The sequence below is a fragment of the Salinibacterium sp. VpJ6 genome (assembly GCF_059767345.1).
In genome coordinates this window covers 114,203-169,803 of sequence record NZ_JBSOQL010000004.1, presented here as the reverse complement: position 1 = coordinate 169,803, position 55,601 = coordinate 114,203, and the positions used below count along the sequence as shown (strand labels likewise).

The 55,601-nt window shown below is 62.5% G+C and carries 56 protein-coding genes and 3 tRNA genes (2 of these 59 running past the window's edge); 36 read left to right on the top strand and 23 right to left on the bottom strand.

Annotated features, from left to right (window positions below):
• Positions 1-549 carry the 3' portion of a 1,4-dihydroxy-2-naphthoate polyprenyltransferase gene (locus tag ACWTV1_RS12800; protein WP_498505622.1) on the top strand. It extends 504 nt beyond the left edge of the window, so 549 of the gene's 1,053 nt are visible here — the last part of the coding sequence; its start codon lies off the left edge, out of view; the stop codon is at positions 547-549.
• On the opposite strand, the gene ACWTV1_RS12795 is transcribed toward ACWTV1_RS12800, so the two are convergent.
• Positions 484-840, bottom strand: coding sequence for a DUF4229 domain-containing protein (locus ACWTV1_RS12795; RefSeq protein WP_100389392.1), 357 nt, complete (start codon positions 838-840; stop codon positions 484-486). The two genes, ACWTV1_RS12800 and ACWTV1_RS12795, sit on opposite strands and share 66 nt — an antisense overlap.
• Before the next feature lie 54 nt (positions 841-894).
• Between ACWTV1_RS12795 and ACWTV1_RS12790 the strand changes: the two genes are divergently transcribed.
• Genes ACWTV1_RS12790 through ACWTV1_RS12780 form a run of 3 tightly spaced genes read left to right on the top strand, consistent with a single transcriptional unit; the run spans position 895 to position 3,796 of the window.
• On the top strand, positions 895-1,227 hold the full coding sequence (locus tag ACWTV1_RS12790) for a PLD nuclease N-terminal domain-containing protein (protein ID WP_498505621.1): 333 nt from the start codon (positions 895-897) through the stop codon (positions 1,225-1,227).
• Positions 1,208-2,926 carry a 2-succinyl-5-enolpyruvyl-6-hydroxy-3-cyclohexene-1-carboxylic-acid synthase gene (gene menD, locus ACWTV1_RS12785; RefSeq protein WP_498505620.1) on the top strand — a complete coding sequence of 573 codons (1,719 nt, stop codon included), beginning with the start codon at positions 1,208-1,210 and terminating at the stop codon, positions 2,924-2,926. Before ACWTV1_RS12790 ends, menD begins: the two co-directional genes overlap by 20 nt.
• A gap of 45 nt (positions 2,927-2,971) precedes the next feature.
• Positions 2,972-3,796 carry a polyphosphate kinase 2 family protein gene (locus ACWTV1_RS12780; protein ID WP_498505619.1) on the top strand — a complete coding sequence of 275 codons (825 nt, stop codon included), beginning with the start codon at positions 2,972-2,974 and terminating at the stop codon, positions 3,794-3,796.
• Between the two features lie 23 nt (positions 3,797-3,819).
• On the opposite strand, the gene ACWTV1_RS12775 is transcribed toward ACWTV1_RS12780, so the two are convergent.
• Positions 3,820-5,073, bottom strand: a complete 1,254-nt coding sequence (locus ACWTV1_RS12775) for an isochorismate synthase (RefSeq protein WP_498505618.1) — start codon at positions 5,071-5,073, stop codon at positions 3,820-3,822.
• Positions 5,074-5,201: 128 nt separating this feature from the next.
• On the opposite strand from ACWTV1_RS12775, the gene ubiE reads away from it, so the two are divergent.
• Genes ubiE through ACWTV1_RS12760 form a run of 3 tightly spaced genes read left to right on the top strand, consistent with a single transcriptional unit; the run spans position 5,202 to position 8,519 of the window.
• A complete protein-coding gene (gene ubiE, locus ACWTV1_RS12770; protein WP_229820567.1) occupies positions 5,202-6,002 on the top strand; it encodes a bifunctional demethylmenaquinone methyltransferase/2-methoxy-6-polyprenyl-1,4-benzoquinol methylase UbiE in 801 nt (266 codons plus the stop codon).
• A gap of 27 nt (positions 6,003-6,029) precedes the next feature.
• Positions 6,030-7,106, top strand: coding sequence for a polyprenyl synthetase family protein (locus ACWTV1_RS12765; RefSeq protein WP_498505617.1), 1,077 nt, complete (start codon positions 6,030-6,032; stop codon positions 7,104-7,106).
• A gap of 54 nt (positions 7,107-7,160) precedes the next feature.
• Entirely contained in the window at positions 7,161-8,519 is a 1,359-nt protein-coding gene (locus ACWTV1_RS12760) for an FAD-dependent oxidoreductase (protein ID WP_498505616.1), read from the top strand.
• A gap of 71 nt (positions 8,520-8,590) precedes the next feature.
• Here the strand turns inward: ACWTV1_RS12760 and cls are convergent, their stop codons facing one another.
• Positions 8,591-10,066, bottom strand: coding sequence for a cardiolipin synthase (cls, locus tag ACWTV1_RS12755; protein ID WP_498505615.1), 1,476 nt, complete (start codon positions 10,064-10,066; stop codon positions 8,591-8,593).
• Positions 10,067-10,126: 60 nt separating this feature from the next.
• Positions 10,127-10,615 carry a YajQ family cyclic di-GMP-binding protein gene (locus tag ACWTV1_RS12750; RefSeq protein ID WP_100389401.1) on the bottom strand — a complete coding sequence of 163 codons (489 nt, stop codon included), beginning with the start codon at positions 10,613-10,615 and terminating at the stop codon, positions 10,127-10,129.
• Positions 10,616-10,749: 134 nt separating this feature from the next.
• Between ACWTV1_RS12750 and ACWTV1_RS12745 the strand changes: the two genes are divergently transcribed.
• The 10 genes from ACWTV1_RS12745 (at position 10,750) to heR (ending at position 17,971) form a co-directional block, all read left to right on the top strand.
• Positions 10,750-10,834 (top strand) — tRNA-Tyr (locus tag ACWTV1_RS12745).
• A gap of 55 nt (positions 10,835-10,889) precedes the next feature.
• Positions 10,890-12,002: an ion transporter gene (locus ACWTV1_RS12740; RefSeq protein WP_498505614.1), complete on the top strand. Its 1,113-nt coding sequence runs from the start codon at positions 10,890-10,892 to the stop codon at positions 12,000-12,002.
• Between the two features lie 9 nt (positions 12,003-12,011).
• Positions 12,012-12,812 carry an inositol monophosphatase family protein gene (locus ACWTV1_RS12735; RefSeq protein ID WP_498505613.1) on the top strand — a complete coding sequence of 267 codons (801 nt, stop codon included), beginning with the start codon at positions 12,012-12,014 and terminating at the stop codon, positions 12,810-12,812.
• Positions 12,813-13,019: 207 nt separating this feature from the next.
• Positions 13,020-14,585 (top strand): M23 family metallopeptidase, encoded by a 1,566-nt coding sequence (locus ACWTV1_RS12730; RefSeq protein ID WP_498505612.1) that lies wholly within the window; start codon positions 13,020-13,022, stop codon positions 14,583-14,585.
• A 99-nt stretch (positions 14,586-14,684) separates the two neighbouring features.
• Positions 14,685-14,756: transfer RNA gene (locus ACWTV1_RS12725), tRNA-Thr, on the top strand.
• A gap of 22 nt (positions 14,757-14,778) precedes the next feature.
• Positions 14,779-14,852: transfer RNA gene (locus ACWTV1_RS12720), tRNA-Met, on the top strand.
• A 334-nt stretch (positions 14,853-15,186) separates the two neighbouring features.
• On the top strand, positions 15,187-15,672 hold the full coding sequence (locus ACWTV1_RS12715; RefSeq protein ID WP_498505611.1) for a hypothetical protein: 486 nt from the start codon (positions 15,187-15,189) through the stop codon (positions 15,670-15,672).
• Between the two features lie 203 nt (positions 15,673-15,875).
• Entirely contained in the window at positions 15,876-16,442 is a 567-nt protein-coding gene (locus ACWTV1_RS12710) for a GNAT family N-acetyltransferase (RefSeq protein WP_498505610.1), read from the top strand.
• 168 nt (positions 16,443-16,610) lie between these two features.
• A complete protein-coding gene (locus ACWTV1_RS12705) occupies positions 16,611-17,087 on the top strand; it encodes a GNAT family N-acetyltransferase (protein WP_498505609.1) in 477 nt (158 codons plus the stop codon).
• An 80-nt stretch (positions 17,088-17,167) separates the two neighbouring features.
• The gene (gene heR, locus ACWTV1_RS12700) at positions 17,168-17,971 is read left to right on the top strand and encodes a heliorhodopsin HeR (RefSeq protein ID WP_498505608.1); all 804 of its coding nucleotides are present in this window, start codon (positions 17,168-17,170) and stop codon (positions 17,969-17,971) included.
• A 111-nt stretch (positions 17,972-18,082) separates the two neighbouring features.
• Here the strand turns inward: heR and ACWTV1_RS12695 are convergent, their stop codons facing one another.
• Positions 18,083-19,081, bottom strand: a complete 999-nt coding sequence (locus ACWTV1_RS12695; RefSeq protein ID WP_498505607.1) for an NADP-dependent oxidoreductase — start codon at positions 19,079-19,081, stop codon at positions 18,083-18,085.
• A gap of 52 nt (positions 19,082-19,133) precedes the next feature.
• Entirely contained in the window at positions 19,134-19,838 is a 705-nt protein-coding gene (locus tag ACWTV1_RS12690; protein ID WP_498505606.1) for a type 1 glutamine amidotransferase domain-containing protein, read from the bottom strand.
• A 106-nt stretch (positions 19,839-19,944) separates the two neighbouring features.
• Between ACWTV1_RS12690 and ACWTV1_RS12685 the strand changes: the two genes are divergently transcribed.
• A complete protein-coding gene (locus ACWTV1_RS12685; protein WP_341620644.1) occupies positions 19,945-20,550 on the top strand; it encodes a TetR/AcrR family transcriptional regulator in 606 nt (201 codons plus the stop codon).
• A 45-nt stretch (positions 20,551-20,595) separates the two neighbouring features.
• Here the strand turns inward: ACWTV1_RS12685 and ACWTV1_RS12680 are convergent, their stop codons facing one another.
• Together ACWTV1_RS12680 and ACWTV1_RS12675 are read right to left on the bottom strand one after the other, a co-directional pair.
• Positions 20,596-21,612, bottom strand: a complete 1,017-nt coding sequence (locus ACWTV1_RS12680; protein WP_498505605.1) for a LacI family DNA-binding transcriptional regulator — start codon at positions 21,610-21,612, stop codon at positions 20,596-20,598.
• Between the two features lie 110 nt (positions 21,613-21,722).
• Complete coding sequence (locus tag ACWTV1_RS12675; RefSeq protein ID WP_498505604.1) at positions 21,723-23,393, bottom strand: glycoside hydrolase family 13 protein; 1,671 nt, start codon at positions 23,391-23,393, stop codon at positions 21,723-21,725.
• A gap of 179 nt (positions 23,394-23,572) precedes the next feature.
• Between ACWTV1_RS12675 and ACWTV1_RS12670 the strand changes: the two genes are divergently transcribed.
• The 4 genes from ACWTV1_RS12670 (at position 23,573) to ACWTV1_RS12655 (ending at position 29,403) form a co-directional block, all read left to right on the top strand.
• Positions 23,573-24,805: a sugar ABC transporter substrate-binding protein gene (locus tag ACWTV1_RS12670; protein WP_498505603.1), complete on the top strand. Its 1,233-nt coding sequence runs from the start codon at positions 23,573-23,575 to the stop codon at positions 24,803-24,805.
• Positions 24,806-24,903: 98 nt separating this feature from the next.
• Positions 24,904-26,517 (top strand): ABC transporter permease subunit, encoded by a 1,614-nt coding sequence (locus tag ACWTV1_RS12665; protein WP_100389413.1) that lies wholly within the window; start codon positions 24,904-24,906, stop codon positions 26,515-26,517.
• Between the two features lies 1 nt (position 26,518).
• A complete protein-coding gene (locus ACWTV1_RS12660) occupies positions 26,519-27,448 on the top strand; it encodes a sugar ABC transporter permease (protein ID WP_498505602.1) in 930 nt (309 codons plus the stop codon).
• Positions 27,448-29,403, top strand: a complete 1,956-nt coding sequence (locus ACWTV1_RS12655) for a glycoside hydrolase family 13 protein (RefSeq protein ID WP_498505601.1) — start codon at positions 27,448-27,450, stop codon at positions 29,401-29,403. Before ACWTV1_RS12660 ends, ACWTV1_RS12655 begins: the two co-directional genes overlap by 1 nt.
• Before the next feature lie 25 nt (positions 29,404-29,428).
• Here the strand turns inward: ACWTV1_RS12655 and ACWTV1_RS12650 are convergent, their stop codons facing one another.
• The 4 genes from ACWTV1_RS12650 to tdh form a co-directional block, all read right to left on the bottom strand.
• On the bottom strand, positions 29,429-30,460 hold the full coding sequence (locus tag ACWTV1_RS12650) for an NADPH:quinone reductase (RefSeq protein WP_498505600.1): 1,032 nt from the start codon (positions 30,458-30,460) through the stop codon (positions 29,429-29,431).
• A gap of 96 nt (positions 30,461-30,556) precedes the next feature.
• On the bottom strand, positions 30,557-31,333 hold the full coding sequence (locus ACWTV1_RS12645; RefSeq protein WP_498505599.1) for a GntR family transcriptional regulator: 777 nt from the start codon (positions 31,331-31,333) through the stop codon (positions 30,557-30,559).
• 8 nt (positions 31,334-31,341) lie between these two features.
• Complete coding sequence (locus tag ACWTV1_RS12640; protein WP_498505598.1) at positions 31,342-32,523, bottom strand: glycine C-acetyltransferase; 1,182 nt, start codon at positions 32,521-32,523, stop codon at positions 31,342-31,344.
• Positions 32,524-32,573: 50 nt separating this feature from the next.
• The gene (tdh, locus tag ACWTV1_RS12635) at positions 32,574-33,599 is read right to left on the bottom strand and encodes an L-threonine 3-dehydrogenase (RefSeq protein WP_498505597.1); all 1,026 of its coding nucleotides are present in this window, start codon (positions 33,597-33,599) and stop codon (positions 32,574-32,576) included.
• 158 nt (positions 33,600-33,757) lie between these two features.
• On the opposite strand from tdh, the gene ACWTV1_RS12630 reads away from it, so the two are divergent.
• The 5 genes from ACWTV1_RS12630 to ACWTV1_RS12610 all read left to right on the top strand — a co-directional run bounded on the left by ACWTV1_RS12630 (position 33,758) and on the right by ACWTV1_RS12610 (position 40,363).
• A complete protein-coding gene (locus ACWTV1_RS12630) occupies positions 33,758-34,990 on the top strand; it encodes a metal-dependent hydrolase family protein (RefSeq protein WP_498505596.1) in 1,233 nt (410 codons plus the stop codon).
• A 135-nt stretch (positions 34,991-35,125) separates the two neighbouring features.
• On the top strand, positions 35,126-36,712 hold the full coding sequence (locus tag ACWTV1_RS12625; RefSeq protein ID WP_498505595.1) for an ABC transporter substrate-binding protein: 1,587 nt from the start codon (positions 35,126-35,128) through the stop codon (positions 36,710-36,712).
• Positions 36,713-36,753: 41 nt separating this feature from the next.
• Positions 36,754-37,749, top strand: a complete 996-nt coding sequence (locus ACWTV1_RS12620; RefSeq protein WP_498505594.1) for an ABC transporter permease — start codon at positions 36,754-36,756, stop codon at positions 37,747-37,749.
• Complete coding sequence (locus tag ACWTV1_RS12615; RefSeq protein ID WP_100389424.1) at positions 37,746-38,543, top strand: ABC transporter permease; 798 nt, start codon at positions 37,746-37,748, stop codon at positions 38,541-38,543. The genes ACWTV1_RS12620 and ACWTV1_RS12615 overlap by 4 nt, the downstream gene beginning before the upstream one ends.
• Positions 38,540-40,363 (top strand): dipeptide ABC transporter ATP-binding protein, encoded by a 1,824-nt coding sequence (locus tag ACWTV1_RS12610; protein ID WP_498505593.1) that lies wholly within the window; start codon positions 38,540-38,542, stop codon positions 40,361-40,363. Before ACWTV1_RS12615 ends, ACWTV1_RS12610 begins: the two co-directional genes overlap by 4 nt.
• Here ACWTV1_RS12610 and ACWTV1_RS12605 read toward each other — a convergent pair.
• The 3 genes from ACWTV1_RS12605 to ACWTV1_RS12595 all read right to left on the bottom strand — a co-directional run bounded on the left by ACWTV1_RS12605 (position 40,360) and on the right by ACWTV1_RS12595 (position 42,155).
• Complete coding sequence (locus ACWTV1_RS12605) at positions 40,360-41,274, bottom strand: cation diffusion facilitator family transporter (protein ID WP_100389431.1); 915 nt, start codon at positions 41,272-41,274, stop codon at positions 40,360-40,362. The genes ACWTV1_RS12610 and ACWTV1_RS12605 overlap by 4 nt on opposite strands.
• A gap of 144 nt (positions 41,275-41,418) precedes the next feature.
• Positions 41,419-41,685: a hypothetical protein gene (locus ACWTV1_RS12600; RefSeq protein WP_100389432.1), complete on the bottom strand. Its 267-nt coding sequence runs from the start codon at positions 41,683-41,685 to the stop codon at positions 41,419-41,421.
• Between the two features lie 158 nt (positions 41,686-41,843).
• Entirely contained in the window at positions 41,844-42,155 is a 312-nt protein-coding gene (locus ACWTV1_RS12595; RefSeq protein WP_100389433.1) for a PLDc N-terminal domain-containing protein, read from the bottom strand.
• A gap of 292 nt (positions 42,156-42,447) precedes the next feature.
• Between ACWTV1_RS12595 and ACWTV1_RS12590 the strand changes: the two genes are divergently transcribed.
• On the top strand, positions 42,448-43,497 hold the full coding sequence (locus ACWTV1_RS12590) for a threonine aldolase family protein (protein WP_498505592.1): 1,050 nt from the start codon (positions 42,448-42,450) through the stop codon (positions 43,495-43,497).
• On the opposite strand, the gene ACWTV1_RS12585 is transcribed toward ACWTV1_RS12590, so the two are convergent.
• Entirely contained in the window at positions 43,494-45,113 is a 1,620-nt protein-coding gene (locus tag ACWTV1_RS12585) for an MDR family MFS transporter (protein WP_498505591.1), read from the bottom strand. The two genes, ACWTV1_RS12590 and ACWTV1_RS12585, sit on opposite strands and share 4 nt — an antisense overlap.
• Complete coding sequence (locus ACWTV1_RS12580; protein WP_498505590.1) at positions 45,110-45,652, bottom strand: MarR family winged helix-turn-helix transcriptional regulator; 543 nt, start codon at positions 45,650-45,652, stop codon at positions 45,110-45,112. The genes ACWTV1_RS12585 and ACWTV1_RS12580 overlap by 4 nt, the downstream gene beginning before the upstream one ends.
• A gap of 131 nt (positions 45,653-45,783) precedes the next feature.
• On the opposite strand from ACWTV1_RS12580, the gene ACWTV1_RS12575 reads away from it, so the two are divergent.
• The 4 genes from ACWTV1_RS12575 to ACWTV1_RS12560 all read left to right on the top strand — a co-directional run bounded on the left by ACWTV1_RS12575 (position 45,784) and on the right by ACWTV1_RS12560 (position 48,968).
• On the top strand, positions 45,784-46,452 hold the full coding sequence (locus ACWTV1_RS12575; protein ID WP_498505589.1) for a DNA alkylation repair protein: 669 nt from the start codon (positions 45,784-45,786) through the stop codon (positions 46,450-46,452).
• Positions 46,449-46,853 carry a DUF1801 domain-containing protein gene (locus ACWTV1_RS12570; protein WP_498505588.1) on the top strand — a complete coding sequence of 135 codons (405 nt, stop codon included), beginning with the start codon at positions 46,449-46,451 and terminating at the stop codon, positions 46,851-46,853. The genes ACWTV1_RS12575 and ACWTV1_RS12570 overlap by 4 nt, the downstream gene beginning before the upstream one ends.
• A 442-nt stretch (positions 46,854-47,295) precedes the next feature.
• The gene (locus ACWTV1_RS12565) at positions 47,296-48,273 is read left to right on the top strand and encodes a sensor histidine kinase (RefSeq protein ID WP_498505587.1); all 978 of its coding nucleotides are present in this window, start codon (positions 47,296-47,298) and stop codon (positions 48,271-48,273) included.
• Positions 48,270-48,968, top strand: a complete 699-nt coding sequence (locus tag ACWTV1_RS12560) for a response regulator (RefSeq protein ID WP_498505586.1) — start codon at positions 48,270-48,272, stop codon at positions 48,966-48,968. Before ACWTV1_RS12565 ends, ACWTV1_RS12560 begins: the two co-directional genes overlap by 4 nt.
• Positions 48,969-49,042: 74 nt before the next feature.
• Here ACWTV1_RS12560 and ACWTV1_RS12555 read toward each other — a convergent pair whose 3' ends face one another.
• Positions 49,043-49,516 carry an SRPBCC family protein gene (locus ACWTV1_RS12555; RefSeq protein WP_498505585.1) on the bottom strand — a complete coding sequence of 158 codons (474 nt, stop codon included), beginning with the start codon at positions 49,514-49,516 and terminating at the stop codon, positions 49,043-49,045.
• Between the two features lie 195 nt (positions 49,517-49,711).
• On the opposite strand from ACWTV1_RS12555, the gene ACWTV1_RS12550 reads away from it, so the two are divergent.
• Complete coding sequence (locus ACWTV1_RS12550; protein WP_498505584.1) at positions 49,712-50,194, top strand: GNAT family N-acetyltransferase; 483 nt, start codon at positions 49,712-49,714, stop codon at positions 50,192-50,194.
• Here ACWTV1_RS12550 and ACWTV1_RS12545 read toward each other — a convergent pair.
• Positions 50,191-50,661, bottom strand: coding sequence for an Lrp/AsnC family transcriptional regulator (locus ACWTV1_RS12545; protein ID WP_100389443.1), 471 nt, complete (start codon positions 50,659-50,661; stop codon positions 50,191-50,193). The genes ACWTV1_RS12550 and ACWTV1_RS12545 overlap by 4 nt on opposite strands.
• Positions 50,662-50,816: 155 nt before the next feature.
• Here ACWTV1_RS12545 and ald point away from each other — a divergent pair, with 155 nt between their 5' ends.
• On the top strand, positions 50,817-51,905 hold the full coding sequence (gene ald / locus ACWTV1_RS12540) for an alanine dehydrogenase (protein WP_498505583.1): 1,089 nt from the start codon (positions 50,817-50,819) through the stop codon (positions 51,903-51,905).
• A gap of 12 nt (positions 51,906-51,917) precedes the next feature.
• On the opposite strand, the gene ACWTV1_RS12535 is transcribed toward ald, so the two are convergent.
• The 4 genes from ACWTV1_RS12535 to ACWTV1_RS12520 all read right to left on the bottom strand — a co-directional run bounded on the left by ACWTV1_RS12535 (position 51,918) and on the right by ACWTV1_RS12520 (position 54,392).
• Positions 51,918-52,376, bottom strand: coding sequence for a hypothetical protein (locus ACWTV1_RS12535; protein WP_498505582.1), 459 nt, complete (start codon positions 52,374-52,376; stop codon positions 51,918-51,920).
• Between the two features lie 116 nt (positions 52,377-52,492).
• Complete coding sequence (locus ACWTV1_RS12530) at positions 52,493-53,263, bottom strand: gamma-glutamyl-gamma-aminobutyrate hydrolase family protein (RefSeq protein WP_498505581.1); 771 nt, start codon at positions 53,261-53,263, stop codon at positions 52,493-52,495.
• A 108-nt stretch (positions 53,264-53,371) separates the two neighbouring features.
• On the bottom strand, positions 53,372-53,785 hold the full coding sequence (locus tag ACWTV1_RS12525; RefSeq protein ID WP_498505657.1) for a zinc-binding dehydrogenase: 414 nt from the start codon (positions 53,783-53,785) through the stop codon (positions 53,372-53,374).
• Positions 53,691-54,392 carry an alcohol dehydrogenase catalytic domain-containing protein gene (locus tag ACWTV1_RS12520; RefSeq protein ID WP_498505580.1) on the bottom strand — a complete coding sequence of 234 codons (702 nt, stop codon included), beginning with the start codon at positions 54,390-54,392 and terminating at the stop codon, positions 53,691-53,693. Before ACWTV1_RS12520 ends, ACWTV1_RS12525 begins: the two co-directional genes overlap by 95 nt.
• Before the next feature lie 71 nt (positions 54,393-54,463).
• On the opposite strand from ACWTV1_RS12520, the gene ACWTV1_RS12515 reads away from it, so the two are divergent.
• Entirely contained in the window at positions 54,464-55,039 is a 576-nt protein-coding gene (locus ACWTV1_RS12515; RefSeq protein ID WP_498505579.1) for a TetR/AcrR family transcriptional regulator, read from the top strand.
• Positions 55,040-55,092: 53 nt separating this feature from the next.
• Positions 55,093-55,601: the 5' portion of an epimerase gene (locus ACWTV1_RS12510; protein ID WP_498505578.1), read on the top strand. The gene runs 508 nt beyond the window's last position; only the first 509 of its 1,017 coding nucleotides appear in the window; its start codon is at positions 55,093-55,095; its stop codon lies beyond the right edge, outside the window.

Genomic DNA, 55,601 nt, shown 5'->3' with positions numbered 1-55,601 from the left:
GTCGTGCGCAGCGAGCACTGGTGGCTACTCGCGGTGGGAGCGGCCGCGATCGTCGCCGCCTACTTCTACACCGGCGGCAAACGTCCGTACGGCTACTTGGGTCTCGGCGAGATCTTTGTCTTCATCTTCTTCGGCCTCGTCGCCACGGCGGGAACCACCTACGTGCTCGCGGATACCGTGAACCTAGAGTCGTGGCTGGCCGCCGTCACCGTGGGGCTGTTCGCGGTCGCGACGCTCATGGTCAACAACATCCGGGATATCGCTCAAGACAAGATCGCGGGCAAGCGCACGCTGGCTGTTCGAATGGGCAATCTGCCGTCGCGAATCTTCTACGTCGTCGCGATGCTCGTACCGTTCGGCATTCTGGGCGTCTACACGCTGCTCTACTTCAACGCCTACCTCGTGTACTTCGTGCTGCTGGCAGCACTCCCGGCCTGCGTGATCGTGCTTACCGGCAAGACACCGGCCGAACTGATCTTGGCGCTAAAGCTGACGGGGCTCACTGCTCTGCTGTTCGGCATCGGTCTCGCTCTGGCTATCGCCTTCTAGCGAAGACTCGCGAGCGTTGTCGTCAGCAACAGGCTCGGCGGCAGAGTCGAAGTCGGCCTCGGCATCTTCGGCATCGCGATCGGGATCGTGGCTCGGGCCTTCGCGACGAGCGGCAAAGTCGAGAGCAACAGCATCCCGAAGCTTGCCAAAAAAGACATAGGAAACGGCGAACCCGAGCACTGTCGCAATGACGGCGGCGAGCCACGGCTCAGTGTCCGCAATCATGAGAAGAGTGAACGCAGCAGCGAACACTCCGAGGCGGAGCAGCGTGTAGGCAATCCAAGGTTTCACGGCATCAGTCTAGGCTCGCATCCCGCGCGCAGCCTGCGAGCGTAGAATGGTGGCATGACTCGTCTATTGGTCGTTCTCGCCTTCGCACTCGTTGCGGTCGACGTGTTCTCCATCGTGGATGTGGCTCTGACTGATCGCAGCCGCGTGCGCGCACTGCCTAAGGCGCTCTGGATTATCGTGATCCTGCTCTTGCCCGTCATTGGCGTAGTGCTCTGGTTCATGCTCGGAAAGGCACGTAGTTCTCGCTCTGGTCGTCCGCGCACCGTTGCGCCTGACGATGACCCCGATTTCTTGCGCAACATGCGCGCCAAAGAAGAACAAGATGAGCGCATTCGCCGCCTCGAACAGGAACTAGCAGATCTCGACGATGACGATAAGACCAACTAACTCTCCGGCGACCAATTTCTCGGTAGCCCTTCTCGAAGAGTTCGTTCGTCTCGGCGTTCGAGACATTGTGCTGAGCCCCGGCTCGCGCTCGCAGGCTATTGCGCTTGCCGCTGCCGAGTTCGAAAAGCACGGCTTGTTGCGACTGCGCGTGCGCATCGACGAGCGTGTGGGTGCCTTCCTTGCTCTCGGTCTCGCGGTCGAAACGCAATCGCCGGTCTTGGTCGTCACGACCTCCGGCACCGCGGTAGCCAACCTGCATCCGGCGGTGCTCGAAGCGCATCACTCTGCTGTTCCACTCATCATCATTAGCGCCGACCGACCGGATTCCCTGCGCGGCATTGGCTCGAACCAGACCACTCAGCAGCCGGGAATTTTCGGCACCGCTGTTCACCAGACGTGGGATGTCGAGGCGCCGACCGGTGCTGCCGGCGAGATGGATGCCGCGGCCCAACTCGCGCGCGACGCTGTCGCCGCGGTCAACGGCCCCGTTCATCTCAACCTGTCTTTCGACGAGCCGCTGTCTGCGCCGTTCGTGTGGCATCCCACCGAGAACGAGGTGGCCCCCGAACCGGCAGCTCACCGCGAGCCCGTGTTCCCCGATCTTTTTAGTGACCTCGACCCCGTCGTGGAAAACACCACGCACCAGTCGCCTGGCGCTCCCACAACGCTCGCGCTGAGCCCGTCTCCCGCAACTGTGGTGGTGGCCGGAACCGGCGCTGGCCCGCGGGCTGAGCAAGTTGCTCGCGAGCTGGGTGCACCGCTCATCGCCGAGGTTTCGAGCGGCGCCCACTTTGGCCCGAACCTCGTCGTTGCCTATCGCGAGCTGCTGAACACGGCCAACTTCGGCGACCGCGTCGCTCGCGTAATCGTGTTCGGGCATCCGACTCTGAGCCGCGAAATTCCGGCGCTCATTCAGCGTCGCGGCGTCGAAACCGTCGTGGTGCGGCATCCCTCGGCAGACGACTACAACCCCGGCCGCTGCGTGCGACTCTTCGTCGATGAGGTTTCCGTCTCGGGCGAAGCCACTGATCGTGCATGGTTGGGCCGCTGGGTTACAACGAGCCGCCAGTTGCTCGAAACCGAGAGCATCGCGCCCGATATTGATGCGGATGCTGGAACCCACGCCAAGTCTGAACTCGCGATTGTGCGCACTCCCGTCGACCGCCGAATGCTCGCAGAAGCCGTGTGGCGGGCAACGTGGCCGCACGACCGCCTCGTTCTCGGTGCCTCACGGTTGATTCGTGAAGTGGACCGCGTTGTTCCCGGCAAGAAGATTTCCGTGCACGCTAACCGCGGGCTCGCCGGCATCGACGGCACAATTTCGACGGGCCTCGGTATTGCGCTCGCAAGTCAGGCCGAAAAGGGAAACGAGGGAGTCACTCGCGTGCTCCTCGGCGACCTCGCCATCTTCCACGATGTGGGCGCTCTCATGTTCGGCGCGGGAGAACCGCGCCCGCGCATCCAAGTCATCGTCGGCAACGACGGTGGCGGCACCATCTTCGACGTTCTCGAGGTCGCGAGCCAGGCAGGCGAGAGCTTTGACCGCGTACTGCTCACTCAGCAGAATGCGTCAATCGAAGCCCTCGCGGCGGCCTATGGCTGGCGCTACGTTTTCGCGGCGACCCGCGGCGAACTCGATCAGGCGCTGTCGGCTCACCCCGAGCCGACGATCATTGAGGTTCCGCTCACGCGGGAGTAGCCCCGGCAACGGGTGGCGCAGAGAGCCTGCGAGTAGCCTTGAGCTATGAGCACACTCACGCCAGTCACCGCCGACTTCGAGCTTGCACGCATCGATCCGTCATCAACGCCCGAGTTCGATGGCGACAAGAAAGATGCCGAAAAGGCTTTAGCCAAGAATGGCGAGAAACTCGCCGCCCTTCAGGAGCGACTCTTCGCTGAGAGCAAGTTCGGAGGCGAACGCCGGGTTCTGCTCGTACTGCAAGCCATGGATACCGCGGGCAAGGGCGGCATCCTGCGTCACGTGATCGGCGGGGTCGACCCGCAGGGCGTGCAGATTCACGCGTTCAAGGCACCCACGGACGAAGAGAAGTCGCACGACTTCCTCTGGCGCATTCGCAAGGAACTGCCCGAGGCAGGGTTTATCGGTGTCTTCGACCGTTCGCACTACGAAGATGTTCTGATTCATCGAGTGCGGGGCTTCTCCACGCCCGAGACCGTCGAAGAGCGCTACGGCATCATTCAGAAGTTCGAAGAAGAGCTTGTGGCCAACGGAACGGTCATCATCAAGGTGATGCTGCACATCAGTGCCGACGAGCAGAAAGAGCGGCTCCAAGAGCGACTCGATCGCCCCGAGAAGCACTGGAAGTACAACCCGGGTGACGTGGATGAGCGCCTGCTCTGGGAGGAGTACCAAGAGGCGTACGAGATCGCCCTGCGCCGCACGACAACCGAAAGCGCGCCCTGGTACGTGATTCCGGCCAACCACAAGTGGTACGCCCGCTGGGCGGTTCAGCAGCTTCTCCTCGATGCTCTCGAGGGCATCGACCCGCAGTGGCCGAGTGCCGACTATGACGTTGAGGCCGAGAAAGTGCGTCTCGCCGACAGCTAACAGTTAGTCGATTGTTGGCTGCGCTAGCCGAACGCCTCGACGATGGGGCGGAACTTGAGTTCCGTCTCGGCGAGCTCCTTCTTGGCGTCGGAGCCGGCGACTATTCCGGCGCCGGCATACGCGGTAATGCGCGCGCCGCTGACTTGGGCACAGCGCAACGCAACGGCCCACTCGCCGTTGCCGTTGGCATCCACCCAGCCGACCGGGCCGGCATAGCGGCCACGGTCGAAGCCTTCGAGCTCGTCGATCAGCCGGATGGCGTCAGGCGTTGGCGTGCCAGCGACGGCAGCCGTGGGGTGCAAGATTCCAATGAGGTCGAGCCCGCTGGAGCGCTGACTGAGTTGTCCCTCAATGTCAGTCGCGAGGTGCCACAGGTTGGGCAATTGCAAGGCAAAGGGTTCGGATGCCGCGTGCAGTTCACTGCTGAGCGGTGCGAGGGCATCCATCACGCTGGCCAGCGCGAGCGCATGTTCCTTCTGATCTTTGGGTGAGCTCATGAGGGTTCCGGCGGCGCGCCCGTCGGAGATGCGGTCGTCGCCGCGCGCGGCACTGCCGGCGAGCACGCGGGCGCTGACGGCCCCGTTTTGCACGCGCACGAGAGTTTCGGGGCTTGAGCCGATGAGGCCATCGACGGCGAAAGTGAAGGTGTCGGGATAGCGATTAGCGAGCGACGTGATGGGCAAGCGCAGGTCGGCGTCGGCGGGCAGATCGGCGCTTTGGTCGCGAGCGATCACGATTTTGGCGGCGGCACCCCGAGAGATTTCGCGCAGCGCAGCTTTCACCGTCTTGGTGAAGTTCTTGGTGCTCATCTCGCCCGGCACAAAGTCAACGTGCACGAGATCGCCGGCGGGTTCGTGGGGGCCAGCAGGGAGGCCATCGGACTCGCCGGGCAAGCCGCTCGACTCGCCGGTGGTGATCGTGGTGACCCATTGGATGCCGTCGCGGCTACCAACAACGATGCGCGGCACGATGAGAACGCTGACGGAATCGGAGGAATCCGCAAAGGCGAAGCTGCCGAGTGCGACGAGGCCGGTGCCCGGACGTTTGACGCTGTCGTGCACGATCGCGGTGCGCGCGAGCTCGCTCCACGCGGTTGCTGCGGCGGTGAAGCGGTCGGCACCACGGAACTCGAGGCGCAGCAATTCACCGATGCCCACAAGGCCTTCGCCGTCGCGCACGAAGGCGATCGGGTGCTGGGGAGTGATCCAGTCGAGGAGGCGATCCACTGCTGCAGTTGGCCGAGTGACAATGCTGAGGATGTCGGGGGTGCTAGCCATCGCTCTGTCTCCGATTCTGCCCGTGTACGGACCGCTCTATAGCCCCTTTATGCCCCACAAGTATCAGAGTACCTGTCAGTTGCGGCCAAGAAAGTGAGCATCGGCTCTGAGCGCCCTAGACTAAAGGGGTGGGTAAGGCTGACATGAACAAGCGACCGGAAGACGTAGCCGGAATGTTCGACGGCGTCGCAAAACATTACGACCGTACGAACAACGTGCTCTCGGCCGGAAACGCACTGCTGTGGCGGGCCGCCACGGTGCGTGCTGTTGCTCCGGCGGCGGGGGAGCGCATCCTCGATATTGCGGCGGGAACGGGCACTAGTTCTGCTGCTCTTCACCGTAATGGTGCTCGCGTCGTCGGCCTCGACTTTTCCACAGGCATGGTCGAGCAGGCTCGCAAGCGCCACAAGAAGATCGAGTTCATCCAGGGCGACGCTCAGCAGTTGCCGTTCGGCGACAACGAGTTCGACGCCGTCACGATCAGCTTCGGTCTGCGCAACATCAACGACCCTCGCGCCGCGCTCTCCGAGATGTACCGCGTGCTCAAGCCAGGTGGCCGTCTGGTGATCACCGAATTCTCGAAGCCTCCCGTCGCGATTGTTCGCGCCGGCTACTTCACCTACCTCAATCGCGTGATGCCGATCATTGCTGATCGCTCAAGCTCCAACCCCGAGGCGTACACCTACCTCGCGGAATCGATTCGTGAGTGGCCTGATCAGGGCGAGCTCAGTCAGTGGATCCGGGCTGCCGGATTCACCCGTGTTGCGTACCGCAACCTCACCGCTGGCATCGTGGCGATGCATCGTGGGCACAAGCCCGTTGATGCCACCGTGCTTGCTTCGGTTGCCAAGCGCAAGGGAAATGCCACTCGTCCGATCAAGACGATCAAGCCGGCAAAAACCAACTCAGACGTCAAACCGAAGCCGTAGCGCTTCGCAAAAGAAACCGGTTGATTAGTGAACCCGAGCGTTCCGCCTGCTCGTCGCAGCAACACTCTGAGCTCCTCTCTGGGGCTCGGGGAGAAACTCTTCGCCTCAAGCGATGAGCGTCGTTTTGCGACGGCAATTGAAAAGGGCCTTGACGAGGTCGAAGCGGGTTTGCTCTCGCACATGGGCTTTGCCGACGAGATTGCGGATGCCACGAGCCGTTACCTGCTCGAAGCGGGCGGCAAGCGCGTGCGCCCCGTGCTCGCGCTGCTCACCGCTCAGCTCGGTGACGGCAATAACGCTGACGTTGTCACGGCGGCTCAAGCCGTGGAGATCACTCACCTCGCTTCGCTTTACCACGACGACGTTATGGACGAGGCGCAGTTGCGCCGTGGCGTTCCGAGTGCCCAGAACGTGTGGGGCAACTCGGTCGCGATCCTCACCGGCGACCTGCTGTTCGCGCGGGCGAGCAAGCTCATTGCCGGCCTGGGCTCCGAGGCGCTCATCCTGCAGTCGAACACTTTCGAGCGCCTCTGCCTGGGGCAGCTTCACGAAACTCTGGGGCCGAAGCCCGACGAGAATCCCGTGGAGCACTACCTGCAGGTGTTGGCTGACAAGACCGGTTCGCTCATTGCGACAGCGGCCGAGGTTGGCGTCATGTTCTCGAACGCGCCGAAGGAATACACGGTTCCCGTGCGCGACTTTGGCGAGAAGATCGGTGTTGCATTCCAGCTCATCGACGACGTCATCGACCTCTCGGCAGAGACAGGCAAGACCGGCAAGAAGGCCGGAACAGATCTGCGCAGCGGCGTTGCAACCTTGCCACTGTTGTACCTGCGCGAGCTTGCCCTCAGCGACAGTGATGCCGCCGAACTGCTCACCCGCATCGAGCGCGATGTGAACGCCAACTTCTATGGCGAAGGCGATGAAGCGGCTATCGATGCTGCGGTCACCGACCTGCGCGAGCATGCCGTGACGAAGAAAACTCTGGACGAAGCCCGTCGCTGGGGTCGCGAAGCTGTTGAAGCCCTCGCGCCGCTGCCCGATGGTTCGGTCAAGAAAGCGCTGACGCGTTTTGCCGAAAGCATCGTCGAACGCTCCAACTAGTACGCCCACTCGCCCGCGCCCCGGGCGCACCGAGATGAACGGAAACGACAACTGATGAGCAAGCTACGACTCGCCATTGTTGGTGCTGGCCCCGCCGGAATCTACGCCGCTGACATCCTGCTGAAGGCAGAGCGCCAGTTCGACGTATCGATCGACCTCTTCGAGCAGCTTCCTGCGCCGTATGGTCTCGTACGCTATGGCGTTGCCCCCGATCATCCGCGCATCAAGGGCATTGTCAACGCCCTGCGCGATGTGCTCGACACCGGCAACATCCGCCTCTTTGGCAACGTCACCTATGGGCGCGACATCACGCTTGACGACCTCAAGAAGCACTACAACGCGGTCATCTTCTCGACCGGTTCGGTGCGGGATGCTCCGCTGCCGATCCCCGGAATCGATCTGCCGGGCAGCCACGGTGCCGCCGACTTCGTCAGCTGGTACGACGGCCACCCCGACTACCCGCGCGAGTGGACCCTCGACGCGAAAGAGACCGCCGTAATCGGCAACGGAAACGTCGCGCTCGACGTCGCCAGAATGCTCGCTAAGCACGCGGATGACCTACTCCCGACCGAGATTCCGGCCAACGTCTACGAGGGCCTCAAAGCGAGCCCTGTGACCGACGTGCACGTCTTCGGCCGCCGTGGACCCATGCAAGTGAAGTTCACGCCGCTCGAGCTACGCGAACTCGGCGAACTCAACGATGTCGACATGGTCGTTTACGAAGAGGACTTCGACTACGACGACGCATCGAAAGCCGCGATCGAGTCGAACAAGCAGATCATGGTGCTCGACCGCATCTTCACGAAGTGGCGCGGCGAAGAAAAGGGCAACGCCTCGCGTCGCCTGCACTTGCACTTCTATGCTGGCCCCGTCGAGGTGCTCGGCACCGACCGTGTTGAAGGCTTCCGGTACGAGCGCACCAAGCCCGACGGCCAGGGCGGAGTCGTCGGCACCGGCGAGTTCCGCGAGGTTGCTGTGCAGAGCCTCTACCGTGCTGTTGGTTACTTCGGGTCGCCGCTCGACGGCATCCCGTTCGATGAGAACCGCGGAGTCATTCCTAACCGTGAAGGTCAGGTCATTGACGACAACGACGAACAGGTTCACGGCGTGTACGCAACGGGCTGGATCAAGCGCGGTCCCGTTGGACTCATCGGTCACACCAAGTCTGACGCGATGGAAACCATCAAGCACGTCATGAACGACCAAGCCAACTGGTGGAGCCCCGAGAACCCCGACGAGCAGGCCATCGTTGACCTCCTGAAGAGCCGTGACGTCGAGTACACGAACCTGCAGGGGTGGCAGTCGCTGGATGCCCACGAGATCGCTCTGGGCGAGGCTGAGGGCCGCGCGCGCATCAAGTTGGTTGACCGCGACGAAATGCTTGCCGCATCCAAGGTCACCGACGCGGAGTAGGGCGGAGGCTCCGAACGGGGCTATCGCAGCACTCTCGGTGCAGCAGTCTCTGCCGCAAAGCTAGCGAACGGTTACTGAACCGCCGCGGTGAGGCGCGCAAGGTTGTCGAGCACCTTTGACCGCCGCGGGCGCTTCATCCACTCTTCGAGAGTGAGTTCGCGGCTGACGCTGCGGTATTCGGCTTCGAGCTGGCGCATGTCTGCAATAAATTCGGCACCGCGAACCATCACAGAGATTTCGAGGTTGAGGCTGAACGAGCGCATGTCCATGTTGCTCGAACCGATCACCGCAACTTGGTCGTCGATCGTGAAGTGCTTGGCGTGCAACACAGTCGGCTTCGGGAACAGCCAGATCTTCACTCCCGCCTTCAACAGCGTCTCGTAGTAGCTGCGCTGTGCGTGATAAACGAGGGCTTGGTCGCCGACCTCGGAGACGAATAGCTGCACGTCGAGCCCGCTCTGGGCTGCCGTCGTGATGGCGTAGAGCATGGAGTCATCCGGCACAAAATAGGGGCTCGTGATGATGACCCGCTTCTGGGCTGCGTAGAGCAAGGAGTTGAACAGTCGAAGGTTGTTCTCACCCTCAAATCCCGGCCCGCTCGGCACCACCTGCGCGTCGAGGCTGGCGGGGGATTCTGCGGCGAGGGCGAGGCTTCCCTCTCGCACGAGCAGTTCATCCGTCTCGCTGTACCAGTCGGTGATGAAGAGCGCGTCGATTCCCGACACGATGGGCCCCTCGAAGCGCACCATGAGGTCTTTCCATTCGAGGCCTCGTTTGAGGTTGGAGCGCTTGTTGTACGAGGAATCGACCATGTTCTGCGAACCGGTGAACGCAACGTTGCCATCGATAATGAGGAGCTTGCGGTGGTTGCGCAGGTCGGGGCGCTGAAACTTCCACTTGAGCGGTTGAACCGGCAGCATGACGCGCCAGTCGACATCGATCTTCTTGAGGTGACGGATCGTGGCGAGATAGCCCGGAGACCGAAGCGAGGCGATGTGGTCAAGAAGCACCCGCACCCGCACGCCGCGCTCCACCGCCCGTTCGAGCGCGTCGAAGAATGGGCGAGTGGTGTCATCGAGGCTCAGAATGTAGAACTCGACGTGCACGAAGCGGGATGCCGTGTCGACCTCGGCGGTCATGGCTTCGAGCGATTCTTCGTAGCGGGAGTGCAGCGTTGCCGAGTTGCCGCCGACGAGCGGCATTGCGCCAAGAGTGCGGTTGAGTTCGACGACGGGCTCAAGCCATGAGGGCCAGGGCTGGTCTTGTTTGACCTGGTCCATGCCCTCCGTCGACTCGACGATGAACTGGTTGATCTCCGACTGCTTATCGCGGCGGCCCTTAGGGAGCTTGCGGCTGCCGAAAATCAGGAACAGTAGGATGCCGACGTACGGGATGAAGAAGATAGCGAGCAGCCAGGCCATGGCCGTCTGCGGTCGCCGATTGCGCGGAACATAAATGATCGACAGCACGCGAATCGCAAAGTCGATGACGACAAGAGCAGTGGCGAGAATCGCCGTAAAGCTGAAGTCAATGCTGCCCAAGTCCATGGGCGAAGTCTAACGAGTTCCCCCGCCTTTCAGCGGGGGAACATCCATGCTGGAGAGTTGTTAGCGGAAGTTCACGAACTGGAGAGCAACTTCCAGATCTTTGCCCTTCAGCAGCGCCATGGTGGACTGCAGGTCATCGCGGCTCTTCGACTGCACGCGCAGCTCATCGCCCTGAATCTGTGACTTGACGCTCTTAGGAGCTTCGTCGCGAATGATCTTGGAAATCTTCTTGGCGTCTTCAGACGAGATGCCGTTCTTGAGACTGATCTCGATGCGGTATTCCTTGCCGCTGGGGAAGGGCTCACCCGCGTCGAGGCTGCGCAGCGAAATACCGCGCTTGATGAACTTGGCCTCGAGAACCTCGAGAACCGCTTTCACGCGCTCTTCCGCACTTGCCTTGAGAAGAAGCTTCTCGCCGGTCCACTCCACCGAAGCGCCTACGCCCTTGAAGTCGTAGCGCTGAGCAAGCTCCTTTTGCGCCTGGTTGACGGCGTTTTCCGCCTCCATTTGGTCAACTTTGCTCACAATGTCAAACGAAGAATCAGCCATATCCCCATGCTACCCGGGCAACGCCCAGAACTCCCGCAGGCCAGTTTTGCCGAAGTGGTCACACGGCGCTCAGATTCCTTGTATCCTTGTCCAGCGCGTTCGGTCAGATGAATACATGTGGCCGGAGGCGTCTTGGCGAGTTACCCAAGTGGCCAAAGGGATCTGACTGTAAATCAGACTGCTTCGCATTCGGGGGTTCGAATCCCTCACTCGCCACCACTTATTCGAAAGGCCCCGCGCGCACAGTGCGGGGCCTTTCGTGAATAATGGGCGCGTGAATCCAACTACTCCACCCGAGAGTCCATCGTTTCGTAGCCGGCTAGCTCAGTTTGTTGACTCTGCTCCAGTTCAGAATTTCGTTCTCGCGGTTATCGTGATCAACGCGGTGATCATTGCCCTTGCAACTACAGCAGACGAGGGCACAACGACGTACGACGTGCTCCACTCCTTGGACTCAATTGCGCTCGTTGTTTTCGTGATCGAGCTCGTTCTCAAGCTCGTTGCTTACGGCCCCAAGCGTTTCTTCACCGACGGCTGGTCGGTGTTTGACTTCATCGTTGTAGCGATCGCGCTTGTGCCCAGTTCTGGACCACTTTCTGTTCTTCGCGCACTTCGAGTGCTCCGCATCCTGCGCGTCATCAAGTTTCTTCCTCAGGTGCGGATGGTCGTTGAAGCGCTGCTTCGCTCGTTCCCCGGTATCGGCGCCATCGCCCTGCTGATGTCTCTCGTCTTCTTCGTGGCATCCGTGATGTCGACGGAGCTCTTCGGAGATCAGTTCCCCGACTGGTTCGGCTCAATCGGCAAGTCGACGTACTCGCTGTTCCAGATCATGACGCTCGAGAGCTGGTCGATGGGAATCGTGCGCCCCATCATGGAAGTGATGCCGATGGCGTGGCTGTTCTTCGTGCCGTTCATCCTGATCGCCGCATTCATCACCCTCAACCTCTTCATCGCCGTAATTGTCGACACCATGCAGTCTCTGCGCATCGAACGCGAAGAGGCAGTGCAGGCCGAAGCTGACCGTGTTGACCCGCCCGTCGCGCTCGACCTCGACAACGACGAGCTCGCTCATGTGATTCGAAGCCTGGGGCGGCTGACGTCATCCGCCGACAGCCGGCCAGAAGTGCTGCGGATGTGGGGAGTCGACAACGCTGATGCCCTACGGGAAGACGTGCTGCGGTTGCAGAGCGCGCTCGCCGGCAGCCACGAGCTTTCTCACGCGGACTGGGCGAAAACACTGTTCGCCGCCGATCTCGCTCTCGTGGCCGGAGCGCCTCAGAAGACAGCGCCCGAGGCTCGGGCCGCCGCAGACGAGGCTGCGCTGACGCTGTCACGTGCGCTTCGCGCCCGACTCGAAGCGCATGAATACGCGACGAGTGCGGCCTAGGCTGGAGTAATGCCTCACGACGAACTCTTGTATCTCGCCCGCAGCGTTGCAACGCAAGCCGCCGAGCTTGTTGCTCAACGGCGCATAGAGGGAGTCGCGGTCGCCGACCGTAAAACTTCCTCGGTGGATGTGGTGACTCACGCCGACCGCGAGAGCGAACAGCTCATTCGCACCATCCTTGCCGACGCTCGCCCCGAAGACGGATTTCTGGGCGAGGAGAGCGGAGCAGAACGTGGCACGAGTGGACTGACCTGGGTCGTTGACCCGATCGATGGCACGGTGAACTATCTCTACGGCATCCCGCATTATGCGATCAGCATTGCCGTCGTTGAGGGTGAGCCTGAACCCTCATCCTGGAAGGCGCTGGCCGGTGCCGTCGTGAACTTGGGCGCGGGGGAGACCTACACGGGCACGCTCGGCGGTGGTTCCCACCTCAACGGACAGCCGCTGCACGTGGCTGACGAAGTAGACCTCTCTGAAGCGCTCATCGCAACGGGGTTTGCGTACCTGCAGGAATTGCGCGTGGAGCAGGGGCGAGTAATTGCAGACCTTCTCCCACAGGTGCGCGATATTCGCCGCATGGGAACGGCATCCTTGGACCTCTGCATGGTGGCCTCGGGGCGAGTCGACGCGTACTTCGAGCGAAGCCTGAATCCGTGGGATCACGCGGCCGGTGCGCTCATTGCCCGCGAGGCCGGGGCGACAGTGAAGGGGCGGGGAACCGAGGCGGAAGGTAAGGACTTTATCCTCGCTGCGGAACCAGCCGTTGCTCAGAAACTTGAGGCAGTATTGAAGCAGCTAAACGCGTAAGTAGACCACTTAAAAAAAGGTCTGGCAACTAGACCACTTGCACGCTAGCCTTTATGAATCTGTTACCCGCGCAACCCGACCTGCGTGGGTCAATCACCCGAATTATGCATTCACACCTAGCAGGTGAATCGCGTGGAGGAGAAGAATGTTGCTGACGAGCGCTTACGCCGCAGTGACGTTCTCCTCCCGCCACCCAGGGCTCGGTATATGAGCCGCGACACCCAATTCCCACAGCACCCGGGAACAGGGGAGAACCCTCCCCTCACTCGTAAAGAGATGCGCGAGCGTGAGCGTCAAGCGCAGCAAGGTAGTCGCAAGAAGTCGAGCTCGAAGCATCCGGTGGAGGCGCCGGCTGCTCCCGTTCTCGCCGATCTGTTCACGTCGCACTCGAGCCCGTCGAGTTCGAACCCTGAGCCCGAGATTGCCGAGGCCGTAGCGGTCGAGGTCGCACCGACCGTCATCCCGGCGCAGGTCGTTGAGACTGCGGTTGTTGAAGCTGCGGTTGTCGAACGCGCCGTCGTCGAACCAGCGGTTGTTGCGAGCAGCTCCGCTGTGACTGCGGCCGCGCTGCCGAGTCGTCGCTCGATGCGCAACAAGCAGGCCGCCGTAGAGGCGCCGACGATTCCGGTCGCAGCGACTCCCGCGCCGGCTTCCGTCGTTCCGCCCGCCCCAAGCGCTCCCACGGTTTCTGAACGACTCTTCACCGCTCCGATCGCGACAGTGAGCGTGCCAACCGCGGAATCAGCGCCCGACACAGTGCCCGCCACGGCACCCACGAGCATTCGAGCAGACGAGCCCCTCGATCTTCTCGGAATCACTCCCACCACCCTTGTGGCGTCCTCGTACGATGCCGCCGCCGCAGCGACAGCCGAAGCTCCGGTGGCGACGCCCGCTTCGCGTAAGCGCTCGAAGCCCGGCAAGGCTGCCAAGGCCGCTCGAACTCCGAAGCAAGCCGCGGCGGTAACGGCTCCGCGTTCCCGCAAGAAGAGCGGTTCCACGGTTAAGTCGAAGCGAGTGTGGGTGTCGCGCAAGGCCCTCGCCCCGAGCAGCTCGTCGGGCTCAAGCGGCAAGCGCTCAGCATCCAAAGTCCTCTCGTTGGTGGCGATGTTGTTTGCCTTCCCGATTCTGGTTGGCGTCTCCGTTCCTTCAAATGTGTTTATGAATGCGGACTCGGCCGTGATTGCCGCAGGAGCCCCAGCAGCAGACGTGGCCGCGCTCAGCGCCACACCGCGCACCACGCAATCACTGGCGGTCTCGGATGACGTCGAGAGCGAAGTTGCTGCTCACGACAACATCAAGGTCATTTCGTACGCCGAAGTGCTCGCCCTCAAGTACGCGGGCGTGAGCTACGAGTACAACGCCACCACGGGGGCGGTGCGCTGGCCCTTCCCGTACTCGGTGCCGATCACTGATGGCTATGGCGACCGCATTGGTGGCTTCCACAAGGGAACCGACTTTGCGGCAGCATCCGGAACACCGATCTATGCCATCGCAGACGGCACGGTTGAGCTCATCCAAGCCGACTGGTCGGGTTACGGCTACCACGCTGTGATTTCGCACACCATCAACGGCCAGCAGGTCACAAGCCTTTATGCGCACATGATTACGGACTCGAGCCCGATCGTTGTCGGCCAAGAAGTCAAGGCCGGCGATTTCCTCGGTCTCGTGGGTGAAACCGGCATCGCTTACGGTGCTCATTTGCACTTCGAGATCCACCTGGATGATGTTCCTGTCGATCCCTACGCGTGGCTCACGGCGAATGCGGTTAACTAATCTTCATTCGTGGCCACTTTTAGCCCAAAAGCGTACTTAGAGGCCCTTAACGGGTGCTAGTCTCTTACGGTGCCAATCGCGCGTTCTGCGCTTTTGTGTGCCCCCTTAGCTCATTGGTAGAGCACTTCCTTGGTAAGGAAGAGGTAATGGGTCCGATTCCCATAGGGGGCTCGTTCATCCACTTGGATGACGTGGCTGAGTAGCTCAGTTGGTGAGAGCGCACGACTCATAATCGTGAGGTCGCGGGTTCGAATCCCGCCTCAGCTACAACGGGTTCTAAACCCTGGACTCCACATAGTGGGCATCGCCTGCGAAATCTTGCTCCACTGTTTCTCGCGGTGAAAGCAGCGTTGAAACGTTTCTGGTGATGGGCGCTGTGTACGCCAGCGCCAAGGTATCTAAGACCCTCGCGCTCGTCGATCCTGAAGTCCCAACGCGGGCGCGGCCGACCGCACGCTAGTGGTTGCCCGATTGCTTGTTGGGAAGGGGTGAATCAGATAGTTTGAGCGCACGTCGCACAGGGAATCGAGCGAAAATCCGGGAGCAGTTGATGGTACTTTTCGGCAAACGTGCTGACCCTACAAGGAAGATCGCTCGCGCAGTGCGCCGATTGCTGGCACCCGATGAGACGGTTCTGGCGGGGTTGTACGTGCAGCGGCCCGGCACTTTCGCCGCGGAACTGTCAGGTGCCGCGAACGGTGGGGTTGCGGGTGCGGTGGGTAACTCGTCATTTGTCTCGCGCGGTGCGAAAGATCCGAAGACCAGCGAATGGCTCAAGCTCGTAAGCGAACTGGGGGTGAACCCGACGCTCGCGCAGCGAACCGTGCGGATGTACTTCGTGCTCACCGACCGCAGATTCCTGCTCATCCGTCGATCGCGGCTGACAGGCCGTCCGCGAGAACTGCTGGCCGCTTGGCCCCTGAGCGAGCTTGAGCGGATTCGGGTGCACCGGACAAGTCGCGATCTTCGTCTCACGATCGCCGGTGTTGATGATCTACGGCTTGAGCTCCCGAACGCTCATCGGTTTCTCCCCGAGGTCTACCGCGATGTGCCCACGCGGCTCGCCGCTGCCCGAAAAGTGTCGTAGCTCGAACGACGTCATAGCTCACGGTGGTCTCGCTGCTGACCCCTGTGGTTCCTCTAGGAATATGAAACGACATCGTATTTCGCTGCATTTTCTTGGTTGTTTCATAGAAAACTGTGGTTTTCTATCGAAATGGACTCGCGATTGGTATACCGCAGGGTCCCGCGACGATCTCCCGTCCTTCGACTGAATGAGGAAAACGCTTGATGAAGCTGAGCCTTCGCCCACGCTTCGTGCGCGGTCCCTCAATGGACCGAGTTGTCAACGCGCCCACGCTGGTCACCGACCTTCTCACTCTGCGCCCGCACCGCATCGAAGACGCTGCACGCTGGTATGAAATCCAGTCGTCGCCCCACGTTCACAAGTTCACTTCGTGGCCCGAACGGTCACGCTCCGAGTCCTATGACCACCTGCTTCACCGCACCAAGCACGTGAAACTGTTGCAGGCCAATGACTTCCTCGCGCTCGCAATTGAGCGGGACGGTCAACTCCTTGGCGATGTATCGCTCCACCTTCGCTCCGTCTCGGTCTCGAGCCGCACCGCAGAGATCAGCTGGATCTTGCATCCGGATGCCTACGGCCAGGGCTACGCCCGCGAAGCGGCAGACGCCATGATGGAGTTCGCCTTTACCGAGGCAAAGATTCAGTGGCTCGTTGCCGTGATCGACCAGAGCAACCAAGCGTCCATCGCTCTGGCGAAGCGCCTCGGGTTCCGCGCGATGTCCCGCGATGGCGACGAACTGTCATTCGTAGCGGGCAGCCTTCGAGAGTAATTTCTCCCGCTCGATTCTTAGATGAATCGTGCCCAACGGCATCCGCCGTAATTTACGTCCTGTTTACAGAACCGGAGTCCCCGCGACAAGTTCGTGTCAGTCGCTGTGTCAGTATTCAGTGAATACGAAGAAACACGCACTCGACGGATACAGCGGTTCGGTAAATTCATGCCCAGAAACGACGCTCAGCCCACCCTGGAACTGTCGTTGCGCGTGCCGATCATGCACACCGAGCGCCTGCTGCTTCGCCCGCACCGCATGGCGGACGCCGAGCGGTGGCATGAGATGCAATCCAGCCCCCAAGTGAGCCAATACACCGCGTGGCCACAGCGCACTCGTCGCTCAGCGCTGCGGCAACTGAAGCGACGAACGCGGCAGACTCAACTGCACCGGGTGGATGATGTACTCGACGTGGCCATCGAACGTGACGGTGAACTGGTAGGCGAGGTCAGCCTGCAATTGCGCTCCCTCCCCGCCTACGCGCGAGCCCACATCCACGCTCTGTTGCTGGTGGCGGTGGTGCACCCGGCCAACGCAGCCTCAGTGGCGCTCGCTCACAAGCTCAAGCTGCATCCGCTGCCGGGCACAGCCGATCGCACCGTCTTCGTCGGCAGGAATGGTCCGCTGGCCGTAGTGGCGCCTTAGACCGTAACCGTCGGAGCCGGAGAGCGTCAGGTTCGACAGGCCGGTGCTAACGTGGCACCCACCGCCGAAGGGAATATCCCGTGTCAAAGAACACCTATTCTCCAGAACAACAAGTAGATCGGCTACGGATCTACAACGTCGTGGCGGGCAGTCTGCACCTGCTGCAGGCGATCGGATTCGCGATCGTGCTCACGATGCTCAGCAGTCAAGTTCTCTTCGCCGTCACGGCGGACTACCTCGCGGGCCCTCCCGGGGCACCGATTCCGCCCGAGCGGGTGACCGTTTTCGAAGTCAACATCGGCGTCGGTGTTGTGGCCTTTCTCGCGCTCAGCGCGTTCTTCCACTTTCTGGTGTCGAGCCCGTGGTTCTTTGGGCGCTACAAGAACGGCCTTCTCGAGAGTCGCAACTACTTCCGTTGGACCGAGTACTCGCTCAGCTCCTCGATCATGATCTGGCTGATCCTCGCGATCAACGGCGTCACCGATATCGCCGCCCTCTTCGCGGTCTTCGCCGTCAACGCCGCGATGATTCTGTTCGGCGCGCTGCAAGAAAAGTACGAAAAGCCCGGATCGGGCGGGATGCTGGCCTTCATTTTCGGATCGATGGTCGGCGTCGTGCCATGGATTCTCATCCTCATTTACTTCTTGCGACCGGGAAGCGCGAACGAAGTTGCCGCCCCGAGCTTTGTTGTCGGCATCGTGATTTCGCTCTTCGTGTTCTTCAACACGTTCGCGCTCAACCAGTGGCTGCAATACAAGCAAGTGGGTAAGTGGAAGAGCTACCTGCAGGGGGAGCGCACGTACATCACGCTCAGCCTGGTCGCGAAGACTGCACTTGCGTGGCAGGTGTTCTCTGGGGCGATCATCCCGGCACTCACCAGCTAGTGAGGGACGCCCGCGCAAAAGAAATGCCCCGCAGCTGATGCTGCGGGGCATTTCTTGTTCGCACCGGAGTGCGAAGAGTGTGCGCCGTTCGGGTCGGCAGCCACACGGGACTTAGATGCGAACGAGCGCCTTGCCGACGTTCGCGCCCTTCATGAGGCCGTTGAAGGCGTCCAGAGCGTTGTCGATACCGTCGGTGATGGTCTCGTCGTAAGCGATCTTGCCGGCGCCGAGCCATCCCTGCATTGCTTCAGCGAACTGAGGTGCGAGGTGGAAGTAGGCACCCATCGTGAAGCCCTTGATGGTGAGGCCGCGGGTGACAATGTTGGCGCTGTTCTTGATGCCGTTGTCCTTGGCGTTGATCAGTGACATGACACCGCAGATGGCGGCGCGGCCACCATCGTTGAAGGCGCCGAGCGCAGCGGAGAGGTGGTCGCCTCCGACGTTGTCGAAGTAGACATCGATTCCGTCGGGTGCGGCGGCGGCGAGCTGGCCGTCGATGTCGCCATCCTTGTAGTTGAAAGCGGCGTCGTAGCCGTACTTGCTCGTGAGAAGTTGAACCTTCTCGGCAGTTCCTGCGCTACCCACCACCCGCGCGGCGCCGAGCTGGCGAGCAATCTGACCAACCATGGTTCCGACTCCGCCGGCTGCACCGGAAACGAAGACGGTGTCGCCTTCCTTGATCTGGGCGATCTGCGTGAGGCCGGTCCAGGCCGTGATGCCGGTGAGGCCGAGAACGCTCAGGAAGAGGGAGGGCGAGACGCCGGGAACGTTGGGGAGAGCCGTGAACTGCTCGGCGGGGCCCTGCGAAATGTCGCGCCATCCGAGTTGGTGCTGAACGAGCGTACCGACGGGCAGGGCCTCGACGGTGGACTCGATAACTTCACCAACAGCGGCACCGGTCATGGTCTCGCCGAGGTTGTAAGGAGCGACGTACGAGCGGCCCTCGTTCATGCGACCACGCATGTAGGGGTCGACGGAGAGGAACGAGTTGCGAACGCGAACTTCGCCCTCAGCGAGCTCGGGAAGTTCGATCTCGACCTTGACGACGTTCTCGGTGGTGGGCTCACCGGTGGGGCGAGAGGCGAGCTGCCATTGGATGCTGGTGGTCATGTGATGCTCCTTGAAATTGTGGAAGTGGTGAAAGTGAAAAGAGTGGGGGTCGTTACGACTTGTCGGCGACGATGCGCTCAGCGACCGCAACAGACGATGCGGGGTTCTGGCCGGTGTAGAGTTGGCCATCGACAACCACGTAGGAGGCGAACGGCTCCGGGGCCTTCGAATATTCCGCACCGAGTTCAACTAGGCGGGTTTCGACGAGCCACTTGGCCTTGTCGGCGAGGCCGCCGATTTCTTCTTCGCTGTTGGCAAAGCCGGTCATCTTGCGCCCCTTGAGTACCCAGTCGCCGGTCTTCTTGTCGTGGGCGGCGAGCAGGGCGGCGGGGGCATGGCAGAGCACTCCGAGAGTCGTGTTGGACTTCACAGCCTCCACGATCAGCTGGCCGGAGTCATCGTCGACCGCAAGGTCTTCCATGGGGCCGTGGCCACCCGGGTAGAAGATCACGTCGTAGTCACCGGCGTTGACGGCATCCAAGCGAAGTGGATGCTGCAGCAGGGGCTGCAGGTCGGCGATGCGTGATTCGAATTCTGCGACGCGCTCGGCGGAACCGACGCCACCCTCGCTGAGGCTGACGGCGTCAAAAGTGGGGGCGACACCGGCGGGGCTCGCGAGTTGAACCTTCCAGCCAGCCTCGGTGAAGATGCGGTACGGCTCGAGGAATTCTTCTGCCCAGACACCGGTGGGGTGCTGGGTTCCATCGGCGAGCGTCCAGTGCGATGCGGCCGAGAGAACCATAAGTACGTTTGTCATAAAAGCTCCTTACCGAAGACGTTGGTTCTTTATCAAACCAATTGGTTCGACATTATGTCGGCGTGTAGGCTAAGTCAAACCAACAGGTTCGATTTGGAGGTGTTTGGTGGTTTCAACAGAAATGCCGCGTGATCAACTCCGCGGCCGTGAAACAAAACAGCGCGTACTCGAGGCAGCTGCGGCTGAATTCGCCGAGTACGGCGTTGCCGGTGCGCGCATCAACCGCATCGCAGAAACGGCAAAAGCCAGCAAGGAACGCATCTACGCCTGGTTCGGCGACAAAGACGCGCTCTTCGACCACGTCATGCAAACGGGTCTTGACCGCCTCGCCCACGCGGTGCCGATCGACGCCGATCTCGTGGAATACACCGTGCGACTGCACAACTACTTCGTCAACGATCCCTCGGCCGAACGCGTCGCCATGTGGGCCTGGCTGCACGACGCGGCCACCCTCGGCTCCTTCTCTGAAGGGCGCGTCGAGGGCTACCGTCACAAACTCGAGGTGATCGCTGACGCTCAAGAACGCGGTGTTGTTGACTCCTCGTGGAAGCCCGAAGAGTTACTTGCCCTCTTGCTCGCGGTCGCGAGCAACTGGGAGCGAGCGCCGGCAGAACTGCGCTCCATCGGATGCCCCGAGTACGCAGAAAGCGAAGAGGCTCGGTGCGCTTCGGTGCGTCAGGCAGCGCAACGACTCGTGGAGCCGCGCGGCTAGAGCGCGAGCATCCTGCGGCGCCCTGTCTGCGGCGGGAAGCGGCCGCTACTCCGGAGGCCGACTCGTGCTCGACCGCACGATGAGTTCGTAGTCGATCGGGGAGTTCTCGGGAATCTCCGGGTGCTTGCCCGGCACGAGAAGGCTCATCAGAATGTCGACCGCGTGCTCGCCCTGCGCTTGCGGGGACTGCGAAACCGTCGTGAGCCCGAAGAACTCGGAAAGTTCGTGGCCGTCGATACCCATGATCGAGATATCGCGGGGTACGACGAGACCGAGATCCCGGGCAGCCAGGATGCAGCCGATAGCCATCTCGTCGGAGGACGCAAAGATGGCGGTCGGGCGGCGCAACGGATTGCCGAGAAGCTGCTTGGCGGCGTGGTAACCACCCTGAATGGTGAAGTCGGCCGTAGCGAAATACTCGGGTCGAGGCTCGATACCGGCTTCGCGCAGAGCGGCTTCGTAACCGCGGCGACGATTCGTCGGGATGTGAAACTCGAGGTCGAAGTCTTCTGAACCACCAATGTGGGCGATCTTGGTGTGACCGAGGGCCAGCAAGTGGGCGGTGGCGAGGCTCGATACCGCGTCGTCATCCAGCGTGAGGGTTCGCACACCATCAATCGGTCCACCGACACCGACGGCGGGCCTGTCGAGGGCATGCAGCCGCTCGACCTCGCCGGGGGAGAGCTTCAGTGACACCGTGATGATGCCGTCGATGCGCTTGCGCTGTAAGAACTCGTCGAACACTGTTTCGCGCTCGGCAACGCTGCCCGAGAGGTTGTAGAGAGTCACGTCATAGCCGTGACGCATCAGGGCCTGCTGGGCGCCCTCAACGACCGAAGTGAAGAACCAGCGCGTGAGATACGGCACCATGAGGCCGACATTTTTCGTGCGCCCGGATGCCAGACTCGACGCACTCGACGAGACAACGTAATCGAGTGCAGCCGCGGCTTCGGCGACCTTGAGACGGGATGCCGCTGAGACCGGACCATTTCCGCTGAGTGCTCGCGACACCGTCGCCGTGGAGACTCCCGCGCGCTGGGCAACGTCTTCGATGCTTGCCATCAGTTGCCCTCCATTGGATGCGAACGAGATCGGATGCCGCTCAGAGCGGTCTCGCCGCTGCTGATTCTAGCGACCGGCATCCAGTCCCGGCTATTCGGTGCTCTACTGGTTCAGGCCCGCAGCCACACGGTGGTGTCGGCGGGTAGCTCGTCGTGGCTAACGGGGCCGCTGGCCAGCAGCACGTCACCGGCAGGCAGGGGAACTGCCGCATCGCCGGTATTGGCGTAGACGGCGACATCGCCGCTGCGGAACGCGAGCACTGCTTCTGAGCCAGATTCGAGCCATTCGAGCTCGCCGCTGGCCAGTTCGTGAGCACGGCGAAGGGCGAGAGCGTGGCGGTACATCGAGAGCGTTGAGGTGTCATCGTGGCGCTGAACATCGCGGGCGAGAGTTGCCCACTCGGCGGGTTGCGGCAACCACGCGGCATCCGAGGGTCCGAAACCGTACGAGGGCGAAGCAGCCTCCCAGGGAATCGGCACGCGGCACCCGTCGCGACCGTATCGCTCGCCGTTGGTGCGGAACCAAGTGGGATCTTGGCGGGCCTCGTCGGGGAGGTCGATAACCTCGGGCAGCCCGAGTTCTTCTCCCTGGTAGATATACGCGCTGCCCGGAAGGGCAAGCATGAGCGCGCTCGCGGCACGAGCACGGCGAAGGCCAAGTTCAGGAATCGGTAGCCCGGCCGAGCGAGGCCCGATGCCGTGACCCTGCGGGTTTTCGGCGGTTAGCGCGAGACGCGACGCGTGGCGCACAACGTCGTGGTTCGAGAGAACCCACGTGCTGGGGGCTTCGACCGCGGAGAACGCGCTGATCGACGCGTCGATCACGGAACGCAGCGAGCCGGCAGCCCACGGAGTCTCGAGGTAGGGGAAGTTGAACGCCTGGTGCATTTCGTCGGGGCGCACCCACTTGGCCATGTCGGTGAGCGGGTCGACCCACGCTTCAGCGGCAAGGATGCGCTCACCCTCGTAGCTATTGAGAATCTCGCGCCACTCACGGTAAATCTCGTGGACGCCGTCTTGTGCCCAGAAGGGCGCGCGGGCTGCGGCGATCTCGGCATCCGTCGTGCCGGCGCCGCCCATGCTGCCGCCCGCGAGCGGGGCAGTCCAGTCGGGAAGGCCGTCAGCCTTGATCATGCCGTGGGCGACATCCACCCGGAAACCGTCAACGCCGCGATCGAGCCAGAAGCGCAACACGTCGCCGAACTGATCGCGAACCCAGCGGTTCTCCCAGTTGAAGTCGGGCTGGGTGCTGTCGAAGAGGTGCAGGTACCACTGGCCGGGCGTGCCATCGGGGTTCGTGGTGCGGGTCCACGCGTCGCCGCCGAACACCGACTGCCAGTTGTTGGGCGGCAGCTCGCCATTTTCGCCGAGACCATCGCGGAACATGTAGCGATCGCGCTCGGGGCTGCCCGGGCCCGCGGCAAGTGCTTCTTGGAACCACGGATGCTCGCTCGAGGAGTGATTGGGCACGAGGTCAACGATCACGCGCAGTCCCAGCTCGTGGGCGCGACTCGTCATCGAGTCGAAGTCGTCGAGCGTGCCGAAGAGGGGATCAACGTCGCAGTAATCCGCGACGTCGTAGCCGGCATCCTTCTGCGGCGAGGTGTAGAACGGCGAGAGCCAGATGGCGTCGATGCCTAGTTCAGCGAGCTCCGAGAGGCGGTCGCGGATGCCGAGCAAATCGCCCATCCCGTCACCGTTCGCGTCGGCGAATGACCGCGGGTAGATCTGATAAATCACTGCGGAGCGCCACCATTCGGTGGTCTGAAGCACGGAAGTCATGCCCGCCACACTATCGCTTTCGACGCCAGAATCTAAGCGCTTCCACATGACCAACTCCATCTCCGCCTCCGAAACAACTGAACATTTCAGCAAAGGCGCTTGCTCAACACTGTCTCAACAAGGTATACATGGAAGCGCTTGCAGTTTGCAATGCTTTCACTGACGAAAGGCAGCCACCAATGAAGGTGACCAAGAGAGGACTGTGGGCCGTAGGCGCGCTCACCGTTACTGCATCCCTCGTTTTGACCGGATGCACAGCAGCATCCGACACGACCGATAGCGCCGCAGGAAACGGTGGCTCGCTCACCGTCTGGGTCGACGCCGACCGAGCAAGCGTGCTGAAAGATGCCGCCGCCGACTTCACCGCCGAGACCGGCGTCGAGGTCAAGCTCGTTCAAAAAGAGTTCGGTGACATTCGCGACCAGTTCGTCGCACAAGTGCCCACCGGCAAGGGACCCGACATTGTGATCGGCGCCCACGACTGGCTCGGCACGTTCGTCACCAACGGTGTCGTCGCTCCCGTTGAGCTTGGCGACAAGGCTGACGACTTCCAAGCAGTAGGCGTCACGGCGATGAGCTACGAGGGCCAGGTCTACGGCGTCCCGTACTCGATCGAGAACATTGCGCTCGTGCGCAACACCGCCCTCGCTCCCAGCACCCCCGCGACCTTCGACGAGATGGTCACGATGGGCGAAGCTGCCGGAACCGAGTACCCCTTCTTGGTCGGCCTCGACCCTGAAGCGGCCGACCCGTACCACCTCTACCCCTTCCAGACTTCGTTCGGTGCTCCCGTATTCGGCACCGATGCTGACGGAAGCTACGACGCTGAAGCGCTCGAAATCGGCAACGCTGGCGGCGACGAGTTCGCTGCCTGGCTCGCGGAACAGGGTGCAGCAGGAGTGCTTAACACGAACATCACTGGCGACCTTGCCAAAGAGAAGTTTGTCGCAGGCGAGGCACCCTTCTACCTGACCGGACCGTGGAACGTTCCCGCCGCCGTCGAAGCAGGCATCGACGTGGCGATCGACCCGATCCCCTCCGCCGGTGGAGAAGACGCTCAGCCCTTCGTAGGCGTGCAGGGCTTCTTCGTCAGCGCCAAGAGCGAGAACGCGCTCGCCGCGAACGAGTTCATCGTGAACTACATGGGCAGCGAAGAAGTGCAGACCGCACTCTTTGAAGTCGGCGGTCGTGCACCGGCACTCACGGCATCCTTCGAAGCGGCTAGCGCTGACCCGATCGTTGCCGGCTTCGGCACCGTCGGTGAGAACGCCGTACCCATGCCCTCGATTCCCGCCATGGGAGCCGTGTGGGAGTTCTGGGGCGTAACCGAAGCCGCCATCATCAACGGTGGTGACCCCGCTTCGCTCTGGCAGAAGATGTCGGGCGACATTCAAACCGCTATCGCTGGATAGCGCACGGTGGCCGTCCGTCTGCAAGCGGGCGGCCACTTCCTTCCCCCTTTACTTTCTCGCCGTACAAGCGAACCCCACGTCTTCAACGGAGAACCCTCGTGACGACTTCCCCTCAGACTGACCCCGGACCCCTCCGGCAGTCAGCCCGCTCCAAGCGAGCAACCAGAATTGCGGATGCCGCCTCCGGTGGCTGGAAAGTCGTCGCCGCCAAAATTCTCGGCCTCGGTGTCGTCGACGCCATCGCGATCTACGCGCTCTTCGTGCTCGTGCGCAGCGAATCGTGGCTTGTTGCCGGCCTTGTCGCCGCTGTGACGTTGCTCGTCAACTGGATCTACTTCTCCCGCGGCAAGCTGCCCGCCAAGTACCTGGCACCCGGCTTAATATTCCTCGCGATCTTCCAGATTTTCGTGTTGCTCTACTCGGGCTACATCGCCTTCACGAACTACGGCACGGGGCACAACTCCACCAAAGAAGATGCGGTCAACGCCCTGTTGCTCTCGTCTCAAAACCGCGTCGAGGACTCACCCAGCTACAAGCTGACGGTGCTCGAGCAACTGGGCGAAATCTCCTTCCTCGTTACCGAACCCGATGGCAGCGTGAGCATCGGTGGCAATGAGCGCCCCCTTGAAGACGTGCGTAACGCGCAGCTCGAGGGCGGAGTCGCCGTCGGGCTCAACGGCTACACCTCGCTCGGCTTCCAAGACATCATCGCCAAGCAAACCGAGATCGCCGCCATCAGCGTGCCCCTCACCGACGACCCCAACGACGGAATGCTGCGCACCCCAGACGGGTCGAGCGCCTTCCTCTACACCTCCTCGCTCGAGTACGACGAGGCCGCGGGCACGATGCGTGACACGAACTCCGGCACCGTCTACTCCGATATCGGCACGGGTGCCTTCACCTCGGATGCCGGCCAAGAGCTGCTGCCGGGATGGAAAATTGATGTCGGCTTCGACAACTTCATTCGCGCATTCAGTGAGGAATCCATCCGTGGACCGCTGATTAGCGTGACGGTGTGGACGTTCGCGTTTGCCTTCCTCTCGGTGTTCACGACCTTCGCGCTTGGGCTGTTCTTGGCGATCGTGTTCAACGACAAGCGGATGAAAAGCCGCAAGTACTACCGGATCATCATGATTCTGCCGTACGCCTTCCCAGGCTTTCTCTCGGCGCTCGTCTGGGCCGGAATGATGAACCAAGAGTTCGGCTTCATCAACACGGTGCTCCTGGGCGGGGCCGAAGTGCCGTGGCTCACGAACGAGTGGCTGGCCAAGGGCTCGGTGCTGTTCGTGAACCTGTGGCTGGGCTTTCCCTACATGTTCTTGGTGACGACGGGTGCGCTGCAGGCGATTCCCGAAGAGCTCACAGAAGCCGCGACGGTGGATGGCGCGAAGCCGTGGGCGATCTTCAGATTCGTAAAGCTGCCGCTGCTTCTGGTCTCGGTCGCACCGCTGTTGATCTCCTCGTTCGCGTTCAACTTCAACAACTTCAACCTCATCTACATGCTCACCAATGGTGGGCCGCGCGATGTCTCCGCGGGGGTGAATGTTGGCGCCACGGACATCCTGATTTCGATGGTCTACAAGGTTGCCTTCGTGGGAGCCAACCGAGACTACGGCTTGGCGAGTGCCTTCGCGATCATCATTTTCATTTTGGTGGCCGGTATTTCGATCATCAGTTTCCGTCGCACCAAGTCGCTTGAGGAGTTGAACTGAGATGACTACAGCAACTCAGCACCACAATCCGGATGCCGTGATCGACCCGGATGCCACCGTCGTCGGTCACCCGAAGCGGCCCTTCAAGCGCTACTTCCGCGAGACCGGCTGGCGTCACCTCGTGGGAATCGCCATGTCGATCTTCGCCGCGTTCCCGCTGCTGTATGTTTTCAGCGCATCGCTCAACCCGGGCGGCACGCTCGTGACGGCCAACTCGTTGTTCTCGAACTTCAGCTTTCAGAGCTACGTCGATCTGTTCAACCGCCCCCAGCAGCCCTATGCGGCGTGGTTCGGCAACACCCTGTTGATCGGCGGCATCTCGTCGCTCGGCACTGTCTTCCTCGGCGCCCTCGCGGCATATGCGTTTTCGCGCATGCGGTTCATCGGCCGTCGAGTGGGGTTGCTCACGCTGCTGCTCGTGCAGATGTTCCCGCAGCTTCTCGCGGTCGTCGCGATCTTCTTGTTGCTCTCCGGCATCTCCGAAATCTTCCCGGCGATCGGCCTCAACAGCCAGATCGGGCTCATCATGGTCTACCTCGGTGGCGCGCTCGGAGTGAACACCTACCTGATGTACGGGTTCTTCAATACCGTGCCGTCATCCATTGACGAGGCGGCGAAGATCGATGGCGCGGGTCATGCGCGCATCTTCTTCACTATCATCCTGCGCCTCGTTGCGCCGATCTTGGCGGTCGTCGGCCTGCTCTCGTTTGTGGGCACCACGAGTGAGTTCGTGATCGCGAGCATCGTGCTGATCGACCCCGACAAGCAGACCCTCGCGGTGGGCCTCTACCAGTTCGTATCGCAGGAGTTTTCGCGCAACTGGAGCATCTTCGCGGCCGGCGCCGTGCTCGCGGCCATCCCCGTGATGACCCTGTTCTTGTTCCTACAGAAGTACATCGTCGGTGGCTTGACCGCAGGAAGCGTGAAGTAATGGATGCCCTCCTCCCGCACCACGATGGCTCAGCGCTGCACGTCTCCACGCAGACGCCCGCGCTCGGCGCCACCGTCACGCTGCGCCTTCGCGTGCCGGTCGGCTATGGCCCGCTGAAGGCTGTGTGGGTGCGCGAGAATCCCGACCACGAACCGCGCTGGACGGATGCCCGCCTCACCGGAACCGCCGCCGGTTGGGACTGGTGGCAAGCCGACATCGTGGTCGAGAATCCGCGACATGGGTATCGGTGGCTGCTTGTGCACGAGGCTGCGGCTGGGGCTTCTGATGCAGCGGCAGCGCCAGCAGGCCACGGCAACGCAGGCCGCGTCGAGTGGCTCAACCAGAGCGGGCTGCACTCGATCGAAACGCTTGACTCCGAAGACTTTGCGCTGCTCGCCACTCCGGCTGCTCCCGAGTGGTTGGCGGAGACGGTGATGTACCAGGTGTTCCCCGATCGCTTTGCCCGGTCATCCGCCGCCGATGCTCACGCCAAGCCTGAGTGGGCAATTGCTGCGCGTTGGGACGAGCCGGTTGACCCGGTGCTACCCGGCCGCTCGAAGCAGTTCTATGGGGGAGACCTCGACGGCATCACCGAGCACCTCGATCACCTGACCTCGCTCGGCGTGACGATGCTGTATCTCACGCCGATCTTCCCTGCCCGCTCCAACCATCGCTATGACGCGTCGAGTTTCGTGGATGTTGATGAACTGTTGGGCGGGCGCGAAGCGCTGATCCGTTTGGTGGGGGAGGCTCACGCTCGTGGGCTCAAAGTCATCGGAGACCTGACGACGAATCACTCCGGCGATGCGCACGAGTGGTTCCAAGCCGCGCTCGGAAAACCCGATGCGGCCGAGGGGGACTTCTACTACTTCACGAACGACGAGCACACCGAGTACGTGGGCTGGCTGGGCACGCCGAGCCTGCCGAAGTTCAACTGGAACTCGACCGAACTGCGTCGCCGGTTCATCGAGGGCGACGATTCGGTGGTCGCGCACTGGCTGAAAGAGCCCTACAACTTCGATGGCTGGCGCGTGGATGTCGCGAACATGACCGGCCGGATGGGCGCTGAGGATCTCAACGAGGAGGTGCGGCAGATCATCCGTCGCACCATGGAAGACGTGAACCCGGACACGGTGCTGTTGGCGGAGTCGACGAACGATGCCGCGAGCGATCTGCAGGGTGATGCGTGGCACGGGGCGATGACGTACCCGTCGTTCACGAGGCCGGTTTGGGGCTGGCTCACCGAACCCGGTGACACCTCGCACGTCACCGCGGATGCGTCGATCGACCCCGAGGCGTGGTTCTTCGGGCAGCCCATCGGCGGCATCCCGAACTACAGCGCGCGCGAGTTCGCGGAGATGACGGTGCGGTTCACGGCCAGCATTCCGTGGCGCATCCGGCTCGGCAACATGAACGCGCTCGACACTCACGACACCGCTCGATTCCGCACGCACGCGCCCGCCGAGAACGTGCCGCTCGCTCTCGCACTCTCGGTGACGCTGCCGGGTGTGCCCGTCGTCTTTGCCGGCGACGAGTTCGGTCTCAGCGGCGACGACGGCGAAATGTCGCGCACGCCCATGCCGTGGGGAACTGAAACTGACCCGGCAGTGGCGCCCACGCTTGAGGTCTATCGCCAGCTAATCGCACTGCGGCGCGACCTGCCCACGCTCTCGCACGGCGGCCTGCGCTGGTTGCACGTTGCGGACGACTCGCTCGTCTTCGTGCGCGAGGATGCCGCCGCCACCGTTCTGGTGGTTGTTGCACGCTCGCCGCTGACGGTGACTCTGCCTGCCAATGCTCTCGGCGTTGAGCTGGGGGCGGATGTTGCGAGCCCTGCATTCCTCTCCGGCGACGCGACTCTGGCACCCTCTGCCGCCGGGCTCACGCTCTCGGCGGCTGCCCGCACCTGTGCGATCTGGACTCTGCCCGGCGTCGAGCGCCCCGAGGCGCGCTGAGACCTGCAAGCGCAGGGCGTCGCGACTAAGGCGCTGTAACGTCGATGAGCACCTTGCCGACGGCTCCGCTCTCAACGAGAGCGTGGGCATCCGCAGTCTGCTCCAGTGAGAAGCGGTGCAGGGGCAGGCCGGTTTCTTCGCCGATGCCGAGCGCACCATCCGCGAGGGCGATGTTGATGGTGTCGCCGGCGGCTCGAATAGCGTCGATGCCGACGGTGTAAAGCAGCACGAATTGGTAGCGCACGTTGAGGGCGAAGTGACGGCGCACATCGAGGGTTACTTCGTCGCCGCCGTTGTTGGCGTAGACAGAGATCGAGCCGCGGTTGCGGATGACCGCAAGGTCGAGCTCCGCGTTCTGGGCGGGAGCTACTTCAACGATCTGATCGACGCCCTCGGGGGCAATCGCGCGGATCTGCTCAACGATGTCGGCGTCGGTGTAGGTGAGCACGTGGTGAGCGCCAGCGGCGGTAGCGAGCGCTGCTTTGGTTGGTCCGCTCACGGTCGTGATCACGGTCGCGCCGGCCCAGCGAGCAAGCTGAATGGCGGCATGGCCTACGGCACCGGCTCCACCGGCAACGAGTACGACCTTGTCGCTGAGAGCGGTCGGATGCAGTTCGTCGGGCCCGTCTTCGGCTACCGTCAGCGCTCGGTACGCGGTGATTGCCGGAACGCCCATGCTCGCGCCCTGGTCAAAGCTTGCGCTCGCGGGCAGCGCGAAAACACGTTCGGCGGGCAGCACAGCCTGCTCTTGGCTCGTGCCGCTGTTCGAGCGTTGGTACGCCGCAAGGGCGAGCCACACGCGGTCGCCGACGCTGACATCTTGCACGTCAGAGCCGATCGCTTCGACGATTCCGGCACCGTCTTGGCCGGGAACAACCTCATCAAAGGGCAATGCCTGACCGGATGCCGCACCGCGCCGCGACTTCCAATCGGTCGGGTTCACCCCGCTCACGACGATGCGCACACGCACTTCGCCGGGCCCGGGTTCAAGCACCGGCCGCTCAACCAACTGAAGTACGGAGGGGTCGCCGGTCTCGCGGTAAACAATTGCTCTCATACCTAGGTCAACAGGGCGGCGCCCCCGCAGAATTCCGAAACTCAGAAGATCAGCATCCGAATTCCGGCTGGCGTTCGCCGCGGCACGCGAGAAAATCTAGTGCCCGGGGATCGCACTCCACGGTGCCCGCATGGTGCGCACGAAGGAGTACATCACGAGGGTGGGGTGGTGGTGTTCGAGGGCGTAGAAGATGCGCTCGCCGCTGAGGGTGACGCCGATGGTCTCCCACATCTTGGCTTCAGTGCCCTTGTCGAGCTGCAGCAGATCGGCGTACTTGTCGTCGAGCAGAGCAACGCCGGCGGTCACGATCTCCCACGCGATTCCTTCGCCCCAGAGCTTCTTAGCCGACTCGTAAACCGGGTCGGTGGGGTTGATGGGGTCGTGTTCGCCAGCGGGCAGCGGGATCGTGTATTCGGCGACCATCGCGGCTTGGTCGTCGGCGAACCAGCGCAGCACGATCTTCACGGCGCGGGTGGTGCTGAGGGGAGAAAGCAAGGGAGCGAGATCAGCGGGAAGCTCGATCATTTCGGCCGTCAACACCTCAACCGAGGGCGTGTAGCCCATACGCGCGAGCACTTCACCGTATGACACACTCGCCTCGAAGCGTGCGCTCAAACGCAGAGCAACCGGGTCGACGACGGTGGCGGCGCCCTGGCTGCGAATCACAATCCCTTGACGCTCCAACTGCGCGAGCGCGACCCGAACCTGCGGGCGGCTGCAGTTCAGCCACTCGGCAAGCTTGAGCTCGCCGGGCAGCAGAAAGTTGGAGTCACGGGCCGCTTCCCGCACATGACGAAGCACGCCACTGAGAATTCGCTCGTCTTCTGTGAGCGATCCCGTAGCGATGCGGCCTTCGGGGACCGTAATTTCCATGTGCGCTCCTATGCGGCGATCGACTCTCGAGCGGCCACAAAAGCCTCAACGCAACGGCTGATGTCCTCGCTTGAGTGTCCAGCCGACAACTGTACGCGAATACGAGCTTTGCCCAACGGCACCACGGGGTACGAGAAAGCGATGACGTAGACGCCGAGCGTGAGCAGGGCATCCGCCATGGCAACAGCTTCGTGTTCGTCGGCAAACATGACCGGAATGATCGGATGCTCGCCCGGCAGTAGCGTGAACCCGGCCTCGGCCATTCCGCTGCGGAACTGTTCAGCATTCGCTTTGAGCTTGGCACGGCTCTCGGCGCCTTCCGCTACAAGGTTGAGCGCTTCGATTGAGCCGGCGACCACCGAGGGGGCAACGGCGTTCGAGAACAGGTACGGCCGTGCGCGCTGGCGCAGCAGCTCGACGATCTCGGCGTGAGCGCTGATGTAACCACCGGATGCTCCACCCAGAGCCTTGCCGAGCGTGCCCGAGATGATGTCGACGCGGTCGGAGACGCCACAGTGCTCGGGCGTTCCGGCTCCGGTCTCACCGACGAAGCCGACAGCGTGCGAGTCGTCAACCATGACCATCGCGTCGTACTGCTCGGCGAGGTCGCAGATCGCTTCGAGGGGAGCGAGGTAGCCGTCCATCGAGAAGACGCCGTCGGTGACGATGAGGCGACGGCGGGCATCCTTCGCGGCAATCAGCTGCGCTTCGAGGTCGGCCATGTCCCGGTTCTTGTAGCGGTAGCGAGCCGCCTTCGAGAGGCGAACGCCGTCGATGATCGAGGCGTGGTTGAGCTCGTCCGAAATCACGGCATCCTCCGCACCGAGCAGCACCTCAAAGATGCCGCCGTTGGCGTCGAAGCACGAGGGGAACAGGATGGTCGCCTCCATGCTCAGCAGCGCCGAAAGCCGGTTCTCGAGCTCAACGTGCTGGGTCTGGGTGCCGCAGATAAAGCGCACACTCGCCATGCCGAAGCCCCAGTCGTCGAGGGCACTCTTAGCGGCGGCCACGAGGCGCGGGTGGTTGGCGAGGCCGAGATAGTTGTTGGCGCAGAAGTTGAGAACGGGTTTTCCGCCCGCTTCCACATGCGCTGCCTGCGCAGTGTCGAGCTGGCGCTCGGTCTTGTAGAGGCCCGCCGAGCGGATCTCGCTCAGGGTGTCGTTGAGTTGGTCGCGAACTGTTCCGTACATGATGTGCTCCTGAAAGTTGTGGGGTGGGTCGGTGGCGAAAGCGACGGGCGCTACGACCAGTCGATGATGACCTTGCCGCCGTTTCCGCGGCGAGCGGTCGCGAACGCTTCTTCCCACTGTTCGGCGGGGAAGCGGTCGGTGACCACGGCAGAGACATCCAAACCGGTGTGCACCATGGCGTTCATGGCGTACCAGGTCTCGAACATTTCGCGGCCATAGATGCCCTTGATGGTGATCATGTGGGTCACAACGGTGGCCCAGTCGATGCCGATGGGTTCGGCGGGCAGGCCGAGCATCGCAATGCGGCCGCCCTGATTCATGTTGCTGATCATCTCGGGCAGCGCGGTGGGGTGACCGCTCATTTCGAGCCCAATGTCGAAGCCCTCTTTCATACCGAGCTGCTCTTGAGCTTCAGCGATGCGGGTCGTCGACACGTTGATCGCGAGGTCGACGCCCATGTCGCGGGCGAGCTGCAGGCGTTCTTCATTCACGTCGGTCATCACGATGTGGCGAGCGCCAATGTGGCGAGCAACCTTCGCGGCCATGAGCCCGATTGGCCCGGCACCGGTGATGAGCACGTCTTCGCCGACCATCGGAAACGAGAGTGCGGTGTGCACAGCGTTGCCGAGGGGGTCGAAGATGGCGGCAAGCTCGGGGTCGATGTCGAGTGGATGCGCCCAGACGTTCTGTTCAGGAATCACGACGAACTCGGCGAAGGCGCCGTCGCGGTTTACACCAATGCTTGAAGTGAATTTGCAGAGGTGGCGGCGGCCGGCGCGACAGTTGCGGCAGTGGCCGCACACGACGTGGCCTTCGCCGGAGACGAGAGCACCGACCTCGACCGAGGTCACTCCTTCGCCCAGCTCAACAACGTGGCCTGAGAACTCGTGGCCGGGGATGAGCGGCGCATTGATGGCGCCGGCGGCCCACGCATCCCACGATTCAATATGCAGGTCAGTGCCGCAAATTCCGGTGCGGGCAACCCTGATTTTTACCTCGCCACGACCGGGCGTTGGTTCGCGGCGTTCGGCCAATACGAGGCCTGGTCCGGCCTTGTCCTTGTAGAGGGCTTTCATCGTTGATTCCTCTCAGGCGGCGCGACATGGCGCGTGGTGTGCGCTTGTGGCGCACCTCATTCGACGTGTCCGCTGCTGTGTTTCAGGGTACCGCCACTTGTTTACAAGTGCGACTCTTCTGCTAGCGTCATACAAATCATAAGTTGAAGGAGCCATTCGTGACCGAAATATCCCAGCGCATCGAGGGAATATCGCTATGGGATGGTACGGCCGCGCACGGCATTGGTTCCCTCAGCTGGACAGGTGACCGGATCGACGCGGTAGAAACCGTGAACGACGCCACGGCCACCGGCTCGGATGCCGCAACCACGGCATCCGAATACAGCGTGATTCCGGGCCTCATTGACACCCACGTTCACCTCGGCGGCTATGCCGGACCAGACAAGGTGGACTGGGTGTCGTGGCCACTCATGACGCCGTGGGAAGAGCAAGTCTTCCACATTGCGGCGAACGCCCACCAGGCTGCCCGCAATGGGGTCACGACGCTGCGCGATCTCGCCGGCGACGGTCGTCAACTGGCCGTCAAGCGCGCCTTCGATCAGGGCATTCAGCAGGGCCCGCGCATTCTCGTGCACGGCCCCGTCGGTATGACCGCGGGTCACGGCGATCTCTTCATCCCGCCGCACTACCCGCACCGCACGCCCACCGCCGATAGCCCAGACGAGTGCCGCAAGCTTGTGCGCGAATACGCTCGCGCCGGTGTTGACGGCATCAAGATCTTCACCAGCGGCGGCGTTCTCTCGACCGGCGACAAGGTCGGCTGGCGCAACCAAACCACCGCCGAAATCGAGACAACCCTCGACGAAGCTCACGCACTCGGACTCAAGGTTGCCGCCCACAGCCACTCCACCGAGGGCAACCAGATTGCCTTGGATGCCGGAGTCGACTCCCTCGAACACGGCACCGGCATTACCGAAGAGCAATGGCCAACACTGCTCGAGCGCAACATCTCGGTGGCTCCCACGCTCATGATCAACGACGTGATTGCCGAAGCCCGCATCCCGGTCTCGGCTGAAGCGCAAGAAAAGGCGCAGGCCGTCGTGATCGAGCGCAACACCAACTTTGCTGCCGCAGGTCGCGCCGGAGTGCGCTTCGTGCTCGGCACCGATGCCAATGGCATCTTCGTGAAATTCGGCGATCAGATGGAAGAAGTGCGTCTGATGGCCGAGATGTTCGGCTGGAGCGCAGAACGTGCGCTGCAGTCCGCCACCTCGGATGCCGCCGATGCAATCGGCCTGGCAGACAAGGTCGGAACCCTCGCGGCCGGATGGGGCGCTGACTTTGTCGTGCTCAAGGGCCGCCCGTGGGAAGACATCACTCAGCTTCGTACCGAAAACATCGTCGCGGTTGTCTCGCGCGGTGTTGTCGTGTTCGGAGAACTCCCGCAGTAATCGCGTCACCAGCGTCACCAGAACGACTACCTCCAGCAGCACTCGCATGACCAGCACCACCAGCATCCGCATCACATTCCGCAGTACCACCGCAACGCTCACCACGTTGCGTAGACAGCACTGAAAGGACCGAGTATGAACTCCCCGAAAAACCGAGTACTTCGCTGGGGCATTGCCCCCATCGGAGCGCTTGCCGCACTGGGCCTGTTGGCCTCTTGCGCGGCAGGGCCAGCCGCTTCGCCCAAGACGGATATCACGATGGCAGTCACGGGCGACCCCGTGTGCCTCGACCCTCAGCAGGTCACCCTCACCACCGCACTCAACATTGGCCGCCAGGTTGTTGACTCGCTCATTGATCAGGATGCTGAAACCGGCGAACTGGTGCCGTGGCTCGCAGAGAGCTGGGAAACCAACGATGACCTCACCGAGTTCACTTTCGAACTGCGCAATGACGTCACCTTCAGCGATGAGACCGCGCTGACCGCAGACACCGTGGTCAAGAACCTCGACGCTCTCTTCGAGATGGGTTCCACCGCATCCCTCGCCTCGCAGTACCTCGCCGGTTACGAAGGCAGCACCGCTGTCGACGAGAACACGGTGACCGTGAACTTCGAGTCGTCGAACGCTCAGTTCTTGCAGGGCGCCAGCACCATCACGCTCGGCCTCGTCTCTGACGCCACCACCGAGCTCAGCCCCGAAGACCGTTGCCAGACTGTCGTCGGCACTGGTCCCTTCACGATCGACTCCTACGTGGCTAACGACTCCGTCGTGATCGCCAAGCGTGTCGGTTACGACTGGGCATCCGAACTTCGCGGCCACAGCGGTGAAGCACTCGTTGACACCGTCACGTTCCCGATCACGCCTGAGGCAGGCGTGCGCACCGGTGGACTCCAGACCGGCGAATTCGACATCATCCAGGATCTTCCTGCTGTAGACGAGAGCCGCTTCGACACCGCGGACTACAACATCTACGCCCGCGGAAACCCCGGAATGCCCACGAGCCTCGTGCCCAACACCACGCGTCCCGTCGTCAGCGACGAGATCGTGCGCAAGGCAATGCTGCTCGCTACCGACCGTGCAGAAATCACCGCCCTCACCGGTTCGTCGCAGTCGCAGCCCGCGTCGAGCGCGCTCAGCTCCGCTACTCCTGGCTACAGCAGCCAGGAAGACGCCATGGCCTACGACCTCGATGCAGCCACCGCGTTGCTCGACGACAACGGTTGGGTAGTGGGCTCTGACGGCATCCGCGAGAAGGACGGCCAGCGTCTCACCATGAGCGTTACCGCCTTCTACGGTCAGGATGTTCTTGAAGCAACTCAGATTCAGCTCGCTAAGGCAGGCATCGACCTGCAGCTCAACATCGTGACCGCCGGAGACTTCTTCGGAGCCATCGCGACCGGTGACTACGACTTCTTGAGCGCTAGCCTTACGCGCACTGACCCCGACGTTCTGCGGGTCACGTTCTCGAAGGATGCCGTCTCGAAGTGGGCCATCATCGACGACGCTGAACTCGAATCGCTCCTCACCGAGCAGGCCAGCACGGCAGACACCACCGAGCGCACGGCACTCATCGCCGAAATTCAGGAGATGATTATTGACCGTGCGTACCTGATCCCGCTTCTCGAAGTCGCTCAGGTGCACGCCTCAACCGCCAACGTTTCTGGTCTGACCTTCGACTCGTCGTCGCGACTGATCATGTACGACGTCAGCGTCTCGGAATAACTCTCACTAGGTGATGTGACCAGCATGAAAGAGCGTCAGTCGTGACACAGGTGAAAGCCTGGGCAGGCTACTTGCTGCCCAAACTCGGACAGTTCCTGTTCGTTGTTGTGGCTACCTACACGCTCGTTTTCGTGCTGGTCCATTTCCTGCCCGGTGACCCGTTGATCGCCGCCCTTGCAGCAAAGGGCGGCGCATCAACGGTCATCGATCCCGCTGAGCTCGACGCCTTGCGCGTGCAGTACGGGCTCGACGGAACACTCTGGCAGCAGTACTTCGGCCACCTCATCGCGGCGGCTCAGGGTGACCTCGGCGTCTCCATCTCGACCGGTGTTCCCGTGACCGAGATGATCGCCCGGGCCTTCCCCTTCAGCGTGCAGATTGCCTCGCTCGCGCTGCTCTTCGGCGTCACCTCCGCCGTTCTCATCACCTTCTTGGCCTACGCCGCACCATGGCCGTGGCTGCGCCAACTGCTGCTTCAGATTCCACCATTCGGGATCGCTGTGCCCGCCTTCTTGAGCGGCCTGCTGTTGATCAGCGTCTTCGCTTTCACTCTCGGCTGGCTGCCCTCGGCCGGCGCTCGCAGCTTCGACGCCGCCGTCTTGCCGGCGATCACGCTCGCCCTGCCCGTCGGCGCCCTCTTCTTCCAGGTCTTCTCCTCTGCCGTGCTTGAGGCCCAGAACAGCCCCTACGTCTTTACGGCCGTCGCCAAGGGTGTGCCTCCGCGCCGTATCTTCACGAAGCACTTGTTGCGCAACGCACTGCTGCCCTCCATCACCATTCTCGGCTTGCTCATCGGCTACTTGGCCGGCGGAACCGCCGTCGTCGAAACCGTCTTCTCGCGAGACGGAATCGGTCGCATGACCGTCAATGCCGTGCTCGCTCGCGACATCAATGTCATCCAGGGCGTCGTACTGCTGGTGGGCGCGATCTATGCGCTCGTCAACCTGCTGGTGGATGTCGCCTACGGCTTCATCGACCCGCGAACGCGCATCGGTGGCGGGGTTCCCTCGCGCGCTCGACTGGGGGCGAAGAAGTGACCAATTTGCGCAAGCCCGGTTTCGTTCTGGGCCTCATTGTTATCGCCTTGGCGATCGTGGCTTCTCTGGCACCTCAGTTGCTGGCGACCCACGATCCCTTCGAGTCGGTCGCGACCGACCGCCTGCTGCCGCCGAGCGCTCAGTACCTCTTCGGCACCGATAACCTCGGTCGCGACCTCTACTCTCGCGTCATTTATGGAGCCGCCCTCTCGCTGCTCTCGGCATCCCTCGCTGTTGTCGTCGGTGTAGTGGTGGGCGCCGTCGTCGGTCTCATCTCGGGCTTCGTTGGTGGTCGCACCGACTTCATCATCATGCGCTTCGTGGATGTGCTGATCGCCGTTCCCGGAGTTCTCCTCGCCCTGATCGTCGTTGCCAGTCTCGGCTTCGGCCCCGTCTCGCTCGCGCTTGGTGTTGGCCTTGGAGCCGCCGGCAGCTTCGCTCGAGTGATGCGCTCGCAAGTGCTGCGCATCCGCAGCGAAGAGTATGTCGAAGCGGCGCGCACGCTTGGCGTTCGCTCGCCCGCGATTCTCGTGCAGCACGTGCTGCCCAACGCGGCACGCCCCGTGATCGCGATGGCGGCGCTCGAAATGGGCACCGCGATTCTCTCGGTTTCGGCTCTGACCTTCTTGGGCTTCGGCGCTCCGCCGCCCGCTCCCGAGTGGGGCGCACTCGTCTCGGCGGGCCGCGACTACGTGGCAACCAACCCCGGCCTCAGCATCATTCCGGGTGCCGTAATTCTTGTGGTCGTGCTTGCCGTAAACCGGGTAGCGCGAGCGATCGGAGGCGACGAATGATCCAGCACGGTTCTGGTGCGAAAGCAGGGTCTGGCGCAGAAGCAACGTCTGGCGCGAAGGCGGCGGCAGCGACCAGCGACGCGGACGACAACATTCTCGTTGTGCGCGACCTCCACGTCTCCTACGCGACCCGCTCGGGTTCAGTGGCGGCTGTACGCGGCATCAGCTTCGTCGTGCCGCGCGGCAAGATCGTCGCGATTGTCGGCGAATCGGGCTCAGGAAAAAGCACGACCTCGCAAGCGCTGATTCGGCGGCTGGCATCCGGAGGTCGTATTGATAGCGGCTCCATCGAGTTCGAAGGGCGCGACCTCGGCCCGATGTCGGAGCGCGAGCTGCGCTCCATTCGCGGCGGTCGCATCGGTTTCGTGCCGCAAGACCCCAGCAAGTCCCTTAACCCGCTCATGCGCGTCGGCGACCAGATCGCCGAAGCCCTGCGACTGCACCTCAAGCTCGACAAGGCTGCCGCGGCTGCCGAAGCTGTTCGCATTCTCGACGAGGTCGGGCTGCCCGATCCGGATGCTCGCGCCACCCAGTTTCCGCACGAACTGTCGGGCGGCATGCGCCAGCGAGTGCTCATCGGAATCGCGTGGGCCTGCAACCCCCAACTCGTCATCGCGGACGAGCCAACGAGTGCCCTCGACGTCACCGTGCAACGCCACGTTCTCGACAATATCGACGAACTCGTGCGCCGCCACAACACCTCCGTCGTTCTCGTGACCCACGACCTTGCCGTCGCCGCCGACCGTGCCGACTATGTCGCAGTCATGAGCAATGGCGAAATTGTCGAACAGGGCACCACCGAGCAAGTTCTCTCCTCGCCCACCCACGAGTACACGAAAAAACTCGTGGAATCCGCTCCGGGGTTGGCGAGCAGACGCCTAACCCCGTCATTGACAGCTCTCGGCGAACAACAACAATCGAGCGCGGGAAAGCTATTCACCCACACCCGCCCGGCGCAGCCTGCGGGCTCAGCCACGGCATTCGGAGCCGTCGCTGCTTCCGCCGCCAACAGCGGGGCGGATGCCGCTGAAGCCACCAACATTCTTGAGGTCTCGAACCTGGTGAAGACTTTCGCTCTGCGCCGCCGGGGCGGTGGTTCGCAAGTGTTCCGCGCCGTGGATGATGTCTCGTTCGTGGTTCCGCGCGGATCGACGTTCTCGATCGTGGGGGAGTCGGGCTCGGGCAAGACGACGACCGCGCGCATTGCGGCTCGTATTGCCTCGGCCGATTCGGGCACCGTGACCTTCGACGGCACCGATGTCACTTCGCTCTCGGGCGAAGCCTTGCGTCAACTGCGCCGCCGCGTGCAGGTTGTTTATCAAAACCCTTTCGGCTCGCTTGACCCCACAATGTCGATCGAGAAGATCATTGCTGAGCCGCTGCGCGCCTTCCGGGTGGGCGACCGCACCCACCGCGCCGAAGTCGCTCGCGAACTGCTCGAGCACGTGAGCCTCAGCCCCTCGCTTGCCCAGCGGCGCCCCACCGAGCTCTCGGGCGGTCAGCGCCAGCGCGTCGCCATCGCGCGTTCACTCGCCATAGGCCCCGAGCTGATCGTGCTCGACGAGCCGGTCTCCGCGCTGGATGTCTCGGTGCAAGAGCAAATTCTGCAACTGTTGGTCGACCTTCAGGTGCAGTTCGGGCTCAGCTACCTCTTTATCTCGCACGACCTCGGAGTCATCCGCCAAATCTCCGACCACATTGCCGTGATGCGCTTCGGAAAGGTGCTCGAAGCGGGCACCGCCGGCGACGTGATGTCGAACCCGCAGCACGAGTACACGCGCGAACTGCTCGCGGCGATCCCCGGGCAGCGCGCGGTCTAGTGGTGGTGAACGTGCTCTTCGCCGATGTTGCTCTCGGGCTCAATCTGGAACGTGGAGTGCTCGATGCTGAGCTCAAAGTGTTCGGCGACGCACTTTTGTAGCGCGGGCAGCATCTCGGCGGCGTGACCGTCACGAAAGCACGAGTCATCGACGATGACGTGCGCGGTGAGCACGGGAAGATCGGATGAGATGCGCGTGATGTGCAGATCATGCACGTCGGTGACGTGATCCATTTCCATGATGTGGGCGCGCACTGCTTCGGGGTCGATGCCCTTGGGCGTGGACTCCAAGAGCACGCCCAGGCTGGCCTTGAGCAGAATGATGGTGCGGGGCACGATCAGAAGGGCGATCAGGATGCCGACCACGGCATCCGCCTGATACCAGCCGAAGAGCGCGATCACGATGGCGCTGAGGATGACACCCACCGAGCCCAGCGCATCGTTGACGACCTCGAGAAACGCGGCCTTCATGTTGAGGTTCGAGTTGCGCCCGCTCGTGAGCACGATCATGGCGGCAAGGTTGGCGAGTAAGCCGATGATTCCGAAGATCACGAGGCTGCTGGCTTGAATCTCGGGGGGATCGAAGAGGCGGCGTACACCTTCGATGAGGGCATAGATGCCGACGGCGAACAGCAAGCTCGACTGCGCCATTGCGCTGAGAACCTCGGTGCGCTTGAGGCCCCACGAATGTTTGTTGGTGGCGGGGCGCTGCATGAGGCCGGCAGCGATCAGCGCCATGAAAAGGCCCGCAGAGTCGGTGAGCATGTGTGCGGTGTCGACGAGTAGCGCAAGGCTGCCGGTGACGATGGCGCCGATAGCCTGCGCGATGACGACGCCCACCGTGATGATGAAGGCGATCAGTAGCCGCGTGCGGTTGTTGGTGCCCGCTCCGTGGTCGTGCCCGGCGCCCACTATCGGGCTCCGATGACAGAGTTGGTCGGCAGATTCAGTGCTGGGGCACCCACAAAGGACGCGTCATTGAATCTGCTCATGCGGCGATTCTAGTTGGCCGATCTGCGGATGCCATGGCCGGTGACGACCAGGACAGGGCGAGCGCTAAATCTTGGGCTTGGTGCTGGGCTGGCTCAGTTGGAACTGCCGCTGGTGGCGGGCTTTGGCCTCATCAAGAGTGGCGCAAGTACCCAATGGGCGAGCGCGGTGGTCGGTAATGAAGAACTCCCCGGCGGCGCTGCGCTCGATCATGCCGGCGAATTCGCCGGCGGCGTTGCCCACCCAAAGGCCTGCTTGAATGGTCGTCCAAGCGACGGTGGGGCGTGCACGGTCTGCTGAACCTTCGGTCGGCCGGGGCGCGGCAATCGTCATAGTTTTCTACTCCTTCGAGTTCACACTATTGAAGACCTCAGACACTGCGGGGATAAATTCCACGGCGGTGCGGTTGTGCTCTCCTTAGATTCAACTCCTCACGAGCTGATCTGTCGAGCCTTCATTAGAGCATTTTCAATGTTCGTAACATTCGTTGCTCAGGCGGGTGTTGGCTGCTCGTGTGCGCGCACGTCGTCGAGCATCTTTCGGCGACCAATGATGAACCAGCAGAGCGGGCCAACGATGGTGACGACCAGCGAGATGCCCACCCACACGGCGAGTTCAATCGCCCGCAGCTTGTCGCGGTTGCGATACAGGGAAACGAGAGCCAGCACTGAGACGGCGAGCGACGTAAGCCCGAGGACTACGAAGAAGCCGATGTAGGCGACCCAAAAGACCATCATGAAGATGACGGCGAATGCTGCTGATGCTTCGGGTCCGCCGTTGCTGACTGCTGCAAGAATGCTCATGTTTTAAGGGTACCGCGCCGCAGGTGGTGAACCATAGCCCTAGAAAGGGCGTCGCGTCGTTGCGTAGGGCGCAATTAACCTGCACGGAGGCGGTGAGGTGCCACGGCGTCTATCCGGCGCCGCTCGCCGGGAGTTATCATCGACTAAGAGTGGCTCGGAGCAGTGCTGATCGTTGCCGAACACTCGACTGAGTCGCTTTCTGCGGTGGCGATTCGGTCTAGTAGCGCTCGAGGCCTAGGGCCCGAGGCGCATCCGATTGGCATTTCCTATTTTCTCGTTTCAGAAAGCTGCCATGACCCCGACCGACTCCATTCTGCGTGGCTACTTGAGTGACAACGCTGCTGGTGCTTCACCGCAGATTCTGGATGCCGTTGTCGCGGCATCCGCCGGCCCTGCGGCTCCCTACGGAAACGATGCGCTCACGGCTCAGATGCGCGCCAAGATGGCGGCCGCGTTCGAGTGCGAGCTCGACGTCTTTGCAGTCGGTACGGGTTCCGCGGCGAACGGTATCGGGCTTGCGGCTCTGACGCGCCCGTGGGGCAGCATTCTTGCTCACCGCGACAGCCACATCCAGAACGATGAGGCCGGCGCTCCCGAGTTCTTTACCGACGGTTCAAAGATCGTGTTGCTCGGCGGCGAGCACTCCAAGATTGACCCCGACGAACTTCGCGCAGCCGTGAAGGTTGGCGTGGGCGACGTGCACAGCGTTCAGGCCTCCGTGCTCAGCATCACTCAGGTCACCGAGACGGGCAGCGTTTACACGATCGACGAGTTGCGCGTTCTGACGAGCATTGCGCGCGAGGCCGGCCTGCGCATCCACATGGATGGTGCCCGCTTTGCCAACGCTCTCGTCGCCCTCGATGTGAGCCCTGCCGAGATGACCTGGAAATTGGGCGTCGACATGCTCTCGTTCGGTGCCACCAAGAACGGCGCGCTCACAGCGGATGCGATCGTCTGCTTTGACCCGACGTTGGCCACCGAATTGTCGTTCCGTCACAAGCGCGGCGGGCAGCTCACCTCGAAGATGCGGTTTCAGGCCGCCCAACTTGATGCCTATTTGACCGATGATCTCTGGTTCGACAACGCACGTCAGGCCAACGCTATGGCCGCACGGTTGCGTGCCGGAATCGCGGATGTTGCGGGCGTGACCGTCACGAGCGAGCCCGGCAGCAACATCATCTTCGCGATCTTCTCCGACGCATTGACCGATGCTCTCCACGAGCGCGGTTTTGGTTTCTACGCCAACCGTTGGGAGTCCGGTGTCGTGCGCATCGTGGTGTCGTTCGCGCACCAAGCCGCCGACATCGACGAGTTCGTCGCTGCCATCCGCGAGCTCGCTTAGCTCTTCTCCTCGCCGGTCGCTTCCGCTTCGCCGGTCGCTTCCGCTTCGGCGGCAGAGGACATACCGATCGTGGTGCGCAGCATCGATCCGCGCGCGACCGCAATCGCGATGACCGACGTTGCCGTCACGAACGCGGCGATCATGAAGACGGAACCAAAGGCATCCGCGTAGGCGTGGTGGAACGCGGTCTGGATGGCGTCGGGCAGGCCCGTGATATCGAGGCTCGTTTCGCCCGAGCCGTTCGAGAGGGCGCTGGGGTCAACGCCGATCTCGGCGAGATCGTCAACGATATTGCTGCTCACGTGGTTGGTGAGAACCGCGCCGAGAACCGTGACGCCGACGGCGCCGCCGAGCGAGCGGAAGAAGGCGATGGCAGCCGAGGCTGATCCGACATCCTTCACGTCAACGGTGTTCTGGACGGCGAGCACGACATTCTGCACGAGGGCGCCGATGCCGACACCCATGAGCACCATGTAGATCGCGATGGTCCAGTAGGCGGTGTCGTGGGTGATTGTGCCGAGGCCCGTGAGGCCGGCGAGCAGCAAGACGCTACCGACGAGCATGACGGGCTTCCAGCGACCGATGCGGCTGACGATGAGACCACCGATGGTGGCGGAGAGCAGCTGCGAGATGATCATCGGGATGGTCATCAGGCCAGCCTGCGTGGGGCTCGCTCCCGTGCCGAGTTGGAAGTACTGGGTGAGGAAGATGCCCGAGCCGAACATGCCGACACCGATGCCGACGCTCGCGACGATCATCCAGATGGTGGTCGAGTTGCCGAGCAGGCGCAGCGGAATCATCGGGGTGGGCGCGCGCAGTTCGACGATCACGGCAAAGAAGCCGACCACGAGGAAGGCTGCGAGGAAGACGCCCGACTGCCACGAGATCCAGTCGTAGTCGTTGCCCGCGAAGGTTACCCAGAGCATGGGCAGGGCGGCAGTGATCGAGACGAGCAGTGCACCTAAGTAGTCGAGGCGCGTCTGGCGGCGCACGGTCGCGGGCAGGTGCAGCTTCAGCTGGAGAACGATAAGGGCGATTACGGCCAGCGGAAGGCTCACGAAGAAGCACCAACGCCATCCGAGCGAGTCGGTGATGACGCCACCCAGCAGCGGGCCGGAGACGGTGGCTACGGCCATAACGGCACCCATGTAGCCGGCGTAGCGGCCGCGCTCACGGGGAGCGATGATCGAGCCCATGATCGACTGCACAAGAGCCGTGAGTCCACCCATCGCGATTCCTTGCAGGGCGCGGGCGATCATGAGAACGCCGATCGAACCCGCGAAGCCGGCGGCGATCGAACCGACGAGGAAGAAGATGATCGAGAGCTGGGTCAGCAGCTTTTTGTCGTACAGGTCAGACAGCTTGCCCCAGATCGGCGTGGTGATGGTCATCGCCAGCAGGCTCGAGGTGATGACCCAGGTGTACTGACGCTGGGTTCCATCGAGCTCAGCGATGATCGTCGGCAGCGCGGTCGACACGATCGTGGTGGAGATCATGGCGGTGAAAAGCGCGGCGAGAAGGCCGGTCATCACCTGCAAAATTTCGCGGTGCGTGTAGGTCACGGGGGCACCGGAGTCATCGGGGGATGGCGTGGTGGCGCGAGCGGGAGCGGTCATTCAGAGATCTCGTCTTCGTCGGTAGTGCGGGTGTCAGTGAGGGGAGCAGTGGCAGGCGCGGCGGTGGGCGCAGCGCCCGACTCGGCGTCGGCCGGAGTGTCGGAGGGCTGAAGAACCTCAGCCAGTCGCTCATTCAGCACCGTGAGTAGAGCGACGGCACGTTCGGCTTCCTCGGGGGTCCAGTCGTCAAGAGCTGCAGCAAATTTGTGGATGATGCGGCTGTCGCCCTCGGCAAGCGCTGCGCGCCCCTCCTCCGTAATGGAGATGAGCACCGCGCGGGCGTCGAGAGGGTCGGTGCGGCGTTCGACGAGCGCATCGGCTTCGAGCGCTTCGACAGCGCGCGAAGCAACGGGAGCGGAGACAACGAGCTGGTGGGCGAGTTCGCCGAGGCGCGCATCGCCCTCCAGCAGATGACGCAGAAAGCCGTACTTGGTGCCGGCGAGACTGCGCTCGCGACTGCGTTGGGCGGCCTTGCGGAAGGTGCGGCTAATCGTCACCATTCCGGTAAGGATGGCCGTGGCATCCGTGTTGTCTAGCAAGTCTCATCTCCTTTAAGTACTTAGCGAGGGTAACTATATTGCTTACCTTAAGCAACTAACTGAGCGGATACGTTTTTCAGAAAGGCAATCGCTCGCCCGCGGCGCTGTGGGGGAGTAGCGTCGGAGGGGTGATGAGCGCTGCAGCAGAAGAAGTATTGGCCGAGTTGGCTTCGCTCGAGGACCCCAAGGTTCGCGCCGTGAACGAACGGCATGGCGACGACCACGGGGTGAACCTGAGCAAGCTGCGGGCCATCGCCAAGCGGCTCAAGACGCAGCATCCACTCGCCGTGGAATTGTGGGCAACAGACGAGACTCCCGCGCAACTCGTAGCCCTGCTGATCTGCAAGCCCAAAGAATTCACTCGGGACGAACTGGATGCCATGGTGCGGCAGGCACGAGCATCAAAGGTGCGCGACTGGTTGATCAACTATGTCGTCAAGAAGAGCCCGCACGCCGAAGAATTGCGCGCGGTCTGGACGGCGGACCCGGATGCCGGCGTGCGCAGTGCCGGTTGGGTGCTGACGGCCGAGCGGGTGCGCAAGAACGCTGACGGGCTCGACCTGCCTAGTTTGCTCGATGTCGTCGAGACCGAGATGAAGGATGCCCCGGATCGACTGCAGTGGGAGATGAACAACACGCTCGCCTATATCGGCATCGAGCACGCGGAGCTTCGGGAGCGGGCACTCGAGATCGGCGAACGACTCGAGGTGTTGAAGGACTACCCGACCTCGCCGGGATGCACCTCGCCCTACGCGCCGCTGTGGATTGCGGAGATGGTGCGCCGTCAGGAGAAACCATGATGCCGCCCGAGGTCGTAGCGACCTTCGCTGACTACCCGGAGGCGATACGCACCGAACTGCTCACGCTTCGCGAGTTGATCCTCAGCACGGCATCTGAGACCGAGGGGGTTGGTGCGATCACCGAAACCCTCAAGTGGGGCGAGCCGGCCTACCTCACGAGCCAGACGCGCAGCGGTAGCACGATTCGCATCGCTCCGACGAACGCGAAGTCGGCACACGACTACGCGATGTTCTTTATCTGCAGCACGAATCTGGTGAACGACTTTCGGGCCCAGTTCGGCGACACGTTTGCCTACGAGGGCGAGCGCGCGGTGCTGTTCAACGTTGGCGACAAGGTCCCGGTCGAGGCGTTGCGCGAGTGCGTGCGGCAGGCGCTGACCTACCACTTGCGACGCGACTAGCGGCCAACGCTCGTGACTCACGCGCACCCTCCGCCCTAGAGGCGGTCTTTCTCCTCCATCGGGATGATCTCCGTCAATTCATGAGGTTCTCTCTGAGTCACGCACCTAGCATTGCCGCATGCTCATTACTCTTCGTAAGTATCGCTGGCTGCTCGAGCCGACCATCGCCGTCGTTTTCTACGTGCTGTGGATCCTCGCGGAAACTGGGCGCACTATTGGTGCCCCCTGGCCCGCATAACCGTTCACTCTCGCCGTCATTTCCGCAGCTATCGGCTTGGCGCGCGCCTATCCCCACATCGCGATCTTGCTCCCGGGGGCCGTGCTGCTGTTTCAGCTGGCTTTTGCGCCGGCTCGGTATGGGGAGACAACGTGGGCTGTCTACTTCGGCATTGTGATCGCGTGTTTCATCGTGAGTTCTAGTGCGCACAAGCGAATCCGTCTTGTGGCGCTTCCCATAATGCTGTCGTACGCCGTGATGTGCGCGCTACTCACGGGGGTGCCGCTCTTGTCTGACGGCGCGGGGTGGCCAGCTTGGGTTGGTTCTCGCTTTCTCGCCAGCCTCCCCGTTCACCAGACCTTCTTTCTCGCGCTCGCGGCAAGCCTCGTGTGTGCAATCGGCACGTGGGCCGTCGCATTCGGGCTTCGCTCTTCGCAGCAGCTTCACGAAACGGATGCCAAGTTCGGTGCGACCGTCGAGGAGCTCCACTCTGCCGAGATCGATCTCATCGTGTCTCGAGAGCGGGACCGTATCGCACAGGACGTGCACGACATCATGGCGCACTCGCTCGCGGTGATCATCGCTCAGGCCGACGGCGCTCGATTTATCGGCCCCCAGCGGCCCGATGCAATGGGAGGGTCATTGGAGCGGATCGCGGGTTCAGCGCGCTCGTCGCTCTCGGAGGTGCGCATTCTTATCGAGTCGCTGGTGTCTGAGCCAGAGGGCCATTCGAACCCGACGATCGAGAATCTCGATGAGCTGGTTGAGCGGATGCGCGGAGCAGGGCTTGCTGCCACGATCGAGAGTTTCGGGTACCCGCGACCGCTCACGCCTGGCCAACAGCTCGCCGTGTACAGAATCGTTCAAGAAGCTCTGACCAATGCTCTGAAGCATGCCGGGCGGGAACCAGCGGCACGCATCACCCTGGACTGGCGCGGGCCGGGTTTGGCGTTGAGTGTTTCTTCGACAGGCGCTCCGGCGGTCGACGATTCGGTCGCGGAGGCTGCTCCGCGCACGACTCGGGGTCTGTACGGAATGCGCGAGCGTGCACGGTTAGCGGGCGGGTGGCTCACGACGGGTGCTGCCGATGAGAGCGACGTCTATCTCGTTACCGCGTTCATTCCCTCAACCAGCGAGGAGAACCCGGGTGACCGGGAACGCTACGAGAAGACGCTGGTCGCAGACGAGGTGGCCGCTCAATGAGCCCCATTCGTGTTGCGATAGCTGACGATCACCAGTTGTTCTGCTCGGGCATCCAGATGCTGATTGAGTCACAGGACAACCTCACGTTCGTGGGTGCCGCCCACGACGGCGAAGCGGCCGTCACTTTGGCCCGCGAGGTCGACCCAGACGTTCTGTTAATGGACATTCGGATGCCGCTCCTCGACGGCATCGAGGCGACGTCGCGCATCATGAACGCGCTCGGCGAGGCCGCGGAAGAAGGTGAAGCGAGAAAAGGGTCGGCACCCCGACAGGGCCCGAAGATCATCATGCTGACAACCTTCCAGCGTGATCGGGCGGTGGTTCGCGCGATTCAGGCTGGCGCCGAAGGGTTTCTGGTGAAGGATGCCACTCCAGAGTTCACCCTTGCAGCCATTCGGGCAGTGCACGCCGGGCAGTCGGTGATCGCCGCGAGCGACACGGTAGATCTAATCAGAGCGCAGGCCTCGACTCCTGATGCCGAACGCGCCGCCGAGGCAATCGACGTGCTCTCGGTGCGTGAGAAGGAGGTGTTTTTGCTGACCGCGCGAGGGTTGAGCAACGCGGAAATAGCGCAAACGGCGTACATCGGGGAGACGACAGTGAAGAGCCACATTCGCAACATTCTGGCGAAGCTGTCGCTCACCTCGCGTGTGCAGATTGTGGCGCACGCCTACGAGAATGGATTGCTGCGCTGAGGCCTTGGCCTGAGCGCAGCAATCTAAGCTCGGGTCGGAGCGGTGACAACTCCGAAGCGTGCGATTGCGTCCCGCTAGCGTCCCGTTGCGTCCTCGGCGCGCGCGACTTCTCCGCGCCACTGCCCGGATTCGAAACCGTTGGACTCAATGAGCCGCTTGAACTCGGCGAGGTCTCGTGCGATCTGAAGGTCATCGATCTGGAGAATTTCGCCAGCCTTCTCGACGAACCCTTCGGGCATCCAATCCATTTGCAGGGTGACCCTGGTGGTGTCGTCGCTCAAGCGATGGAACGTCACCACACCGGCGTGCACTTTCTCGCCCGTACTGTTCCAAGCGATGCGTTCGTCGGGGGTCTGCTCGACAATCTCGGCGTCGAATTCGCGTTCGACACCACCGACGGCTACATTCCAATGCAGTTTGCGGTCATCGAGTTGTGTGATCGCCTTCACGCCAGACATGAAGGCGGGGAAGTCTTCGAACTGCGTCCACTGGTTGTAGGCGACGCTAATTGGGACATCGACCTGAATGTCTTTCTTTACGGTTCCCATTTCTAATCCTCCTATCGAAAGTGGATAGCTAACTCCGCCACCCTAGAAAATTGGGTCCCCGAGGTGCCTGGGATTTCAGTGGCCGCACAGGTCGCTCTCGAGAGATTCCCAGAATGTCAGAATCTCAGATTCGTCGGGCGGCGCTAAAATCGTGCCATCAACTCTCGCGTGTACATATCGGGGAAGGTGCTGATTGTGGCTGAGCCAACCGAACCACGATCACTTGTGCCGTGGCTGCCAGTGAAGTGGCAGCATCCGACCCACGTCGCTTTGCCGACTGGACACCACCTTCGCCCGATCCGCGCCTCCGATACCGAGCTCGATATGGATGCCGTAATGGGTTCGCAGGAACGACTGTGGTCGATCTATGGCGAGGCCTGGGGTTGGCCGCCGGCGTCGATGACTGCCGAGCAGGATCGCGCCGATCTGCAGCGGCATGCCGACGAGATGGCGACCAACGAGTCGTTTAACTTCGCGCTCTTCGACGCGGACGAGACCGAACTCATCGGCTGTGTGTACATCGATCCCAGCGAGGACGAGGCAGCGGATGCTGACATCTCCTGGTGGGTGCGGGACGAGTACGTTGGCACCGAGCTCGAAGCCGCGCTCGACGAATTCGCGCCGGCATGGATTGAACGCGGCTGGCCGCTCACGACCCCGCGCTTCGACGTTTTCTAGGCAAAGTCGGTAGCAACCGCGTTGCGGTGGTACTCAAAGATCATGCTCGTGTTGGTCGAGGCAACGCTGTGGCGGGCCGACAAGTGGTCGACCACGAATAGCCGAACCTTTGAGGAGTTTTCGACCGCAATGTGCACGAGAAAGTCGTCACCGCCACCCACGAAGAACAGCTGAATCACTTCGGGCAGCCGACGGATTTCTTCCGTGAAGGCTTGGATGCTCTCTTGGCGGGCACCCGGGCGCAGCGAGACTCCGATGATCGCTTGCAGCCCGCGCCCGAGCTTCGCTTGGTTGAGCGCGGCGTGGTAGCCGGTGATGAGACCGCGGTCGAAGAGTGACTTGATTCGAGTGTGAGCGGTGGATGCCGCAATGCCGACGGTGCTCGCGATAGCCGCGTTGCTCATCCGGGCGTCCCGCGAGAGAAGGGTGAGGATCTTGGTGTCGATCGGGTCTAGCTCGTCAGCCATACGAAGATCCTTCGGTTGGAAAGCGGATTAAGCGCAATTTTGGCATGGATTCAGGCTGCAGCACACTAATTTCCGATCAAAATTCTGACTTTTCCACAAAAGGCAGAATTTCTGACAGGGTTGAGCAACTCCACTCCGCTGCGAAAGGTAAGTCGATGCGCATTTCTGTGCCTGCTGAAATCAAAAACAACGAAAATCGTGTCGCGATAACCCCGGCGGGAGTCGACACCTTGGTGGCTGGCGGGCACGCTGTCACCATTCAGTCTGGTGCCGGTCTCGGTAGTGGCTTCACCGATGAGCTGTACGCGGCAGCAGGTGCACAGATTGTCGACGACGCTGACGAGGTATGGGCATCCGCTGACCTCGTTGTGAAGGTCAAAGAGCCGATCGCTTCGGAGTACGGCTACTTTCGCAAAGATCTCGTTCTTTTCACCTACTTGCACCTCGCTGCCGACCGCGCGCTGACCGAAGCCCTCGTCGCTTCGGGAACCACCGCGATCGCTTACGAAACTGTTCAGGGCGATGACCGCTCGCTTCCTCTTCTCGCCCCGATGAGTGAGGTCGCTGGTCGACTCTCGATCGTCGCGGGTGCCCACGCTCTGCTCAAGGCTGAGGGCGGCAGTGGTCAACTTCTCGGCGGAGTCGCTGGAACCCCCAAGGCCAAGGTCGTTGTTATCGGTGGCGGCGTTGCTGGTGAGCACGCTGCGGCTAATGCGCTCGGCTTGGGCGCTGACGTCACGATCATCGACATCTCGCTTCCGCGTCTTCGTGCGCTCGAAGTGCGCTTCAACGGCGAGGTTCAGACCCGCGTTTCAACGCGCTACGAAATTGCGGAGCAGCTTCTCGAGGCCGACCTCGTGATTGGTTCGGTGCTGATCCCCGGTGCCGCAGCTCCCAAGCTCGTCACTGACGAGATGGTTGCCTCGATGAAGCCCGGCTCTGTGCTCGTCGACATCGCGATCGACCAGGGCGGATGCTTCGAAGGCTCCCACGCCACGACCTACGACGACCCCACTTTCACCGTTCACAACTCGCTCTACTACTGCGTTGCGAACATGCCCGGTGCTGTTCCTCGCACCTCGACCCGCGCGCTCAGCAATGCCACGCTGCCGTTCGTTGTCGCCATCGCGAATCACGGCTGGGATGCTGCCGCCGCCGCTTCGCCTGCACTTGCTCGCGGCTTGAACGTCGCCGGTGGCGAAATCGTCAACGAGGGTGTTCGCGCCGCAATGGCGGTTCGCTAGTAGTGGTTTTCGCTAGTCTCTGACCGCTAGCTGCGGACTCACGCGCACCCAGCCGGCTTCGAGAGGTTGGTCGAAGCCAGGCGGGAGCAAGTGAGCTCCGCCGCTTCGGCCACCCGTGCCACTGTACGAGACCATCGCGCCATTCTCGGCGAAGATTGCGGCTGGGCCGCAGCCGGATGAGAGAAACCAGTCGTCGCCATCTCCGCCTCCACTGGGCGGAGCCGCGACGATCACGCACACATTGTCTTCACGGTCTCGACCGGAATAGATGAGATCATCGCCGGCTTCTTCGATCCCTTCACTGACAAGGGTGAGGTCGGAGTATCGGGCGGTGGTGTCCTCGTCCACCCGATCGGGGAATTCGGCTGACGTCGCGCTGCTAGGCGCAAGCTCGGGGTTCGCGGACGCGGTGCAGCCCGTGAGGACCAGCGCAGCGCCGGCGGCAAGAAGGGCGAGAGCTGGTTTCCGCATGCTCTCAGCGTCGCACCCCGTGCATCCAATCGCAAGGATGCTTCAGCTTTGAGGCCATAGGCGATAGGCGATAGGCGATCTGCGCGAGGCTCCCGCGACGAGTTGGCGGCTGAGCGCTAAATGGCTACTTCGCTTTGGCGCGCGTGAAACTCTCGCGCCTGCGTCGTGAGCCAGCCGAAGAGCAGTTCGCGGTCGCGTTCGCTCGCATTGTCGTCTTCGGGATGCCACTGCACAGCAATCAAAGGAGAAGTGGGGTCGGTACTTTCCACCGCTTCAACCACGCCGTCCGCCGCGCGACCCGTGGCGGTGAGTCCGGCGCCCACAACATCGACCGCTTGGTGATGACCGGAACGAATCGTCATCGTGCCGTCGCCATACAGCGCCGAGAGTTGCGAAGCGGGCTCGAGCGTCACGTCGTGGTCGACCATCGCGTCGACTCCGCCGCCGCTGTGCACGACACCGCTCGGCTCGAGGTGCTGGATGAGGGTTCCACCGCGCGCAACATTCACGATGTGCATCCCGCGGCAGATGGCGAGCAGCGGCAGGCGACGTTCAGTGGCCTGGTTCACGAGCTCGATGTCGACGCGGTCGGTGGTGCGGTCGATGTTGTAAAGCTTCGGATGCCGCTCCGTTGCCCCATACTCATCGGGGTCAACATCGCCGCCGCCGAGCAGCACGACGCCGTCTGCCTGGCTGAGCGCGGCATCCACGTCCGCATCAGTGAAACCATCGACGCTAATCACGCGAGCACCGGTGGCCTCGATCGCCGATTTCATAGATGCTTCGAGCCCATGAATGAGCGCGGTCAGCTCGGGCTTCTCGTGAGCGCCGCCTGCCGAAGCCTTCGACAACACGATGGTGGGAACGTACTCAGGGGTGGTGGTCATGGGCGGAATCCTCTTGCCAGCGTTCGGTCGCTCAGACCGCTGGTTTCAGCCTAAATGACGCGGGATCGTCTGCCGGGGCAGGAACACGAAGTTGATCTGCGCGTCAGCTCAAGGGTGCAGAACAATCTTGCCGACGTGCGCCCGACGAGCAAGCTCTTCCTGGGCTTCGGCAGCCTGCGCGAGCGGGAACGTCGCGGCGACGAGGGGTGTGATTTCGCCCCGTCGCGCCATGCCCATGAGCAACTCGAAGTGCTCGGGCGTGTGCATCGTGGAGCCGATGAGTTGCAGGTTGTGCAGGTAGAGGTCGCGCACATCGAAGCCGATCGTGTGGCCGCCGAGGGCTCCGGCAACTACCCAGCGGCCGGCCTTGCGCAACAGGGGGAGTCCGTCGTGAACGAGGGCTCCGGCGACAACATCGAGAACGACATCAATGCCATTGGGGGCGGCTGCGCGCACTTGCTCGGGCACGTCGGTCGCGCGGTCGACAACGACATCGGCACCGGCATCCAACACCGCCTGAATCTTGGGGCCACTGCTGATGGCGATCACGCGGGCACCACGGGCACGCGCCAACGCCACCGGATGCTCCCGACACCAACACTGTCTCGCCCGACTGCAACCGGCCGCGTTCGATCATGTCGAGCGCGGTGCCGTAGGAGATGGGCAGGGCGGCGAGCTGGTCATCGCTGAGGGGTGACTCGGTCACGTCGTGGATGCGGTTGGCCGGTGCGAGCACGTATTCGGCGTAGCCGCCATCGCGTTCACTGCCCATGAGCCCGGTGATGTTCGCGTCGGGTTCGTCCACGTCGTAGATGGCGGGGTCGATGACCACGCGAGAACCAAGGATGCTCGCGTCGACGCCTTCGCCAAGAGCGACGACGTGGCCAGCAACATCCGCTCCTTGGATGCGCGGAAAATCGAGCGGCCCACGCCAGCCGGCGCGCGGGCCCGGCAGTCCGTATTCGCCTTCGCGAGTCCAGAGATCGGTGTTGTTGAGGGTCGCGGCGCTCACCTTCACGAGCACTTCGCCAGCGCCGGGAGTGGGAGTTGCTGCCTCGGTCACGCGCAGAACCTCGGGCCCTCCGTGCTGGGTGAGCTGTACGGCGCGCATGGTGGTGGGAACGTCCATGGGTGTCTCCTCGTGGGTATACTGATCGGTGAACCAACCCCACAGTACACCGATCGGTAAAGGAGTGTCGAATGGCGGAGACGAAACCGATGACGGCCGCAGGGCACCGCATCTTGGATGCCGCCGGCGACCTCTTTTACGGCCGCGGAATTACAGCGGTCGGTGTCGACCTCATCGCCGAGCACTCGGGCGTGACCAAGCGCACCCTCTACAACCAGTTCGGTTCCAAAGATCAGCTCGTGGTCGCGTATCTCGCGGAGCGCGAACAGCGCTGGCAATTGCTGGTTCGCGAAACCATCGCCGCCGCCGCGTCACCGATCGAGGCAGTGCTCGCCCCTCTCGAAGCCCAGCGCACCTGGAACCAGAACAACCCGCGCGGTTGCGCCTTCATCAACGCCCTTGCCGAACTGCCCGACCCGAACCATCCCGCTCACGTCGTCGCCACGAAACAAAAGCAGTGGCTGATCGACCTGTTCCGCGAGCTAGCGACGGCCGCCGGATGCACGGCTCCCGACACGCTCTCCACTCAACTCTTGGTGCTGCACGAGGGCGCCCTCGTCACGCAACAGCTCTCGCTCGACACCCTCTCGGCGAGCATCGAGCTGGCTCGAGAACTCGTTCGGGCTGCGGCACCAGCGCACTCCTAGGCTCAGCACCTCGATAGACTTGCCTGAGAAAACTTCAGTCTGATGGGGGCGTCATGGCAGCGGAACCGGCAGCGGCACAATCAGCGACAGAAGCGCCGGCAGCACAGCCCATCGCGGTGATCGCCGGAGCCAGCGGCTTCGTCGGGCCAGCGATCGCCGATGCTTTCCGTGAAGACGGCTACGACGTGCGGTTTATCGGCCGCAGCGCCACCGTCACGTGGGACGACCCCGCCGCTATTGCCCGGCTCATCGATGGCTCGGCGATCGTCATAAACCTCGCCGGCAAATCCGTGAACTGCCGCTATACGGTCAAAAACCGCAACGAGATTCTGCGCTCGCGAGTGGAGACGACCCGGGCACTGCGCGAGGCGGTCGCCGCGGCATCCGCCCCGCCCGCAATCTGGATGAACGCCTCAACCGCCACGATCTACCGTCACTCGACCGACCGCCCCAATAGCGACGACAACGGCGAACTCGGCAAAGGATTTTCGGTGGATGTTGCCCGCAACTGGGAGAACGAATTCTTCGAGGGCGACCTGCCGCACACGCGCCGCGTTGCCCT

Bases quoted from the DNA above. Each gene is read 5' to 3' on its own strand.
- ACWTV1_RS12790 (WP_498505621.1), top strand. From the start codon at position 895: ATGACTCGTCTATTGGTCGTTCTCGCCTTCGCACTCGTTGCGGTCGAC.
- menD (WP_498505620.1), top strand. From the start codon at position 1,208: ATGACGATAAGACCAACTAACTCTCCGGCGACCAATTTCTCGGTAGCC.
- ACWTV1_RS12780 (WP_498505619.1), top strand. From the start codon at position 2,972: ATGAGCACACTCACGCCAGTCACCGCCGACTTCGAGCTTGCACGCATC.
- ACWTV1_RS12775 (WP_498505618.1), bottom strand. From the start codon at position 5,073: ATGGCTAGCACCCCCGACATCCTCAGCATTGTCACTCGGCCAACTGCA.
- ACWTV1_RS12760 (WP_498505616.1), top strand. From the start codon at position 7,161: ATGAGCAAGCTACGACTCGCCATTGTTGGTGCTGGCCCCGCCGGAATC.
- cls (WP_498505615.1), bottom strand. From the start codon at position 10,066: ATGGACTTGGGCAGCATTGACTTCAGCTTTACGGCGATTCTCGCCACT.
- ACWTV1_RS12750 (WP_100389401.1), bottom strand. From the start codon at position 10,615: ATGGCTGATTCTTCGTTTGACATTGTGAGCAAAGTTGACCAAATGGAG.
- ACWTV1_RS12735 (WP_498505613.1), top strand. From the start codon at position 12,012: ATGCCTCACGACGAACTCTTGTATCTCGCCCGCAGCGTTGCAACGCAA.
- ACWTV1_RS12730 (WP_498505612.1), top strand. From the start codon at position 13,020: ATGAGCCGCGACACCCAATTCCCACAGCACCCGGGAACAGGGGAGAAC.
- ACWTV1_RS12710 (WP_498505610.1), top strand. From the start codon at position 15,876: ATGAAGCTGAGCCTTCGCCCACGCTTCGTGCGCGGTCCCTCAATGGAC.
- ACWTV1_RS12705 (WP_498505609.1), top strand. From the start codon at position 16,611: ATGCCCAGAAACGACGCTCAGCCCACCCTGGAACTGTCGTTGCGCGTG.
- ACWTV1_RS12695 (WP_498505607.1), bottom strand. From the start codon at position 19,081: ATGACCACCAGCATCCAATGGCAGCTCGCCTCTCGCCCCACCGGTGAG.
- ACWTV1_RS12690 (WP_498505606.1), bottom strand. From the start codon at position 19,838: ATGACAAACGTACTTATGGTTCTCTCGGCCGCATCGCACTGGACGCTC.
- ACWTV1_RS12680 (WP_498505605.1), bottom strand. From the start codon at position 21,612: ATGGCAAGCATCGAAGACGTTGCCCAGCGCGCGGGAGTCTCCACGGCG.
- ACWTV1_RS12675 (WP_498505604.1), bottom strand. From the start codon at position 23,393: ATGACTTCCGTGCTTCAGACCACCGAATGGTGGCGCTCCGCAGTGATT.
- ACWTV1_RS12670 (WP_498505603.1), top strand. From the start codon at position 23,573: ATGAAGGTGACCAAGAGAGGACTGTGGGCCGTAGGCGCGCTCACCGTT.
- ACWTV1_RS12660 (WP_498505602.1), top strand. From the start codon at position 26,519: ATGACTACAGCAACTCAGCACCACAATCCGGATGCCGTGATCGACCCG.
- ACWTV1_RS12655 (WP_498505601.1), top strand. From the start codon at position 27,448: ATGGATGCCCTCCTCCCGCACCACGATGGCTCAGCGCTGCACGTCTCC.
- ACWTV1_RS12650 (WP_498505600.1), bottom strand. From the start codon at position 30,460: ATGAGAGCAATTGTTTACCGCGAGACCGGCGACCCCTCCGTACTTCAG.
- ACWTV1_RS12645 (WP_498505599.1), bottom strand. From the start codon at position 31,333: ATGGAAATTACGGTCCCCGAAGGCCGCATCGCTACGGGATCGCTCACA.
- ACWTV1_RS12640 (WP_498505598.1), bottom strand. From the start codon at position 32,523: ATGTACGGAACAGTTCGCGACCAACTCAACGACACCCTGAGCGAGATC.
- tdh (WP_498505597.1), bottom strand. From the start codon at position 33,599: ATGAAAGCCCTCTACAAGGACAAGGCCGGACCAGGCCTCGTATTGGCC.
- ACWTV1_RS12625 (WP_498505595.1), top strand. From the start codon at position 35,126: ATGAACTCCCCGAAAAACCGAGTACTTCGCTGGGGCATTGCCCCCATC.
- ACWTV1_RS12610 (WP_498505593.1), top strand. From the start codon at position 38,540: ATGATCCAGCACGGTTCTGGTGCGAAAGCAGGGTCTGGCGCAGAAGCA.
- ACWTV1_RS12600 (WP_100389432.1), bottom strand. From the start codon at position 41,685: ATGACGATTGCCGCGCCCCGGCCGACCGAAGGTTCAGCAGACCGTGCA.
- ACWTV1_RS12595 (WP_100389433.1), bottom strand. From the start codon at position 42,155: ATGAGCATTCTTGCAGCAGTCAGCAACGGCGGACCCGAAGCATCAGCA.
- ACWTV1_RS12590 (WP_498505592.1), top strand. From the start codon at position 42,448: ATGACCCCGACCGACTCCATTCTGCGTGGCTACTTGAGTGACAACGCT.
- ACWTV1_RS12585 (WP_498505591.1), bottom strand. From the start codon at position 45,113: ATGACCGCTCCCGCTCGCGCCACCACGCCATCCCCCGATGACTCCGGT.
- ACWTV1_RS12575 (WP_498505589.1), top strand. From the start codon at position 45,784: ATGAGCGCTGCAGCAGAAGAAGTATTGGCCGAGTTGGCTTCGCTCGAG.
- ACWTV1_RS12570 (WP_498505588.1), top strand. From the start codon at position 46,449: ATGATGCCGCCCGAGGTCGTAGCGACCTTCGCTGACTACCCGGAGGCG.
- ACWTV1_RS12560 (WP_498505586.1), top strand. From the start codon at position 48,270: ATGAGCCCCATTCGTGTTGCGATAGCTGACGATCACCAGTTGTTCTGC.
- ACWTV1_RS12555 (WP_498505585.1), bottom strand. From the start codon at position 49,516: ATGGGAACCGTAAAGAAAGACATTCAGGTCGATGTCCCAATTAGCGTC.
- ACWTV1_RS12545 (WP_100389443.1), bottom strand. From the start codon at position 50,661: ATGGCTGACGAGCTAGACCCGATCGACACCAAGATCCTCACCCTTCTC.
- ald (WP_498505583.1), top strand. From the start codon at position 50,817: ATGCGCATTTCTGTGCCTGCTGAAATCAAAAACAACGAAAATCGTGTC.
- ACWTV1_RS12535 (WP_498505582.1), bottom strand. From the start codon at position 52,376: ATGCGGAAACCAGCTCTCGCCCTTCTTGCCGCCGGCGCTGCGCTGGTC.
- ACWTV1_RS12530 (WP_498505581.1), bottom strand. From the start codon at position 53,263: ATGACCACCACCCCTGAGTACGTTCCCACCATCGTGTTGTCGAAGGCT.
- ACWTV1_RS12520 (WP_498505580.1), bottom strand. From the start codon at position 54,392: ATGGACGTTCCCACCACCATGCGCGCCGTACAGCTCACCCAGCACGGA.
- ACWTV1_RS12515 (WP_498505579.1), top strand. From the start codon at position 54,464: ATGGCGGAGACGAAACCGATGACGGCCGCAGGGCACCGCATCTTGGAT.